Source organism: Ligilactobacillus sp. (assembly GCF_036846325.1).
GTDB lineage: Bacteria > Bacillota > Bacilli > Lactobacillales > Lactobacillaceae > Ligilactobacillus.
The window spans coordinates 1-40,664 of the sequence record NZ_DAIUCE010000006.1 but is presented as its reverse complement, the minus strand read 5'-3'; the positions used below and the strand labels follow the sequence as shown (position 1 = coordinate 40,664).

Here is a 40,664-nt window from a genome sequence, read left to right as displayed (position 1 = left end):
TTTCAGTTTTGAGACATGAATTAAATGCAGTGCTGAGAATCGCCTGCTCAATCAGGACTCCAAGGCGGGATTACGGGCAAAACGGCGATTTTTGGGATTTGCCCGTAAATGGCAGCCCTTGGTTGCGGTCAAAGCACACATTTAACGTCGCATACACAAACAAATTCCCGGATGATTTGCAGTTAATTGCAAATCATCCGGGAATTTTGTTCGAGACATATTTTTCCAGGCCACTTCAAATCATTGTTCTGGCGTTCGGCTCCACACCTTGTTAATCGGGCTCAGACCAGCAACAAGGCTCATGATAAGTTCGTGCCGCGTCGCGACTGCGCTTGCGCTGATCGCTCGCGCCCCTCCTTATCTACCGCCTTGTTAGGCGGCTGGTCTTCACACCTTTACTTTATCTTGTCATACGCATACTGAATCCGATACGTGCGCTTTCCCTGGCGAGGCAGGATGACGTCACCGAAGTTCTCCTGATTGATTGCGTCAGGAAGCGTCTGAGCTTCAAGTGCAACGCCTTCACCGGGCTTGGCAAGCGCTCCGCCATCGCGGGTAAAGCGCATTTCGGCATCAAGTTCCGGCATCGTGTACATTACAAGACCGTTTCTTTCCGAATTGATCGTAATCTGACGGCCGCTTTCCTCATCACGCAGGATGGCAATCGGCAAGGCTGCATGTCCTGGTTCGTTTACGACAAAGACATCGTCAAAACCGCCTTTTTCCTCATCAGCATCCTTAAGATTCCTGAATTCGCGGAAATCGCATGGCGTTCCTTCCACTTCGCGGATGCGTCCCGTCGGAATGTTGTGTTCGCCAAGATCAAGAAATTCATGGCTGTTCACTTTCAGAGAAAGCGTGCTTAAATCGGATCGGTCGCTCGGATTGAAGTAAACGTGCATCGTCGGATTGAAGAGCGTGTCGACTTCCCCGCCCAAAGCACTGTATGCGATTGTCACCTTGTTGTTATTGTTCAGCGTGTAGATGATGGTTGCCAGAATATCGCCGGGAAAGCCATCCATTTCCTCCGTGATCTTCTTTTGGAAGATGACGCTGACACTGTTTTTGTTCTGTGAAGTCGTGTAGTTCCAGTTCCATGCATCAAAGCCGTGGAATCCGCCATGAAGCGTATTCCCGTGTTCATTTGCAGGAAGTGAGACCTGCCTGCCGTTGATGACGCACTTGGCGTTGGCAATCCGGCCGCCGACGCGTCCAATCGACTTGCAGACGCATTGCGAATTCTTATAATATTCTTCAGTATGTTCAAAACCCAGGAGCATGTTCTTTTTGGAATCTCCTGCCGGAACAAGAAATTCCTGCCAGATTGCCCCCATCGTCAGGCACGAAATTTCAACGCCGTTATCGTTGACAAGCGTAATTTTCGTTACCTTGTGACCATCGTAGCTGTCGAGTTCTTTTTTTATGATATCCATGCTTTTTCCCTCCAGATGCTTTTTCCTACCCCTTTATTCTATCTCATAAGGCTTGAAAATAAAAGCGCTTGCAATTAAATAAATTAATATTTTTTAATCGTAGCAAATTGGTATATTCCAGTTTCAATCCTTATTTTCGCATATCCTTATGGACTTTATGCTTATATAAGCATTAAAAACACCTATTTTTAATTGTTTACTTATTTTTCGCAACTAAATGCTTGCAATTCTCTTTCTTCAAGAGTATGGTATATCCATAGTCAAATCAAGGAGGGCATTACTTATGAATGATACGGTTATTGAAAAACGCGAATCGCGTTCAAGCAAAAGCAAGGAGTGGAGAATGTCAAACGGAAACGGTCATTTCCTCGACGTGATTTTCAGCATCGATCTTGAAAACAAATTACGCTCGCACAGAAATTTCTCATTTGCGCGTTTTGAATCAGAACAGCTCAACAAACTCAGCAACATCATCCCTTCATTGCAGGACGACTACCGTCTGACAATTGATGAGGAAGCCGTCGGTCTGGCCTTCCTGCCGATTGGTTCTGAAGAGGCTCAGCCATTGATGAAATTAGTCTGATCATGCCTGTTCCCGCACATAAGCTGCAGATCTGCATACTGAAAAATGCAGTGCTTCGTTCCGCCACGTGACGGTTCAAGGCACTGCATTTTCAATTATTATCTGTCATTGTAGCCGTTCGGGTGTGTGGAATGCCATGCCCAGGCCGTTTCGATGATCTTGTGAATATCGTCGAATTGAGGCTTCCATCCCAGAACTTCGCGAGCCTTGTCGGAGCATGCAATCAATGAGTCGGGATCGCCGCCGCGACGGGGTGCCATTTCAGCCGGAATCGGCTTGCCCGTGACGTCTCGTGCGGCTTCGACGATTTCAAGATTGGAAAATCCAGTCGAGGAACCAAGGTTGAAGGCATTTGATTCATTGCCCTTGCGCAGATAGTCAACGGCCAGGATATGCGCATCCGCCAGGTCAAACGGATGAACGTAGTCGCGAACGTTCGTGCCGTCCGGCGTATTGTAGTCGTTGCCGAAAATCTGAAGCTTTTCGCGCTTTCCTTGAGCAACTTGCAAAACAATCGGAAGCAAGTGCGTTTCAGGATGGTGATCTTCGCCGATTGAGCCGTCCGGCTTGGCACCGGCAACGTTGAAGTAGCGCAAAGCAACGAATTTGACACCGTATGCCTGATCCGCCCAACGCATGATTTTTTCCATCATCAGCTTGCTTTCGCCGTATGGATTGATCGGATTCTGCGGATCGTCTTCCCTGATCGGCATCTTTTCGGGAATTCCGTACGTTGCGGCCGTTGATGAGAAGACAATGTAGTTGACGTTGAATTCATGCATGACTTCAAGCAACTTGACCATTCCGGCAGTGTTGTTGTCGAAATATTTCAACGGATCCTTCATTGATTCTGCAACCAGTGAGAATGCTGCAAAATGAATCACCGCATCAATCTCCGGGTTTTCGGAAAAGACCTTGCGCATGAACGGCTTGTCAGCCAGATCACCCTGATAGAACTTTGCTTCCGGTCTGACGGCTGCCTTGTGACCCGTTACCAGGCTGTCAACAACGACGACGTCCTGGCCCTGTTCGACCAGACGATCAACTGTGTGGGAACCGATATAGCCGGCACCGCCTAATACTAAAACTGCCATATTTTTTCCTCCTGTTCAGGAATTTAAATTTCTTCTCTTATATTTTACTATAGATTGACGGAAATGTAACTAAATTTTACTAAAAAATAACAATATTTCCTAAACGGATTTTCCCGTCCCCTTCATTTTAACCTTTTCTTGCTTGAAACGCTACAGTATGCTTAAATTGAGTAAGTATGATTCAAGCGAAAAGAGGTGTTCCCATGGCAGAACTCATCTATAAACAAATCATCGCCGACCTTAAGAAACGGATCTTCTCCGGCGAATTCAAGGAAATGCGTCTCCCAGACGAACGTACGCTGGCACTTGAATACGAAGTCAGCCGCAGTTCGGTCAAACGTGCATTGACACGCATGGCAGGCGACGGCATCATCTTCAAGAAGCGAGGTTCAGGCACCTTCATCAATCCTCTGTATTTGAAAAACGAATCAGTCTTCAACTACGAAGAAGGCAGAAACCTTGGCGTCACTGACAACTTCAAAATGAACGGCAAGAAGCCCCAGGTCAAGGTCCTGGAGTTCGAGGTTGAAAAACCGACTGAGGAACTGCAGCGCGACCTCTTCCTGAAACCCGCCGATTTCGTTTACAAAATCGTCCGCCTCAGACTCTTCGAAAACGAGCCCTTCATGATCGAAACGGGATACATTCCCATCAAACTCGTTCCGGATCTCACGCCCGAAATCATTTCCGGCTCGATTTTCAACTATATGCAAAACGAACAAAACCTTTCCGTAAACAAATCGTTTCTCTCCGTTTTTGCCGAGCCCTCCACACTCCGTGACCAGGAGCTGCTTGGCTTGAAAAATACAGAGCCGGCCGGCATCATGGAAGGCATTTTCTTCCTTGACAACGGTACTCCGTTTGAATTCTCCAGCATGAGATTCCACTACCGCTACTTGAAATTCAACACGTTCGTCAGCGTGGAAAATTAGATATTGTTTTAGCGACGCACCCAAGTCCGAAAAGGCAAGTGGCGGGTCGCTTTTTGTTGTTTGGTAATGCAATGCTTTGAATGAAGCGCGGACGTCTTTTGATGCACGGACGGCAACGAAACGAGAAAGCTTCCGTGACGGGAATTCAAAATGCAGAGCCACTGACATCAAACATCGTCTCAAAGTCTCTTGCTTTGGCGGAATCTCTGCAGTACGTCTGAATCGGGGCGCGCGGTACCAAAAGTAGACAAAAAACGGGGTGAATGCCTCTTTTTTGTCTACCGGACACTTCGGAAATGGGGCGCACGGCCTCGAAAGTAGAACAAAATCTCCAAAATTTTGAAAAATGTTCTACCGCTGCCTCCAAATTCGGCCCTCGCTGCTCCGAGAGTAGAACAAAATCATCCAAAATTGAGAAAATGTTCTACTCAGTTACCTTTGCCAAAGCAGTGCGGCCTCAGATTACGAGCAAATCTCAGAAATCAACGTTTTGCCAGTAACTGAGGTCAGGTGCAGTGATTGAGCAGATGATGCTAAGCACTGCATTTGTCAAAATCACTGCCGTTTACGGACAAATCGCTGAAAATGGGGCGTCTGTCCGTAAATGGCTTGCCCGAAAAATGCCGATTACGGACAAAATGGTCAAAAATGGCCGTTTGTCCGTAAAAATTCAGCCGGTTTGGACCAGGTTTTACGGACAAATGATCCAAAAATCCCTGTTTGTCCGTAAATCCTCGTCATAATGGTCAAAAATTTACGAACAAATTGCTGAAAAATGACTGTTTGTCCGTAAAATACGTTTTGCTTACGGACAAATCGGCCAAAATGGGCACTTTGTCCGTAAAATTTGAGTGAAATCTCGGTGTACCGCCCAGAATAAGAAAAAATCCGTGCCATCACGGTACGAATTTTAATCATTATTCAGTTGTACGGGCTCATGACCGCTCGCTTCCACACCTTCATAATCGGGTTTCGCCTCACAACCCCCTTGTCCCAAGCACCCTTGCTCGGGCAAGACGAGCTTACCCGTCGCAAGCGCGCCTTGGATACGCGGGGGCTGACCGCTCGGCTCCACACCTTGTCTTTGGACCGTTCCAATCAGCAAATTAGTTGACTCCAAAGAAAAAATTGATAGAATATAACTGTAAAGACAAATCGTAAAGGAGTCATCGTTAACATGGCCAAAGATTACTCATCAAAGGAATATTTCGCAAAACTGGATGCTTACTGGCGCGCTGCCAACTATATTTCAGTGGGGCAGCTTTACCTGAAGGACAACCCACTGCTGAGGCGTCCGCTTGAATCATCGGACGTCAAGGCAAAGCCGATCGGACACTGGGGCACCATTGCCGGACAGAACTTCATTTATGCACACCTTAACCGTGTCATCAACAAGTATGACCTGAACATGCTCTATATCGAAGGACCCGGTCACGGCGGACAGGTAATGGTTTCAAATTCTTACCTTGACGGAAGCTATACTGAAATATACCCTGAAATCACTGAAGATGAAGAAGGCATGAAGAAGCTCTTCAAGCGTTTCTCTTTTCCCGGCGGCGTTGCCTCTCACGCTGCTCCCGAAACCCCGGGATCCATTCATGAAGGCGGCGAACTCGGATATTCTCTGTCGCATGCCACAGGTGCCATCCTCGACAATCCCGATTTGATTGCAGCTGCAGTCGTCGGTGACGGCGAAGCTGAAACGGGACCTTTGGCAACTTCCTGGCAGTCAAACAAGTTCATCAACCCGATTCATGACGGAGCCGTTTTGCCGATTCTTGACCTGAACGGCTTCAAGATTTCGAACCCGACGATTCTTTCGCGCGAATCAAATGAAACTCTGACAAAGTACTTCGAAGGTCTCGGATGGCATCCTATCATCGTTGAAGGAACGGACCCTGAAAAACTTCATCCGGAACTTGCCCGGGCAATGGACGAGGCAATCGAGGAAATCAAAGCCATCCAGAAACACGCAAGAGAAACCGGTGATGATTCGCTGCCGACATGGCCAATGATCATCTTCCGTGCGCCAAAAGGCTGGACGGGTCCAAGGGAGTGGGACGGAAAGCCGATCGAAGGCTCATTCAGAGCTCACCAGATTCCGATTCCGGTTGACCAAGACGACATGGAGCATGCCGACAAGCTGGTTGCCTGGCTCAAGAGCTACCGTCCAGAAGAATTATTCGACGAAAACGGCAGGCTGAAGCCCGAAATTGCCGAAATCGCGCCAAAGGGCGACAAGCGCATGGCAGCCAACCCGCACACGAACCCCGGCAAGCTGATTCGCGACCTCATCCTGCCTGACTTCAGAGAATTTGCCCTGGAAAATGCAGAGCACGGAAAGACTGTTGCCCAGGACATGACCGTTCTCGGCAAATACCTTGAACGCGTAATCGAGCTTAACGCCAAAAATCACAACTTCAGAATCTTCGGGCCTGACGAAACGATGTCCAACCGCCTGGCACCGATCTTTGACGAAACAAAACGTCAGTGGATGCAGGATATCAAGGAACCAAATGACGAGTTTCTGGCACATTCGGGACGCATTATCGATTCGCAGCTGTCAGAACACCAGGATGAAGGCTTCCTTGAAGGCTACGTTCTGACCGGACGACACGGTTTCTTCGCGTCGTATGAGGCATTCCTGCGCGTCGTCGATTCAATGCTGACGCAGCATTTCAAATGGCTCAGAAAAGCAAAGGAGCAGCCATGGAGAAGCGAAATTCCTTCACTTAACGTCGTTTCGACTTCAACCGTATTTCAACAGGATCATAACGGCTATACGCACCAGGATCCGGGTGTTCTGGGACATCTTGCAGACAAGAAGCCTGAATTCATCCGCGAATATCTGCCGGCCGATGCCAACACCCTGCTTGCCGTTTTTGACAAGGTTCTGAATGACCGTGAGAAGATCAATCTGATCGTTTCTTCCAAGCATCCTCGTCCGCAGTTCTATACGGCCGCTGAAGCCAGAGAACTTGTTGACAAGGGACTCAAAATCATCGACTGGGCTTCAACGGATCACAATGCTGGACCTGACGTCGTCATCGCTGCCTGCGGAACCGAACCGAACCTTGAATCATTGGCCGCCGTTTCGATTCTGCATGAAAAGCTGCCTGATTTGAAGATTCGCTTCATCAACATCGTCGATCTGCTCAAATTACGATCGCCAAAACATGATCCTCGCGGTTTGAGCGACGAAGAATTTGATGCCTTCTTCACGAAGGATAAGCCGATTCTCTTTGCCTTCCACGGCTATGAAGGCCTCGTTCGCGACCTGTTCTTCGATCGTCACAACCACAACGTCATGATTCACGGCTACCGCGAAAACGGCGACATCACAACACCGTTTGACATGCGCGTTTTAAATCAGATGGATCGTTTCGATCTTGTCAAAGACGTTGTCTTGAATCTGCCTGATGCTGACAAATATGGTCAGATTGCCGCCGAAATGGACAGCATCATTGCCAAGCACAATCAATATATCAGAGACGAGGGCGCAGATCTTCCTGAAGTCGAAGACTGGACATGGAAACCCCTTGAATAATTACTGTGGAGCCCGAATTTTCGGGCTCTTTTTTGCTTGACTTTTGATATTCAAAATGATTAAGTTGAATTAACGAATTTAACGGAGGAACTATTTATGACTGTGATTTATCTTGTCCGCCATGGCCAGAGTCAGGCCAATGCCAGGGGAATCTGGCAGGGTGCACAGATCGACACGCCGCTGACCGAACTCGGTCGAACTCAGGCTCAAAATACCAAAAAGCATCTTGAAGAAGAAGGCGCATCATTTTCTGCAGTTTATTCAAGCCCGCTGCTCCGGGCCGGAGAAACGGCCGGAATCATTGCGCCGGATCAAAACATTACGTTTGATTCGCGGCTTAAGGAATTCGACTACGGCATGTGGGACGGCATGTATTGGCAGGACATCGTTGAAGAATACAGTGAATTCTTCGATGCCTCAGAAAATCTTCTTCCCAATTCATGGGAAGTTACAGGCGGAGAAACCTATGACGAAGTCAAGGAAAGGTTGCAGCAGTTTTTCGATGAGCTGACGGACAGACATCCTGATGAAAGCGTCCTTGTCGTCAGCCACGGCTTTACGATCAAACTGATTCTCGATCTGTTCTTGAACATCGGAAATCTTGTCAACGTCAATGAGCCGACAAATGCCGGCATTACGAAATTCGTTCTTAAAAACGGTGCCCGCACGCTGGTTTATTTCAACAGATAACAAAAAACAGGACTTTTGAGGCAGACAGCTTTTCAAAGGTCCTGTTTCATTATGGGTGACTTTTTTGCCAAATGCAGTGCTGCGCATCTCATTCACAACCTGCGCGCCAGGACGGGATTACGGACAAACTGCCGGCTTTTGAGTTTTTCCCGTAAATTCCAGCTCCCGATTACGGGCAAAATGCCGATTCCTGGGATTTGCCCGTAAATGGCAGTCCTTGGTTGCGGTCAAAGCACGCATTTAGCGTCGCATACAAAAACAAATTCCCGGATGAAATTTGCAATTACTTGCAAATCATCCGGGAATTTTGTTAGAGACATAGTTTTTTCCCAGCCTCTTTTTAATTTGAGGCATGCCTTTTTCTGATTTCTTACGCTAAGCCTTGAAGTGTCTTCCCTTTTCCTTCTGGGCTACTGGAATCTTCACGTTGATTCCAAAGACTGCCTTCATCACCCCTGCCTTATTGAGCAGCAGAAGATACAGCAGCATGAACGTGCCGCCAAAAAGCGCGGCGTAGATGAACGCTGAAAGCTTTCCCTGGGGAACGTATGCCATTTTGATTACTGAATTTGAAATAAAGGCAAGCACCAAAACCAAGACGTTGATTGACAGGATTTTCTTGATGTTGCGCAGGCGAACACCTTCCAGATAATTATGACTGATGTGAACGTAAACCATCAGGGAAATGATTCCGAATGCAAACGTCGTGGCAAGAATCGTTCCGTATGCCCCAAAAAGATAGGTCAAAGGTACTTGCAGCACAAGTTTCAAGATGATTCCCAAAGCAAGTTTCTTGACGGCATATTCGTGCTTCCCGAGCGACTGAATCACCGTAAAGAAGTCGGTAAAAATAGCAAGCGCCATGCAGCTGATCAAGGCAAAGCTCATCAGACTCGCAGCTTCCTTGTCGAACGGAAAGAAGACGCCGTTTACTTCCCAGGCAAGAATTGAGAGCAAACCTGCGCTCGGAATCAGCGCAAGCAGCATCAGTTCAATGTTCTGGGCAATCGTCGTTCCGATTTGACGCCGGTCGTTCTTTTTTGCAAGCGACGCCAGCAGCGGCAATGACGTTTCAGAAATCGCAATCGTCAATGAAATGACGACTGTCGTGATTTTGTTGGGATTGGCCGAAAAGTAAGTATACAGATTCTGGGCCTTGATGGTCGGCATCCCCGTCAGATTAACCATGATATCCTTGAACGTCAGCTGATCGATGAATTGAAAGATCGTCACGGCAGAGCCAACGAAAATGAAAGGCAGAGCTTCCTTGACGATGTTTTTGAAAATTGTCACGATCTGCAGATTGTCGGCAGGTTCGCTTTCCTGATACAGTTTCCTGTATTGCGGAATTTTCCTTGACGCATACCAGAACAAATAAAGATAACTTGCAATCGCTCCGATAAACGTTGCAAACGTACTGTAGTTTACGGCCCTGATATAGTCGCCGTCCTGCATGTACATGATGACAAAAGTCGAAACCAGAATGAAGATGACGCGGGCAAACTGTTCCCAAAGCTGAGAAATACCAAAGGGACGCATATCTGCATTTCCCTGGAAAAAGCCGCGCATCAGACTCATCGGCGGCAGAATCACCAATGTCGGAACCATGACGCGAATTGCCGCCGTCGCAACGTCAGTCGATACGACTGCACTCTTCTGTGCGATGACCGGTGCAAAGACGTAAAGCAGACCACCGCACATGATCCCGGTAAACAGCATGAACAATGACGCAAATTTAAAAACTCTGACGCTGTTTCTGAACTTGTTCTGTCCGTTGTACTCGGCAACCTGACGCGCAATCGCCGTGGGAAATCCGGCGGTCCCGAGCGAAAGAAACAGCGCATACGGTGTATAGGCCGTATTGAAGATTGCCTGTGCCGCATTCTGATGCTGGGGATTGCCCATCATTATCAGCCATGGTATCAAATAAACGATTCCGAGGATGCGGGAGAGGATGCTCCCCAGCATCATCCAAAACGCTCCGGATAATAATTTGTTTTTCATCCATATTTCTCCAGTTATATATTTGACTTTCAAAAAATAAAAGACAACACAGGTTAATTATATAACACTTTAGGCTTGTTTTTTTCAAATTTTGCCTAAAAATACAATAAAAAAGGGTCGGAATAAAATTCCAAACCCTTTTCTGACTTTTATGAAACTACTTTGTAAGAGAAACGTTTTCCCAAAGTGTGTAGGACTTCGATACCTCTTCCGTCATGCCCTTGACATGATTCTTGACAGGCATTGCATCGTAGTAGTCCTGCATAGGAACAACGTAGGCCTGATCGTTCATCCATGCCTGCCATTCCTTGAACTGCTTTACGCGCCACTTGTGGTTTGTGACAGCCTTCTGGGAATCGATGTTCTTCAGATACTGGTTGTTCTTCTTTGAAACAAAGCGTGTCATGTTGAACGGTGCTGCTTCGCTGTAAAGGTCAGCCGGTGACGGTTCTGATGAAAGTGACCATGCACCGAAGAAGACGTCGATATCCTTAGAATCAGCCTGAACCTTGTCGTAGAAGTTGTTGAAGTCAAGCAGACGCCCGTTTGTCAGCTTGCAGCGGAGTCCGACCTTCTTCCAGCACTGGATGTAGTTCTTCATGATGGCTTCCTGGTTCGCGGAACCGGACATTGCTGCAACGTTGATTGTGAGCTTCTTGCCGTCCGGAGTCTTGCGGTAGCCGTCCTTGCCCTTCTTGTAGCCGGCCTTGTCAAGCAGCTTGTTGGCCTTGTCCACATCCTGCGGATAACCCTTGAGTTCCGTGTTCTTGTATTCCTTGAAGGCTGCAGGAATCAGTGATGTTGCACGTGTCTTCAGGCCATAACCGAACTTCTTGTTGACCTGGTCGACGTTCAGGGCATATGCCATGGCCTGACGCAGGGACTTGTTGTTCATCTTGGCGTTCTTGTCCTCGACGTTGACGCCCTTCTTCGTATCGAACTTGCCGACCTTGAAGCCCATGTAGCTGTATGCAAGTTCCGGCTTGCCGATCATCGTGTATCCCTCAGGCTTCTTGTTGTCGCCGTAGACCGATGTCGGTTCGTCAAACATGATGTCATACTTCTTTGACTTCAGAGCAGCACCGGCTGACGATGATGAAACCGTCTGGATCGTGATCTTGTCCAGAGAAGGCTTCTTGCCCCAGTAGTACGGGTTAGGGACAAATTCAGCGGATTCGCCCTGAACAATCTTGTTGAACTTGTAAGGTCCGAACGTTACAGGGTTCTTGCGAACCTGGTCACAGGACTCAATCTTGTCGAACGGAACATCCTTGAGGTATTCATAAGGTTCAGCCTGTTCCCAGATATAGCCGGAACCTGATGTCTGCATACCAGGTGTCATCTGCTTGAAGTGAAGCACAACTGTGTGCTCGTCCTTCATCTCGATGCCGGAGATCTTGTCGGACTTGCCCTTGTGGTATTCTTCCATGCCCTCGATGTTCTTCAGCGAATCCGTGTAACGGACGCCGCTGCACTTAGGGTTGGCGATGATTTCGTAAGCGAACTCAACGTCCTTTGACGTCAGAGGCTTGCCGTTTGACCACTTGACCTTCGGATTGATCTTGATTGTTGCAGTCTTGGCCTTGTCGTTGAAGGAAATGTCAGCCGCACCGCCCTTGACGAACTTGTAGTTGTTGTCATAGTTGAAAAGTGACTGAATGGCGAACTGACCTACTTCAGAATCATAGTTGTCTTCTGAAAGTTCAGGTGCAAAGATCCCCTTGAAGGCAGAATCAGAAACCATGCCGATCTTAAGCGTGCCGCCCTTGACTGATGACTTCTTGTTGTTATAGGCGACCGGAAGCGAGGCTTTTTCAACGCTGCCGCTGTCACTGTCCTTTTTGCTGCTGCTATTTCCACAACCAGCAAGCGTAAGTGCTGAAAGTGACAAAACTGCCGCTGCACCTGCGAAAACTTTCTTGGTATTCATAAAGAAACCCCCTAGTATTTGATTGGTATTGAAATTTTAAAAAGCTTATACCCTGAAATGAATTAAAACAAAAATCTTATCCAAGTCGCTGACGGGCATCGGCCGCACGACGCAGAACATTGCCGACGTAGCTGATGCCGACGCAGATGACAAGAATCAAAAGCGCCGCCGGAAGCCATACCCACGGCCTCTGTGTCAGAACTGACGGGTCATTGGCATAACCGACAAGTGTCCCGAGGCTTGGCACGCTGTCCGGGAAACCAAATCCCAGATACGTCAGCGAGACTTCAATGCCGATGTTGCCGGCAAGCATGAGCGTTGCATCAACGATGATGATGGAACTGAGATTCGGAAGCAGTTCTCTCAGAATAATCTTCAAGTCGCTGCTTCCCGAAGTCTTCGAGGCACTGATGTAATCCTTGCGTGACTCCGAAAGTGCCTTGGAACGAATCAGTCGTGCCGTTCCGACCCAGTAGAACGCTGACATGATCAGAACAAATGACCACATTGAATACTTTGGAATGATTGTGACAATGACGATGATGATCATCAATGTCGGCAAAACCATCATGAAGTCAAGAAAACGCATCATGACGTTGTCAACCCGGCCACCGTAATAACCGGCAATGAGGCCGTAGATTGTACCGATGACTTCAATTAAAACGGTGATTGAAATCCCGATGATAAGGGAATTTCTTGCACCCAGAATCAGCATCTTGAAGACATCACGGCCGCCTTCGTCGCCCCCAAGCAGCATTCCGTCAACGCCGGGGTGATTATACTGCTTGAAGATGTCAACCGTCATGACCTTGTCCGTATTGAGGAACATGGCCCCGATGAAGATTCCGAGAAAAAGAATGATCAGCAGAATCAACGAACCCAATGCCCCGCGATCCTTGGCAAATTCGCGTGCCAGTACCCTGAAACCCGATGCATCCTCATTCTTCTCCTTCATATTTTCAACAATTTCCTGTCCAGTGTATGCTTTCTCTTCTGTTTTCTTCTTGAACATCAAACTTCGCTCCCTTCTACTCGATTCTGACACGTGGATCAACAATACTCAAGATGATGTCGGAAAGGAGCGTCCCGACCAGGTTAAGTATGCCAAACAGCAGAACCAGTGCCGTAATGACCGAATAGTCACGGTTCGTCAGTGAGTTGATGAACAAAAGGCCCATTCCGGGATAGGCAAAGACCGTTTCAATGAAGATCGAACCACCAAGAAGACCGGTAATCGAATAACCTGCAAATGCCGCAATCGGAAGCAGCGAATTGCGCAGGATATGGCGGTTGAAGACCGTCTTTTCCGGAACACCCTTGGCACGCGCCGTCTTTACGTAATCCTGCGTTTTCGAATCGATGATTTCACTTCGCAGATACTGACAGGTGCTTGTCGTCGAAATCAAAGCCGCAAGAAGGGCGGGAAGAACCATGTGATAGACACGGCTCATGACATAACCGATGCCGCTTCCGGCACCCACTGAAACGGATCCCGAAGTCGGGAACCAGCCAAGCACATAACCGAACAGCCACAGACCGAGCAAGTAGAACACAAAACCCGGAATTGCATATGAGATATAGTTGTACAACTGAATCACACGGTCAGACTTGCTGTTTTCAAAACGTCCGGCAATGATGCCAAGAGGAATTGCAAACAAATAGCTCAAAACGACGATGATAAGTGACAGCCAGAGCGTATTGGCCGCACGGGATGCGATCAGTCCGGCAACGGGCGTCTTGAACTGGTAGGAAACACCAAGATCCCCGTGAAAAAGATTCTGAATCCAGTGAATATACTGAACATACCATGGATCATAGAGTCCTGCCTGAACCTTAAGCTCGTGAATTCTTGCAGGAGATGTCTGAGGTGTGATTGATCCCGTGAACGGATCACCCGGCATGAGCTTGGCCAGTATGAACACAAAGACACTCAGGATAATCACTTCAGGTATCATGATCAGAACACGACGCAAAACTGTTTTCCACATAATTACTTCTCCTCCCCTGCGTCCGGCAGCGCAACCCAGTGCGTTTCGGAAATCTGACGAAGGTCATAGACCTTGCCGTCCTTGTCATACCACTTGTCCTGATTTTCAGTGAATTCTTTTTCGACTTGCTTGCGGTATGCACGGTGCTCATCACGATGCTTGACGTCGACCTGAGGAATGGCCGCAAGCAGACGCTTGGTGTAGATGTGCTGAGGATGATTGTAGATATCATCTCTGGAACCTATCTCGACAAACTTGCCGCGATGCATGATGGCGAGATTGTCGCACATGTGATAAACGACCCCAAGGTCATGAGAAATGAACATGTAGCTGATGCCCAGATCTTTTTGAATCTTCTTCATGTAGTTCAAGACCTGAGCCTGAACTGAAAGATCCAGCGCAGAAACAGGTTCATCTGCAATAATCAGCTTCGGGTTGGAGGCAACTGCCCTGGCAACGCCGATACGCTGACGCTGACCACCGGAAAACTGGTGTGGAAACTTGTACATTGCTTCTTCTTCCAGCCCAACGATGTTAAGTAATTCTGCAACGCGAGCCTTGACCTGGTCTTCGGTAAAATCTTCGAAGTTTCTGATCGGCTCGGCGATGATGTCCAAAATCTTTTTTCTGGGATTCAAACTTGAAAGAGAATCCTGGAAAATCATTTGAACGTCCTTGTTGTATTTATGTTTTTTACGATTCTTTCGTTTCGTCACGTCGTAGCCGTCATAAATGATCTGACCGCGCGTCGCCTTTTCCAAACCGACGATTGTCTTTCCAATCGTCGATTTGCCGGAACCTGATTCACCGATGATTCCGTAGCTTTGACCTGCCTTGATCGTAAAGTTTACGCCGTCAACGGCATAAACATAATCCGTGATTCGATTGAAGAACCCTGAGCGAATTGGATAATGGACGCAGAGATCTTTAATCGTGATTAAATCTTTTGACTCACTCATTGTTCATCCACCTGCTCTTCGTCCGGAAATTTGAAATTCTTATAGCACGTGCAACGTACTTCATGTCCTGGTTCAACTTCATGCATGACAGGATCTTCCTCGTGCTCGGATGCCGGAACCCACGAAACACGGGGTGCGAACCGGCAGCCCTTCTGCGGCATGTTCTTCAACGAAGGCACCATGCCGTCGATTACGTAAAGATCATCGTTTTCGCTGTCTGCCTGAGGCATTGAACGAAGAAGCGAACGAGTATATGGATGTTTTGGATTTTCAAAAATCTGTCTAGTCGATCCGACCTCGACGATCTGTCCGGCATACATCACGGCAACGCGATCGGCCGTTTCGGCAACGACGCCCAGATCGTGCGTAATCAGGATGACACCAGCATGCTTTTCCCTTTGAATGTCGCGCAGAAGGTCGAGAATCTGCGCTTGAATCGTAACATCCAGCGCCGTCGTCGGTTCATCGGCAATGATGACATCCGGCTTGCAGGCAACAGCAATTGCGATAATCACACGCTGGCGCATCCCGCCGGAAAGTTCATGCGGATACATCCTGGCAACGCGTTCCGGCTTCGGAATTCCCACCTGATCAAGCAGCTCAAGTACACGAGCCTGCTTTTCTTCTTCAGACATTCTCGTGTGGAAATCCAGATTTTCCTTGATCTGGTCTCCAATCCGCATCAGCGGATTCAAAGCCGCCAGCGGATCCTGGAAAATCATGCCCATGTCGTTTCCGCGAAGAGCATTCATCTCATCTGCGCTCATTCCGACAAGCTCATGGTCCTTAATCGAAACAGAACCGTCTTCATTGACAACCCTTTGGTGATAGACAATACTTCCGCTGATCTCAGTCGAACTCATATTGTGCAGGCCAATCACGCTCGTGGCAAGAGTACTCTTGCCGCAGCCCGATTCGCCGACAATGGCGAGAATCTCATCAGGATAAAGATCAAGCGAGACATCGGTGATCGCATTGTAGAACTGCCCGTCTACCTTAAAGGCAGTATCTACATGCTGAATCGTTAACAAGGAATTTTCATTCACTATAACAAACCCCATTTATTAAATGATTATTAAAATTCTTATTGTCATTATATGCTATTTTTCAAAATTTTCAAATACTTTTTTTGAAAAAAGGACGTCTGAAAGCTTCAAGATATTATTGCCAATTCATAAATAATCTTTATAAACGTTATTGATGCATAAATATACCATTCGAAGAACAAAAAAGCGACATTACAATTGTCATAAATCGAAAAAGCACGTTATAACACGAACATTTTTCGACCGCAGCGGATTGTATGTCGCTTTTTGGCATCTATTCAAAAATATTCAGAAATTATTTTTGTGTTTCACTGCTGGCCAATGCTTATTTTCCCAAAAGATTGCAGCTATTCCAAAAATAGTATCATAAGTTTTCAATGCTAGTATAAGTTATTTTTCACTTATTACATTAAATGTCATTTTATTATTTTAATGAAATGAGCAGATTATACACTTTTCAGCTGCAATCATTTTTTTCTCATAAATTTCCGCTCAGATTACCCTGATGTCGCAAACCTGCAGTCCCGCGCTGGAGATGATTTTCATCAAAAGTCGTGCCATCCTTTCTGCAGGCAGGCTGCAGTCCGTGTCAATCCACCATTTCAGGGAACTCATGAACGTCGTCACGATGTAAAGGATGATGAAATCCATCGGAATGACGTCGTCTCCGTCCTTGACGTGCATCCGGCTGAAGATGTTTGAAAAATTCTCCGTCAGAAAATCCCTGAAGCAGTCCGCCATGACGAAATTATTCTGTCCTTCGAGTGCCATGACGTAAAAAGACCGGTTTTTTGCAACCATCTTGAAGATCTTGGTCAGAACCTTTACCAGACGCTCTTTTCTGATAATGCAGCCTTTCTCCAGAATATCGCTTTCAATATTCTGGAACATCGGAGTCAGAGCATAGGAAAAGACCTGATCCAGCACATCCTGCTTGTCCTTGAAATGACTGTAAAACGTTGACCGATTAATCATCGCTCTGTCAGAAATATCCTGAACCGTAATCGAGTTATAGTCCTTTTCCTGAATCAAGTCGATGAATGAAGTGAAAATCAGCTTCTTCGTCCGGATTACGCGCAAGTCTTCTTTTTTCGTTTTTTTCATATTATATGTACCTCTTTCAAGACCAAAAAATTCGTGAAATCAGCAACATATCTTTGCGATATGTTGCTTAAAATACATTGTTGCCGATTTTGAGCATTGAATTTCATTCGATTTGCTATAGAATTGATTATGTTTAGTATAATCAACAAGTGTTGTATATTCAACACTGCTTGTTTATTTCGGAATTTTATCAAGGAGATTGTTTTTTATGGAGCCAAAATCATTACGAGGCGGCATTGACGTTGGTTCGACAACCGTCAAGGTCGTTATCATGGATGAAAACAATGATTCCGTCTATCAGACCTATCAGCGCCACTTCTCTGACGTCAAGAAAGCAAGTGAAAAGGTCTTGCGAGAAGCAGCAGAAGCTGTTGGCCTGGATACGCCGGTTTCATTTACGATTACCGGTTCAGGCGGCATGGGCCTGGCCGACGTCTTGAACCTCAGATTCATCCAGGAAGTCATCGCCTGCACCAAGACGGTCGAAGTCATCTGTCCGCAGACAGACGTTGCCATCGAACTTGGAGGTGAAGATGCCAAAATCACGTTTTTCGGCGCATCGCTTGAACAGAAAATGAACGGATCGTGCGCCGGCGGGACCGGAGCCTTCATCGACCAGATGGCAAGTCTGCTGAAAACTGACGCCAACGGTCTGAACGAGCTGGCAAAGGGATATACGCATATTTACCCGATTGCTTCACGCTGCGGTGTTTTTGCCAAAACTGACATTCAGCCGCTGATCAACGATGGCGCACGTCAAGAAGACCTTGCTGCTTCGATTTTCCAGGCTGTCGTCAACCAGACAATCGCAGGTCTTGCATCCGGCCATAAGATTCAGGGCAACGTTGCTTTCCTGGGAGGCCCGCTTTACTTCATGAGCGAACTGCGTCAAAGGTTCATCGAGACGCTGCATCTTAAAGAAGAAAACGTCATCTTTCCTGAAAATCCGCAGCTCTTCGTGGCCAAGGGCGCTGCATTTTACGCTGGCGAAGAGGAACCGACGACCATCGCCAGCCTGCTTGATTCGCTTGCTAACATCGGTTCGGCGCTTCAACCGACAAAATCGCTCGATCCGCTCTTTAACAGCGAAGAAGAGCTGAAGGAATTCCGCGATCGCCATGCCAAGGCCAAAGTCGACTTCCGCCCGCTTGAAACATACTGCGGCAACGCTTATCTGGGAATCGATGCCGGATCGACGACGACCAAGATCGTCCTGATGAGCGAAGACAAGAAGATTCTTTACACGTGGTACGGCAACAATGACGGTGATCCGCTTCAGAAGACGATTGACATCCTGACGGAAATGTACAGGCATCTGCCGGAAAACGTCACGATTGCCAAGGCATGCACGACCGGATACGGTGAACATCTGATCAAAAGCGCCTTGAAGGCCGATCTCGGAGAAGTCGAAACAGTCGCACACTATAAGGCTGCGCACTACTTCCAGCCGGACGTCGATTTCATTTTGGACATCGGCGGACAGGACATGAAAGCCATGCACGTTAAAAACGGTGCGCTTTCAACGATTCAATTGAACGAAGCCTGCTCATCCGGATGCGGTTCCTTTATCGAAACGTTCGCTCAATCGCTTCAATATGACGTCAAGGACTTCGCCAAAGCAGCCCTGCTCGCTGAAAATCCGGCCGACCTCGGCTCCCGCTGCACCGTCTTCATGCAGTCGCGCGTCAAGCAGGCCCAGAAGGAAGGAGCTTCTGTCGGCGACATCTCTGCCGGACTTTCAATGTCCGTCATCAAAAATGCCCTGTTCAAGGTCATCAAGGCTCACTCTGCCGAAGACCTCGGCCAGCACATCGTCTGCCAGGGCGGAACGTTCTACAACGAGGCCGTTCTGCGCTCATTTGAAAAGCTCAGCGGTCAAAACGTCATCAGACCAAACATCGCCGGCCTGATGGGCGCTTACGGTGCTGCTCTGATTGCTGAAGAACACGCAAAAGCAGGCGACGTTTCAACAATCATGACAACTGAGGAAATGGCGGGCCTTACTTGCGACAAGACGTTTGAACACTGCGGACGCTGCGAAAACAACTGTCTCCTGACCATCACACACTTCAATGACGGTCGCAGCTTCATTACGGGAAACCGCTGCGAAAAGGGCCTGCGGATCAAACTTGCTCCAAAAGATCAGCGCGTCAATCTCGTCAAGGAAAAATATCATAAGCTCTTCTCGTACCGTCCTTTGAGAAAGAAGCTCGCAACGCGCGGCACGATCGGAATTCCGCGCGTGCTCAACATGTATGAAAATTATCCGCTCTGGGCAACGTTCTTCAAGGAACTCGGCATCAGAGCCGAAATTTCAACCCGTTCGTCAGAAGAGATGTATGAATCAGGGATTGAAACGATTCCGTCGGATACGGCATGCTATCCTGCCAAAATGGTTCACGGCCACATTCAATGGTTGATTGACCACGGTTTCAAGACCATTTTCTATCCTTGTGTCGTTTATGAACGTCAGGAAGCAAAGGCTGCCAACAATCACTTCAACTGCCCGATCGTCCAGTCCTATCCTGATGTCATCCGCATGAACGTCGACGAAATCCGCAACGGTCAGGTCGATTACAGGAACCCGTTCCTGAATCTGGCAGATTTTTCATCAACCGCAAGGAATCTCTACGAAACGTTCAAGGACTTCGGCGTGACGCAAAAGGAAGTCGACGATGCATTGAGCGCTGGATTCAAGGAAATGGACAGCTTTAAACGCTGGATCCAGAACCGCGGTGAAGACACGTTGATGATGATGCGTCAAAACGGTCAGCACGGGGTTGTCCTGGCCGGACGTCCGTACCACCTCGATCCCCAGATCAACCGCGGAATTTCTCAGATCATCTGTGCTGAAGGGTTCAATGTCCTGACCGAAGACAGCATTTCGCATATGGGAAACGTCGAAGGACTGCGCGTCGTCAACCAGTGGACCTATCACTCACGCCTGTTTGCGGCTGCAAGGGTTGCCGCAAAGATCCCTGAACTGGAATTTGTTCAGCTTAATTCGTTTGGCTGCGGCATCGATGCCATTACGACCGACCAAGTCGAGGAAATTCTTTCACGCTACAATCGCCTGTACACCGTGCTCAAGATTGACGAAGGAACGAACATCGGCGCAATCCGCATCCGCATCCGTTCGCTCAAGGCGGCCGTTCTGGAACGCGACGAACGCCACATCGTTCCGGAAAAGCTCTACGATCCTGAGCCACCGAAGCAGTTCACGAAGGACATGCGCAAAAAGCATACCCTGCTGATGCCGATGCTTTCGCCGATTCACCAGTCAAATCTGGTTGACGTTGCCTTGAGGGCATCCGGCTACAACGTCGTCAACCTGCCTGTTGAAAGGCAGCACTCGGTTGACGAAGGCATCAAATACGTCAACAATGATGCGTGCTACCCTGCAATCATCACGATCGGTCAGATGATCGAAGCCCTGAAGAGCGGCAAATACGATCTCGACAACGTTTCCGTCATGATGACCCAGACAGGCGGCGGATGTCGCGCAACGAACTACATTCCTCTGATCAGAAAGGCCCTCAGGGATGCCGGTTTCCCGCAGGTTCCGGTCATCTCGATGTCGCTTAACGCCAAGGGCACCGAAAAGTCACCGGGCTTCAAACTGACGCCTCCGCTTGTCAAGCGCGTTGCCCTGGCCTTCCTTTACGGTGACCTGTTCGAGCGCGTCGTATACCGCACGAGGCCTTATGAAACGGAAGAAGGCGCAGTTGATGCCCTTCACAGGGAATGGCTTGATAAGATTCAGTCCAACGTCAAGAACGGCAGTTTCCACGAATTCAGGCGCAACGTTTCGAAAATCGTCGAAGACTTCGACAACATTCCGTTGACCGATGAAAAGAAGCCGCGCGTTGCCATCGTCGGCGAAATTCTTGTCAAATATTCGCCGATTGCAAACAACAATATCGTTCGCGTGCTTGAAAACGAAGGCGCAGAAGTCGTTTGTCCGGACATCGTAGGATTCATGAACTACTCGCTTTACAACCAGATTTACAAGCACGATCATCTTGGCGGATCAAAGAAGAGCAAGGTCCTGGCCGAACTGGCCATCAAGATGATCCGCCTTTGCGAAAAGCCGATGAATGAGGCGCTGAAGAATTCAGAGCGCTTCGACGGCATCGAAGCCATCGAACAAATCGCAGATGGTGCCCAGGATATTTTAAGTCTGGGAAATCAAACCGGTGAAGGCTGGTTCCTTACCGGCGAAATGGTCGAAAGCCTGCAAAACGGCGTCAACAACATCGTCTGCATGCAGCCGTTCGGATGCCTGCCGAACCACGTTGTCGGAAAGGGCGTCGTCAAGGAGCTCCGTTCCAAGTACCCGATGGCAAACATTGCCCTGGTTGACTACGACCCGAGTCTGTCATTTGTCAACCAGCTCAACCGCATCCGCCTGATGCTGGCAACAGCGAAGAAAAACATGACTGAAGACGTTAAATGATCTGATTGACGCTCATCGTCAATCAGACAAAAAATATCGATGGCTTTTGCCGTTATGCCCCTTTCCTTCAAAGTCTTGAATCCGGCTTTTGTGGGAAGGGGCATTTTTTTGCCTGAACTTTCGCTTTTCTTGAATCTGAATTTCATTTTGGCTGATTCTGATTATAATGATTCCTGAGCCTGCTACAAACCGTTCATTTTATATCACCTTTAGTTCAAAAAAATCACAAAAATATTCCTGATTTCTTCAAAAATGTGATAAAATGACAATATAATTATCTGGGGGTTTGAGAACGGATGAAATTTGCTGAGATTTGGCTGACAGGTTTAACATGGTTCTTGTGGATTCTTTTTGCAATGTTTCTGATCAGCAACATGTGGGGATGGGCTGCGCTTTATTTCGTAATCGCATCAGTTGCCTGCAACATTGATCCAAAGAGCGCGGATAAGACCGAAGCACCTGTAGAAGAGGCAATTGTCACAACGGAATTGCAATAAGGAAGAGGCTTTTGAAAAAATTCGCCTTAAGTTTACAACGAAGCTTGGAAAAAACTATGTCTCTGACAAAAGTCCCGGATGATTTGCAGTTAACTGCAATTTCATCCAGGACTTTGTTTGTGTATGCAACGTTAAATGTGTGCTTTGACCGTAACCAGGGGCTGCCATTTACGGGCTCATGAGCGCTCGGCTCCACACCTTGCCTGATGCAGGACAAAATCAGTCGGCCTGCACCCTCCTTTGCGAAAGTTTGATTACGTGTTTCCCGTTTGCTTCCGGAATCGTGTTGGCATAATCTTCATGATAAATAAAGCCGGAGCCTCCGCACTTTTGAAAGATTGCCGCAGTTTCAGCCAGATTTTCGAGCATCCGCCCGTTTTCCAGCGTTTGAAACATACAGACGTACTCGCCCGCTTCCTTTATGAATTCACCGTCATCGTCGCGATAAAAGATTGCTGCAGGCTCAAGCTTTTCTTCATCAATTATGACTCCGTACTGCATCCCGAACTCAATCGAGTTGACGACGAAATGCTTTTTCAGTTTCTGATCCACGATCCCGTACCTTTTCGCATCGGCCGTTTCAAAAAAGACCGTCCCTGAGCCGATTTTCATGAATTCGTTCATGCGCCTGATCAGAAAATCAAGTTCATATTTCCGTTCTTCCAACAGTTTCATTTTTTCATCCAAATCCAGGCGTTTTTCCTGCATGAACTCCGCCTGTTCAGCAAGCACGTCCTTTCTGAAAAAACTCCGGATCTCATCAAGCGATGCCCCCAGTTCCTGGAGCATCTTAATCGTCGCCATCCTGTCGCACTGCATGACGTCATAGAAGCGATAGCCGTTTTCGGCAACTCGAACCGGCTTCAAGAGACCGATTTCATCATAAAAATAAAGCGTTTTTTTTGTGACGTGACATAGTCTGGCGAAGTCGCCGGTATTGATTTCGGTTAATTCCATCTTGACTGTCCCCTTAGGTGATACTTTATAAAGACATTATAGTCTTTTTTTAGGGGGATTGAAATGACACAAGAATTGACAACAACTGAAATCAAGGCCAAAATCCGCCTGTTTGCCCTGCCGATTACGCTGAGCATGCTTGTTGCGCAGCTTTACAGCGTCATCGACATGGCCGTGATCGGCCGGTTTTTGGGCGCAGACGAACTGGCTGCAGTCGGAAATGCCGCCAACGTCATCATGGTTTTCCTGGCTATTTCCGGCGGCCTTGAGATGGCCGTTGAAATCATCGTTTCCCAGCTGATCGGGCAGAAGAACCGTGATGCCCTGGCACAGACGACACGGACCGTGCTGGTCTTTGACGGTTTATGCGGCATAGTCGTTGCCGTTTCGGGCATCTTCTGCCTGCCCTATGTCTTTCATCTGATCAGCGTCCCGGACAACCTGATGCATTACGCCCTGGTTTACGGCAGAATCTACCTGGCCGGACTTTTCCTGATTCACGTCTATGACGGCGGCCGCGCAATCCTGACTGCAGCAGAAGATACTAAAAAAAGCTTTTATCTGATGCTGACGACGACGGTTTTAAATCTTGTCTTCAATTTATTCTTTATCGTCGGACTCAGGCTCGGAGTGGCCGGATCAGCCATGGGCACCGTTTTGGCCCAGCTTATCGGTGCAATCTTGACTCTCAGGCTTTTGGAAGACAAATTTCATTTTGCAAAATGCAGCGGCAGAATTTTCAACGCGGCACAAATCAAAAACGTTCTTCATATCGCCTTGCCGACGACTTTCCAGCAGTTTGTCGTAACTTTCGGGGGCGTGCTCATTCAAAGTTTCGTCAATCCGTTCGGAAGAGAGGTCATCATCGGATACGTCGCAATTCTTCGCATCATGAACTTCTTCAGAATCGTCCTGGTCGGACTGGCACAAACCCTGACCGTTTACGGTGCCCAGCTCATTTCGGCCGGGCAGTTTTCAGGATTCAAAAAGGTCTACCGCGAGTGCAGCAGAATCGGCCTTTGGTATTGCGTCTTGCAGGCAGTTGTCTTTGTCTTCTTTCCAAGATACATTGCCGCAATCTTCTTTGATGTTTCAAGGCATCCAAAGGCGCTCGCGTTTTTTTCGACATACCTTTTGGCATTCCTGTTCATCCAGGTTGCAAGCATTTTTAAATTTCAAAACGAAGGTCTGCTGCGTGCAACCGTACAAATGAAAAAATACCTCTGCTGCAACGTCGGCGAACTTTTTCTGCGAATTCTCCTGACATTCGCCTTAATCAGACTCTCCTTCCTTTCGACCAACGTCTTCTGGATGGGCGAACTGCTCGCACGCTTCCTGATGCTCCTGCTTTCAACTTACTATCTGAAAGTGACAATGGACGGATGGGAAAAAGCGGAAAAAAACCGTTGACAAAAAATTAGCAATGAATTAACATTTACTCATAATAAATGAGAAGCGATGAAGAGATGAGTAGTCAGATGCGTTCTTACAGAGAGCCGTTGGGTGGTGGAAAACGGCAGAAATGCTTCTTTCGAAGATGGTCTCGGAGCTGTTTGAACGGTGAGTCTCAAGGCAAGCCGGTCACGGTCAGCGCCCGATAAAGCGCTCGGGTCTTCTGCATTCGTCAGCGGAGTACCCGTCAAGGTTGTGATTGCGAAGTCACGACAAAACAGGGTGGTAACACGTGAAAACGTCCCTGGGGCAATGTCCCCCGGGGACGTTTTTTATTTGAAAGGACAGGTGAGTACATATGCCAGCCATAAAATTAGAAAATATCAACGTTACTTTCAAGACGAAGGAAAAAGAAGTCGAAGCCGTCAAAGACGTCTCGCTTGAAATAGAAAAAGGCGACATCTACGGCATTATCGGTTATTCCGGAGCCGGCAAAAGCACTTTGGTCAGGGTCATCAATCTCCTGCAGCGTCCGACTTCCGGCAAGGTCTTCGTCAATGGTTCGGATCTGGTTTCCCTGAGCAGCAGGGAACTGAGAGCAGAACGCAAGAAAATCGGCATGATCTTTCAACATTTCAATCTGATGAATTCAAGAACTGTGCTCGGCAACATCGAATACCCGCTTCTTTCAACCAGTCTGAGCAAGGCGGAACGCCGCAGAAAAGCTGAAAGACTGCTTGAACTGGTTGAACTGTCAGGCTACGGGAACGTCTACCCCGACCGCCTGTCCGGCGGCCAGAAGCAGCGTGTCGCAATTGCCAGAGCTCTCTCAAACGATCCGGAAGTCCTGATTTCAGACGAAGCAACAAGTGCGCTTGATCCCAAAACCACCGGCTCGATTCTGGAACTTCTTCAAAAAGTCAATCGAGAACTCGGCATCACGATTGTCCTGATCACCCACGAGATGCAGGTCGTCAAGTCAATCTGCAGGAACGTGGCCGTGATGGACTCAGGCAGAATCATTGAATCAGGTCCTGTTTCCGAGGTCTTCATTCATCCAGGGACCGCTCTTTCAAAGGACTTCATCGAAAGCTCAACAAATGTCGATACCGCCATCGAGCGAATCCTCAAACGTTTTAACGACTGGAGCGAAACCAAGCACCTGCTTTACCTGAAATTTGCCGGAGACAGCACCGAAGACGGCGTCATTTCCCGCATCTCAAAGGAAACGGGCGTTGACGTCAGCATTCTGTTTGCAAACATGGACGTTGTCGCAGGCGTCGACCTCGGCTATACGCTCTTAGCAGTTTCAGGCCAGAAAGATGCCATCGAACATGCCGTTTCGATCTTAACGAATTCCGGCGTCGAAACAAAAATTCTGAAATGAGGTGACTAAAATGTTCCAAACACTATTTCCAAACGTCGTTGACATGAAAGCCGAATTCATCGAGGCAATCTGGCAAACCATCTACATGACTCTCGTCTCTGCATTTTTCGCGGGGATTCTAGGTCTTGCGACCGGAATTCTGCTGGTAATCACGGAAGAAGGCGGAATCGCAGAAAACAAGCCGCTCTACAGCATCATCGACAAGCTCGTCAATCTCCTGCGTTCCGTCCCGTTCATCATCCTGCTTGCGGTCATCTCGCCCTTGACGATTCTGATCGTCGGAACTTCAGTCGGCACGACTGCAGCAATCGTGCCCCTGGTCTTCGGAATTTTTCCGTTCTATGCCCGCCAGATTCAGACTGCTCTTCTGACCGTTGACCGCGGCGTCATCGAAGCTGCCGAGTCGGTCGGTTCCAGTCCGCTTGAGATCATCTTCCGCGTCTACCTGCGCGAAGGTCTCGCAGAAATCATCAGGACCTCGACGATCACCGTCATCAGCCTGATCGGACTGACCACAATGGCGGGTGCCATCGGCTCCGGCGGCCTCGGAGACATTGCCATCAGCATCGGTTACGCACGCTACGAGAACGACATTACGCTTGCGGCAACGCTCGTTATCCTGGTCATGGTCTTTTTCGTCCAGATCATCGGTGACGTTCTGGTCAGGCTTGTCGAAAATCATAACGAATTCAAGCTTGAAACCAGGACATTTCTCGGAATTGCCGCAAGCGCCGCAGTCATTTTGCTGCTCGTTTTCGGCTTGTCAAACGGAAAATCAGCTGATACCAACGATTCAAAGACGATCGTCGTCGGATCGACCAATACCGACTATCAGGTTTGGAAACACATTGCTAAAAGCAATGCCGCAAAGAAGCTCAACCTGCATTTAAAAGTCAAAAACATTACCAATGGCGTTCAGTTGAACGATGCAACGTCGCAAGGATCGCTCGACGTCAACGCTTTCCAGTCATGGTCGTATATGGACACGTACAACCGCCAGCACAAAGGCACCAAGCTGGTTGCTCTTGGCACGACCTACTACGAGCCGATGGGTCTTTATTCTAAAAAATACAACAAGCCATCCCAGATTCCGGACGGCGCAACAATCGCGATTGCCGACAATCCTTCGCAGGCTGCGCGCGGCTTGCTCCTGCTTCAATCAGCCGGTCTGATCAGGCTCAAGTCAAATTTCAACTATGCAACGGGCACCGTCAGCGATATTACGGAAAATCCGCACAAGTACCATTTCAAGCAGATCGATGACACGACCGGACCTCGCATCCTGAATTCCGTTGACGCCGTCATCATTTCCAATTCCGTTGCCTTTGACGGCGGTCTGAACGTCTTGAAGGACTCCATCTATCACGAAACAATCAACAAAAACACGCGCTACAACATCAATATCATCGCAACGGCCAAAAAGAACGAAAATAACAAGGAATACAAAAAAATCGTCAAACTCTTCCATTCAAAAGAAATTCAAGAATACGTCGGCAAAAAGTTCGATCATACGAAAGTCGAGGTCAAAAAGCCGGTTTCTTATTTGAAATAATGAAAAAGAGCGTCTTCTCCGAATCAGCAATTCGGAAAAAACGCTCTTTTTATTATTTGGAAATTCGTTAAAGCAACGGATATTTTGGAAAAACGTTTTTACTCTACCGTCACGCTCTTTGCAAGGTTGCGCGGCTTGTCGACGTCATATCCGCGCTGTCTGCTCGTATAGTATGCAAGCAGCTGCGCCGGCACGATCGAAACCAGCGGTGTCAGCAGCGGATGAACATCCGGCAATACGATTTGATCTCCTGCATTTGACAGCGATTGAGACACAATCGTGATGACGTTTGCACCGCGGGCAATCACTTCCTGAACGTTGCTTCTCGTGTGCGCTGCGGTTTTTTCGTCAGTAATGATTGCAATTACCGGAGTACCTTCCTCAATCAGGGCAATCGTGCCGTGTTTAAGTTCGCCGGATGCGAATCCTTCAGTCTGGACATAGGAAACTTCCTTGAGCTTGAGCGCAGCTTCGATAGCCGTATCATAGTCGATTGAACGTCCGATGTAAAATGCATTGCGCGTCGTCTTGAGATTTTCTTCAGCCAGTTCTTCGATTTCATGCTTTTCGTCAACCATCGTCTGCATCGCGTTTGCAACTTTGGCAAGTTCCAGATGAATGTCAAAATCCCTGGCGGCATCAATTCCGCGTTCTTCACCCAGTTTTCTGGCCAGAATTGCCTCAACTGCAATCTGGGCCGTATATGCCTTTGTCGAGGCAACGGCAATTTCCGGGCCGGCATGCAAAAGCAGCGTATAGCTTGCTTCGCGCGACAAGGTTGAGTTCGGAACGTTCGTGATCGTCAGGCTCGGATAACCCAGTTCATTCGTCTGGACAAGAACCTGACGACTGTCGGCAGTTTCGCCGCTTTGCGACAGATAGATGAAGAACGGCTTTTCGGAAAGAAGCGGCATATTGTAGCCGAACTCCGATGAAACATGCACTTCAGTCGGAATCCCGGCCAGCTTTTCGAACAGTTCGCGACCGACAAGTCCTGCGTGATAGCTCGTACCTGCAGCAACGATGTAGATGCGGTCGCTTGCTTCGATTGACTTCAGCAGGCCGGCATCAATTTTGATATTGCCGTCTTCATCGAAATATTCCGTTACGAGCTTACGCATGACGGCCGGCTGTTCATCGATTTCCTTCAGCATGTAATGCTCGTAAGCACCCTTTTCAGAAGCACTTGCATCCTGATCGACATAAAACGGCTTGCGTTCAATCCTTTTTCCGTCCTTGTCCTCAATTTCGATGCTGTCCGGCTTGACGACGACAACGTCTCCGTCCGTCAGCTCGATGAATTCGTGCGTTTCCCTGAGCATCGCCATCGAATCGGAACAAACCGCATTGAATCCGTCACCCACGCCGATCAGCAGCGGACTCTTTGATTTTGCGACATATAAGGTTTCAGGGTCTTCCCGGTCCATCAGCAGGAATGCATATGAAGAAGACTCGTCAAGCACGCTGATCGTCTTCTTGAAAGCCTCCTTCGTCTCAAGTCCTTCGTTTGAAAAATGTTCAACCAGCTGGACGATGACCTCGGTATCAGTTTCGCTTGCAAAATGCACGTCTGACAGATACTTTTCCCTTAATTCCTTAAAATTGCCGATAACGCCGTTGTGGACGAGATAGAAGCGGCCGTTTTCCGAAAAGTGAGGATGCGCATTCGCTTCGCTCGGAATTCCGTGCGTAGCCCAGCGCGTGTGTCCGATTCCGGCAGTTCCTTTTACGTCAGCAGTCACCTTGTCCTTTAAATCGGCAATGCGTCCCTTGACCTTAACGAGAAAATCATTCCCGTTTCCGTTGTTTACGTAGATGCCCGCCGAATCATAACCGCGATATTCAAGTTTTTCCAGGCCGTTGATCAAAATTTCAACCGCATTGTCCTTGCCTGTGATTCCAACAATTCCACACATTTTAAGTTTCCATCCTTTTGTCTTTTTCTTTAGATTGGTTGTTATCATTTTCAATTGGTATATTCCATTATCTTTTCCAGGAACCCAATCAGCATGTATAATATACCGCTTCTCTAGAATGATGTCAACAAAAATATCAAAATTGGTACAGGTATAGACCAATAGTTGTGATGGAACATGTTTCTCCTTCTGTCGCCGCGTTATTTCCTTAAATGTGCTTATGATAAGTACTATGCGTACTGAATTCTTCAACGCAGCATTATTTTGGCGAAATCCAGAGCATCGGCAGCAACCGGCTTCTTGAATTCGGCAAAATCACTGCGGCATTTCTGAAGTTTACGGGCAAATTCCAAAAACGGCTTTTTGACCGTAACCGTGGCTCGAAATTTACGGGCAAATTCTCAAAATTGCCGTTTTGCCCGTAATCCCGCCTTGATGTGCGTCCCGGACAGCCGAAAAATTCAGTCAAGGCACTGCATTTGACAAAATGCGGATTCTATAATGAAAAAAAACGTGCCATCACTGGCACGGATTTAAAATCATTGTTCAGTTGTGGCGTTCGGCTCCACATGTTACATAATCGGACTCATGACCGTTCGGCTCCACACCTTCATAATCGGGTTCAGACCAGCAACAAGGCTCATGATAAGTTCGTGCCGCGTCGCGACTGCGCTTGCGCTGATCACTCGCGCCCCTCCTTATCTACCGCCTTGTTGGGCGGCTGGTCTTCACACCTTTTCTTAATCAGGTTCGAAGCAGCATTCGCCTGGAGCTAAGCACTGTCTTCCTGGACGAGGCAAGCTCGCCTGCGTCAGACAGAAGCTTAGCTTACGGCTCATAACCGCTGCTTCTCACACCTTTACTTTAACAAGCTTGCCGCCTCTTCATCCACAATGACAATTGCATCAGCGTGATTCTGCAGGACGCTTGCGGGAACTTCTTCGGTCGGTTCCTCTTCAACCATCTTCCTGATTGCATCCGCCTTGTCCTTGCCGTATGCTTCGAGCAAGACTGTCTTTGCCTGCATGATTTCGCCGATTCCCATCGAATACGCATACTTTGGAACGTCATTTTCATTTTCGAAGTAGCGCGCGTTTGCCTCAATTGTCGATTCCGTCAAGTGGATCTTCTGTGTCTTTCCGTCAAAGGCGGAACCAGGTTCATTGAAGCCGATATGTCCGTTGCGGCCGATTCCGAGCAACTGCAGATCAACCGGATGCTCGGCGATAATCTTGCTGTAGCGTTCGCATTCGGCTTTTGCATCATCATTTTGTCCGTCAGGAAGATATGAATGAGCGAACGGTTTCTTTTCAAACAGATGCTTTTTCATGTAATAATGGTAGCTTTGCGGATTATCAGCCGATAAGCCGACGTATTCGTCAAGGTTTATTGAAATGCAGTTCGAAAAATCGAGGTCGCTGTCGCATAATTCATGATAAGTCGTTTCAGGCGTGCCACCAGTTGCCAGGCCAAAAACGGTTGCTCCTTCGTCAAGCTTTTCCTTAAAAATTTCAAATGCTTTCTTTCCGCCTTCTGCTGCATTTTTAACAATAATGACTTTCATTTTGAATTCCTCCTCGAAAACTGTTGCGTTCATATTGGTATAGACCAATTATATACCATAACTCCGAGACTTGCAACAGTTTTCATAACATCTTCAAAAATTGCACTCTCATCGCGAAGAAAACGGTTAATCACGTTTTATTTTCCATAACGCAGCACGTAAAAAAGGACCGGGCTGAACCCGGTCCTTTCAAGGAAGTATTTATATGGAAATCACCTTTAGAACTGATCAATCAACAACTGGCGAATCTCTTCCAGACTTGGCTGGCGAGGGTTTGCCGTCGTGCATTGATCGTTGTAAACCAAATCGCACAATTTGTCCAGGGCACCGTCAAAGGCTTCTTTCGTAACGCCGTTTGCCGAGAGCTTAGGATTTACGTCAACGGCCTTCATCAGTTCTTCAATCCTGCTGCACAATGCTTCGACCAGATCGGCATCGGTTCTGCCCTTCAGCCCGAGAGCACGCGCAATGTCCGCATAATCCTTTTGAGCACGGTAAACTTCATAGCGTGGGAACGGTGTTCTCTTGACCTTGCCGGATGCGCCGTTGAAACGAATCACGTGCTGCATCGCAATCGAAATCGCAAGGCCGTGAGGAAGCCCGAATTCGCCGCCCGTCTTGTGAGCAAGAGAGTGATTGATGCCAAGGAAGGCATTTGCGAAGGCCATGCCCCCAAGAGTAGCAGCATAGTGCATGTTTTCGCGAGCAGTTTCGCCTTCAAGCGTAGGATTCTCAGGATCATAGTTGTAGGACTTTTCAAGGTTCTCAAACACGAGCTTGATTGCCTGAAGAGACCATGGGCGCGTGAAGTCCGAAGCCATTACGGAAACGTACGATTCAAGCGCATGTGACAGCGTATCGAGTCCGGACCATGCAACGGTTCTCTTCGGCACGGTCATGACAAATTCAGGGTCGACAATTGCAACCTGAGGTGTCATTTCGTAGTCGGTCAACGGATATTTAACATGCGTGTTGTCATCCGTAATAACCGCATACGGAGTAACTTCGGAACCTGTACCCGAAGTTGTCGGGATGCAGAAGAGCTTCGTGTGCGTACCGTGATGGAACTTGACGATTCTCTTGCGGATATCAACGAACTTCTGTTGCAGACGCGTGAACAGTTCGCTGACTTTTTCGTAGCTTTCAAGGAAACCGGGTTCCTGTTCAAGCGAGTATTCATAGATGTAGCGCGCAATCTTGGCAGCATCCATTGCGGAACCGCCGCCGATGGCAATGACCGTATCCGGTTGGAATTCTTCCATCTGGCGTGCGATTTCCATTGTCTGTCCCAGCGTCGGATCAGGGTGAACAGTTCCGTAAAGGGATGTCTTTACCGGATTTTCACGTGCTTCAAGTTCATCATAAACCTTGTCGACGAAACCGAATTTAACCATTCCCGGATCGGCAACGATCATTGCGCGGTCAATCTGTTCCGTTTCGTCCGTCAAGTATGACAAGGCATTCTTTTCGTAGTAGATTTTTTCTGGCAAACGAACCCATTGAGGACGATTGCGACGTTTTGCAACCGTCTTGACGTTCAACAGGTCTGAAGTTGATAAGTTGTGTGACAATGAATTCTTCCCCCATGATCCGGTTCCAAGCGTCAGGGACGGGCGTAAGGCATCCGTATAGATGTCGCCGATACCGCCGATTGAATCCGGTTGATTTACCAGGATGCGAGCAGCCTTTGTCTTGTCGGCAAATTCGTTCAGGAACGGATCTGCCTGAGACCCGATCTGAATGGCCGCATTGTGGCCGGCACCTTGGTAATCAAGCAATGCGGCAACGATCTTGATGCCGTCTTCCCTGTCCTTTGCCTTGTAAACCGAAAGGAGCGGGGAAAGCTTTTCTGATGAAAGCTTTTCGCCGATGTTCTTCGGATCGAGCTCAAACATGATGACGTCCTTGTCTTCGGGCAAATCGATGCCGGCATTTTCGGCAATCCAGCGAGCAGGCTTGCCGGCAACCGGTCCGTTGACGCCGTGCCTGTCATTGAAGACGAAATCGGCCAGCTTGTCGTAGTCTTTCTTAGGAAGCAGGTATGCTCCCTTTTCTTCCATTTTCTTCATCCATTCCCTGTAAACGGGTGCTTCGATGACGACCGAATTTTCGGTTGCGCAGATCATCCCGTTGTCAAAGCGCTTGGACAAGAGCAGGTCTTCAACCGCACGATCAAGATGTGCCGTATGGTCAACGAAGACTGCACCGTTGCCGGCACCAACGCCCATCGACGGATTGCCGGACCTGAGTGCGGCATTGACCATTCCGGGACCGCCCGTTGCAAGAATCGATGCAATCTTTCTGTTTTGAATCAGCGCCGTCGTATTTTCAATTGAAGGTGTTTCGACCCATTGAATGATGTTTTTCGGAGCTCCCGCCTCAACCGCTGCTTCATAAACAATCTGTGCAGCATGAACGGAACATTTCTGAGCCTGTGGATGGAAGGCAAAGACGATCGCATTTCTCGTCTTAAGTGCCATCAGCGATTTGAACATTGCCGTCGACGTCGGATTCGTCGTCGGGACGATTCCGGCTAAAACGCCGAGCGGTGCGGCAATCTGAACCTCGCCTTTAATCTTGTCTTCAGCGATGATTCCGACGGTTTTTTCATCCTTGATTGCGTTATAGATGTTTTCAGTCGCAAAACGATTCTTGGTGTCCTTGTCTTCGACAACGCCTCGATTCGTTTCCTCAACTGCTTCATGTGCAAGCATCAAAGCTGCCTCAGAGCCAGCCAGTGCCGCTGCAGCAACGATTTTGTCAACTTGTTCCTGCGTAAAATGCGCATATTCCTTTTCCGCAGCAACAGCTTTATCAACGAGGGTATCAGTATACTTGCGAGCAGCTTCCATTCGTGCTGCTTTTTCTTCTTCAGTCAAAACTTTTTTCTTTGGCTTCGTAGCTTCTTTTTCCATTTATAATACCTCCCAAAAAATCACTGGTTACACTTTCAGCATGCATGCGAAATCTTCACAATGTGAAAAACTTCACTAATTATAATATATCTTTATGAGAGCGATTTCAAGTCGTTTCGGCAACTTTTTACAATTTTTTTATCGCCAATCCATGTCATAATCCCGATAACTTAGATTATATAAGCATTTTTAAATGTTATTTATATTGATTGTAATCGTAAGGAAATTTTGATCAGGAACATGCCAATTGTGCAAAATTCACAAAAATCTGCAAAAAATGAGTACTGTATTTAACATAAAATTTATGCTAACATTAAACTACCAAAAAGGAAGGGGCGGAGAAAAAATGATTATCTCTGATTTTTTAAATACGTTGTTGTCCGGTGGTCTGACCATCGTTGTCATCATCATCATTCTTGCGATTCTGATCGCTTCGTATAAGAAGGCAAGTCCGAACGAGGTTCTGATCATCACCGGCGGATGTCTCGGAAAAAAGGGACCTTACCTGATTGAAGATCCCGAGACCCATACGCGCGTCAAAGTCGTCAAGGGCGGGGGCGCCTTTGTCATTCCGTTCATTCAGCAGGCCGAATTCCAAACGCTCGACACGTTCAACGTCGACGTTTCGGTCGAAGACATCATGACAATCGATGCGGTTCCGGTCGATGCTTCTGCCAACGCCCTGCTCCGCGTCGGCTCGACGCCGGAACTGATCGCCAAGGCTGCTGAAAAGACGCTCGGATTGAGCGAAGAGGAACGGCAAAGTCAGATGATCGAAGTTGTCCGCGGCGGCGTTCGCGAAGTCTTGTCAGGACTGACACCGAAACAGGCAAATGATCGGGCCGAATTCCAGAATCAAGTCAGACAGAGCATCGAGGAGACCTTTGCCAATCTCGGACTTGAAATCACGGCGCTTCAAATTACAAAAATCAGCGACAAGAACGGCTATTACGAATCCCTGAGCGCCAAGGAAATCGCAGATAAGCGTTCCTATGCGCGCCAGGCCAAAGCCGAGGCCGAAAAGGAAGCTCAGCTTGTCGAAGTCAAAAACCAGCAGGAAGCTCAGGAGGCACAGCTGCAGTCCAAACGCTACATTTCAGACAAGACCAAGGAAACGGACGTGGCAATTGCTCAAAATGATGCCCAGGTTCAAACCGAAAAAGCCAAGGCGGAACAGGCCTATGCAATCGAAAAAGCCATCCAGGAGCAGACGCTTAAGGAAAAGGAAATCGTCGTTCGCGAAAACGAGTTGAAATCAACCGTAATCGCGCAGCAGAATGCTGAAGCACAGGCCGTCCAGATCAAGGCAGAGGCAGATGCCAACGCCTTGCGCATCAAGGCTCAGGCTGACAAGGACGCACAGAATCTCAGCACGGATGCCAACGCCTATTCGATTCGCGAACAAGGTCAGGCCAGCGCTGACAAGATCCAGGTCGAAGGTCAGGCAAATGCCAAGGCACAGGAAGCAATCGCCAAGGCGCTTGAACAAAACGGACAGGTCGCGCTTGCCATGGCAATCATCGATAAACTGCCGGAAATTTCCGCATCATATGCACAGGCAGTCGCAAGCATCGATCAGCTGACCGTTTTCGACGGTGCTGCCGGAGTTTCAGGTCAGACCAACGAAGGCCTGGCCCAGTCACTGGCATTCATCAAGGATGCAACCGGCATCGACGTGGCCGAACTCGTCAACAAGCGGGCAGACGGCACGACGACCTTGAACCGTCCGCTTCCGGTTGAAGAAGATAAATAATGAAAATCATTGGAGACTGGGAAAAAGCTCCTTTTTCCCAATTGAATTAAACGAAGTGCCGGACAAATGAGGTCAAGTCGACTGATTTTGTCCGGCATTCTTTCAATTCTGAGACATGAAAACCTTATTTTTTTAAATACAGTGCTGCGAATCTTCGTTAAATCCGGGCGCCAGGACGGGATTACGGGCAAAATGCCGATTTTTGAGATTTACCCGTAAATTACAGTCTTCAATGAAGATTCATCCCGTTCAGCTGGTCCAGTCAGGCCGTCATTTTTCACGTCAAACAAGACATATGCTAAACTGTACTTGCAAGGGGGGCTTAACATGAGTTACGTAGTTCAAAAAAAGATTGCAAACGTTTTTAAAAAGCAAGTGTCAAAAAACGGCTTCGAGCATGTATCAGTGAGCTCAATCATGCGTGCTGCCAGCATCAGGCGTCAGACGTTTTACGACTGCTTCCTGGACAAATATGACCTGCTGCGCTGGCAGGTCAACGATACTTTGGAGGAAGTCATCGACAATAACATCGATTATCTTCCGTGGCAAAGCATCATGAAGCTTTTCATCTATGAGATCGATGCCAACCGCAGATACTATTTTGAGTGCCTGAGTCAGCATGAAGTCGACGTCTCAGACCTCTTCGCCCTTCATCTGGCGGTTTTACTGGCCCATATCATGGACCGGAAAAAACTGAACAAAAACAAAAAAGCCCGCGCAAGCATGTGGATAACCTGCCTTGGAATCTCCAATTCGATTATCCACAACACGCTTTCCAACGAGCCTGTCGATTATGAACTTCTGGTTGCGCAAGCCATTTATGCGGTGGAGTTTTCATTTGGCATTTCCAGCTGACTTGTCAGAAGTCGAAGTACAAGTGTCTGAATCCGGAAAAAGCTACCATTCCGGTGCATCAACCTCAGCCTTCAAAGCCTTCAGCCAGTTTTCATCTTCAATTCTGAGAAGCGTCAGAGAAATTCCCCTTAATCCGAAAGAGGTCAGAAACGTTCCCGTTTTATCAAAGACAACGCTGACTTCTTCGGCTTCAAGCAGCTCGCAAACGTCATTGCTGAAGACAAGCTGCTCCATTTTCGTCACTCCGCCGAGCGAGTTGACAAGCACGGCATACGCGTCCTGCGGCTTGAAGCCAAAACTCAGTCTGAGTTTTGAAATCAGCTCGCGCGCAAGTCTTTCGGACGATTCAAAGCGCTCCCTGCGATAGCCTTCTTCGCCGTGAATCCCGATGCCGTAGAAGATTTCGTCTTCTCCGAGCGAAAAATTGTCTCCAGAAAACGCCACGCCGATCGTTTTGACATTTTCAGAAAGTTCGTCCGCAACCTTTTGCAATTCTTCGACAGAAGCGCCATTCCTCGCATAATCCCCAAGAATCTTGTGAAAAAATACAGTGCCGGCGACGCCTCTGCGCCTTTTTTCAAACGATTCGGTATCCACCGATATATCGTCCTTGACAATCGCCATCCCGACTTTCCACCCTGCATTTTCCAAAAAAAGACGTGCCTTGCAGAATTCATCCACATCTCTCTCAAAGTTCTTCACAATGTAGAAAACACGTTTTCTTCCCGTCAGCTTCCTCGTGACTTCGACAATGTCCCCTGCGCTCGGCGGAACGAACAATTCGCCTGAAACTGCCCCTGCCAGCATCCCGTCACCCACAAATCCCCAGTGCGCCGGATCATGCCCGGACCCTCCGCCGGAAATCAGCGGCACGATGTCATCCTTGAAGCCGCGTCTGATGAATCCGCGCGTACCTGCAACGTGTTCAAGTGACGGATACGCCCTTTTGATACCTTCCTGAAGATCGTCAAGCATCGTTTTCTTTCCGTTTGTTAATTTCATGACAGTCACCTTCTCAGAAAATAGCATCTCTAACCCAATTATACCTTTTCAGCCGGAAAATTCACGGACAATTCCACAAAACTGTCCGCTTTATCTGCAAGCGCAAACATTTTAGAATATAGGCGACAGATAAATCAGAACATTCATCGGAGGTAATTGAAAATGAAGAAAATCATCAACAACCCTGCTGACTGCGTACCCGAAATGGTGGACGGCCTGGTCAGGACTTATCCACAGATTGTCGAACAGATTCCCGGAACAGAAGCAGTCGTCAGGCACGACAAGGAATCCATGAAGGGAAAGGTCGGCATCATCAGCGGCGGCGGTTCCGGACACGAGCCGACTCATGCCGGTTTCGTCGGAAAAGGGATGCTCAGTGCGGCCGTCTGCGGTCAGGTCTTCACATCCCCTACCCCAGACCAGATTTATGAAGCCATCAAGGCTTCAGACGACGGGGCAGGCGTCTTCATGGTCGTCAAGAACTATTCCGGCGACGTAATGAATTTTGACATGGCAAAGGACATGGCCGAAATGGATGACATCAAGGTCAGGTCAATCGTCGTCGATGATGACATCGCCGTTGAGGACAGTCTGTATACTCAGGGAAGACGCGGCGTTGCCGGAACCATCTTCATGCACAAGATTCTCGGGTACTATGCCCAAAACGGTGCCTCGCTTGATGAAATTGACGAAAAGGCCCATGAAATCCTGCCGAACATCAAGACCATTGCAGTCGCTCTTTCAGCTGCAACCGTCCCGGAAGTCGGAAAACCGGGCTTTGAGCTTGCAGAAGACGAAATCGAATTCGGTGTCGGCATCCACAGTGAACCAGGATACCGCAGAGAAAAGATTCAGCCGTCCCGTGCGCTGGCGGCAGAACTTCTGGAAAAGCTTGACGAAAAGCTTTCACTTGACAAAGATAAAAAATATGCGCTGCTGGTCAACGGCATGGGGGCAACTCCATTGATGGAGCAGTACATCTTCAGCCATGACGTGCTTGACCTGCTGAAGGAAAAGGAAATTGTTCCCGTCTTCTCGAAGGTCGGAAACTTCATGACATCACTCGACATGGCAGGTATTTCCCTGACACTCTTCGAACTGAAGGATGCTGAGTGGCTCGATGCCCTGAACGCCCAGGTCGAAACAATCGCATGGTAGAAAGGATGGATTTTGATGGAACTTACAAGAGAACTTCTCAGCGAATGGATCAGTCGCTTTTCTGATAAGATTCAAAACAACAAGGACTATCTCAGCGATCTTGACTCTGCAATCGGAGACGGCGACCATGGAAACAACATGGCCCGTGGCGTTCAGGCAGTTAAAGAAAGCCTTGAAAAAAACGAAAATGCTGATGTGCCTCAGATTCTGAAACTGACTGCCATGGCTTTGATCAGCAAGGTCGGAGGTGCTTCAGGACCTCTTTACGGCACTGCATTTCTCGAAATGGCAAAGGCAGGCAACGATACAAAGGATCTCGGAGAACTCCTGCAAAAGGCACTTTCCGGCATCGAAAAGCGTGGCGGAGCACAGCCTGGCGACAAGACGATGGTTGACGTATGGAATAAAGTCATTAAAAAGGCTGCCGATTCATCTCTGACAGGTCAGGATGTCGAAGCTGCCGTGGAATCGACCAGAGACATGGTGGCCAAAAAGGGACGTGCTTCCTATCTTGGCGAGCGGTCAGTCGGACATCTCGATCCCGGCGCCGTTTCAAGCGGCTACCTCTTCGAAGCACTTCTTGAAACGGAGGAATCGCTATGAAATATGGAATGACGCTTGTTTCCCACGTTGAAGAAATTGCACAGGGGCTGCCGAAACTGCTGAAACAGGTCGCAGGAGACGTTTCAATCACGTCTGCCGGCGGAACGGATGACGGAGACATCGGAACGAGCATGGAAAAGATTCTTGAGGCTTTTGAAGACAATGCAGCTGATGAGATTCTGGCATTCTATGATCTGGGCAGTTCAAGAATGAATCTTGAATTAGCAGGCGAGATGACTTCAAAAAAGGTTCGCATTTACGACACGGCCTTTGTTGAAGGTGCTTACACGGCCGCAACACTGCTTCAGGCAGGTGTTGCATTGCCGGATATTGAAAAACAGCTTGAGGAATTGAAGATAAAATAATCTGGGGGTGTTATCATGTCAGGATTTACGGGTGAGTTTCTAGGGACAATGGTTCTGATCATTCTCGGCGTCGGATGCTGTGCAGGCGTCAACCTCAAGGGAAACTACGCCAGAGGATCCAACTGGACTTTTGTCTGTCTGGCCTGGGGTTTAGCCGTGACCTTCGGCGTTTACGTCGCAGGAAGCTTCGGTTCGCAGGGTCATCTCAATCCCGCCGTTACACTGGGATTTGCAGCATTCGGATTCCTTCCGGTAAAATCGGTTCTTCCGTACCTTGCCGGACAGTTTCTCGGTGCCTTTGTCGGTGCGGTCATCGTCATCATTCACTATGCACCGCATTTTCAGGCATCAAAATCCAGTGAGGACGGCAACAGTGTCGGTATCTTTGCAACGGGACCCGCAATCAGGAATCCGCTCTTCAATTTCCTGAGCGAAATGATTGCGACATTTACGTTTGTCTTCTGTCTGCTCAATCTCGGTGACTTCACAAAGGGGCTCAAGCCTCTGGTTGTCGGACTGCTGATCATGGTTGTCGGCCAGGCCCTTGGCGGCACCACCGGATTTGCCATGAATCCGGCCCGCGACTTTTCACCAAGGCTTGCATATGCGATTCTCCCCGTTCCAAACAAGGGGGATGCCAACTGGGGCTATGCATGGGTTCCTGTCTTAGGACCGATTGCCGGCGGACTTGCTGCGGCATTTCTGCAGACACTGCTTTGAACTCAGTTTCAAAAGAGGATTTTCCACGCACAATAGGTGCAGGGAAGATCCTTTTTTCATGCTGCGCTTTTCCTGTCTGAAAAACAATCATTTCAACTTCTAATGAAAAATTCGCTCCGTCCTTTCAAAACAGCTCCATCAATGACCGCATGACACCAAGCATGAAAGTCCAGGTCGTCAGAGATAACTGTTTTCCAGATTCATTATCTTGTACCTCCTTTACAAATTGGTACCAATATATTAAAATACCCATATAGAAAAC

The 40,664-nt window shown here is 48.2% G+C and carries 30 protein-coding genes and 1 pseudogene; 17 read left to right on the top strand and 14 right to left on the bottom strand.

What is annotated here, in order from left to right; genetic code table 11:
• Positions 1-395: 395 nt before the first annotated feature.
• On the bottom strand, positions 396-1,433 hold the full coding sequence (locus V7Z60_RS01460; RefSeq protein WP_334115757.1) for an aldose epimerase family protein: 1,038 nt from the start codon (positions 1,431-1,433) through the stop codon (positions 396-398).
• Between the two features lie 283 nt (positions 1,434-1,716).
• Here V7Z60_RS01460 and V7Z60_RS01455 point away from each other — a divergent pair, with 283 nt between their 5' ends.
• The gene (locus tag V7Z60_RS01455) at positions 1,717-2,016 is read left to right on the top strand and encodes a hypothetical protein (RefSeq protein ID WP_334115756.1); all 300 of its coding nucleotides are present in this window, start codon (positions 1,717-1,719) and stop codon (positions 2,014-2,016) included.
• Positions 2,017-2,114: 98 nt separating this feature from the next.
• Here V7Z60_RS01455 and galE read toward each other — a convergent pair whose 3' ends face one another.
• On the bottom strand, positions 2,115-3,110 hold the full coding sequence (gene galE, locus V7Z60_RS01450; protein ID WP_334115754.1) for a UDP-glucose 4-epimerase GalE: 996 nt from the start codon (positions 3,108-3,110) through the stop codon (positions 2,115-2,117).
• 203 nt (positions 3,111-3,313) lie between these two features.
• Here galE and V7Z60_RS01445 point away from each other — a divergent pair, with 203 nt between their 5' ends.
• The 4 genes from V7Z60_RS01445 (at position 3,314) to V7Z60_RS01430 (ending at position 8,279) form a co-directional block, all read left to right on the top strand.
• On the top strand, positions 3,314-4,042 hold the full coding sequence (locus V7Z60_RS01445) for a GntR family transcriptional regulator (protein WP_334115752.1): 729 nt from the start codon (positions 3,314-3,316) through the stop codon (positions 4,040-4,042).
• Positions 4,043-4,557: 515 nt separating this feature from the next.
• Positions 4,558-4,785 (top strand): hypothetical protein, encoded by a 228-nt coding sequence (locus V7Z60_RS01440; protein ID WP_334115763.1) that lies wholly within the window; start codon positions 4,558-4,560, stop codon positions 4,783-4,785.
• A gap of 434 nt (positions 4,786-5,219) precedes the next feature.
• A complete protein-coding gene (locus V7Z60_RS01435) occupies positions 5,220-7,589 on the top strand; it encodes a phosphoketolase family protein (protein WP_334115750.1) in 2,370 nt (789 codons plus the stop codon).
• Between the two features lie 96 nt (positions 7,590-7,685).
• Positions 7,686-8,279, top strand: coding sequence for a histidine phosphatase family protein (locus tag V7Z60_RS01430; protein ID WP_334115748.1), 594 nt, complete (start codon positions 7,686-7,688; stop codon positions 8,277-8,279).
• Between the two features lie 375 nt (positions 8,280-8,654).
• Here V7Z60_RS01430 and V7Z60_RS01425 read toward each other — a convergent pair whose 3' ends face one another.
• The 7 genes from V7Z60_RS01425 to V7Z60_RS01395 all read right to left on the bottom strand — a co-directional run bounded on the left by V7Z60_RS01425 (position 8,655) and on the right by V7Z60_RS01395 (position 17,310).
• Positions 8,655-10,283, bottom strand: coding sequence for a putative polysaccharide biosynthesis protein (locus V7Z60_RS01425; RefSeq protein WP_334115746.1), 1,629 nt, complete (start codon positions 10,281-10,283; stop codon positions 8,655-8,657).
• Between the two features lie 157 nt (positions 10,284-10,440).
• The gene (locus V7Z60_RS01420; RefSeq protein WP_334115744.1) at positions 10,441-12,213 is read right to left on the bottom strand and encodes an oligopeptide ABC transporter substrate-binding protein; all 1,773 of its coding nucleotides are present in this window, start codon (positions 12,211-12,213) and stop codon (positions 10,441-10,443) included.
• 76 nt (positions 12,214-12,289) lie between these two features.
• The gene (locus tag V7Z60_RS01415; RefSeq protein WP_334115761.1) at positions 12,290-13,168 is read right to left on the bottom strand and encodes an ABC transporter permease; all 879 of its coding nucleotides are present in this window, start codon (positions 13,166-13,168) and stop codon (positions 12,290-12,292) included.
• Positions 13,169-13,241: 73 nt separating this feature from the next.
• Complete coding sequence (gene opp4B / locus V7Z60_RS01410; protein ID WP_334115742.1) at positions 13,242-14,201, bottom strand: oligopeptide ABC transporter permease; 960 nt, start codon at positions 14,199-14,201, stop codon at positions 13,242-13,244.
• A gap of 2 nt (positions 14,202-14,203) precedes the next feature.
• Positions 14,204-15,160 carry an ATP-binding cassette domain-containing protein gene (locus tag V7Z60_RS01405; protein WP_334115741.1) on the bottom strand — a complete coding sequence of 319 codons (957 nt, stop codon included), beginning with the start codon at positions 15,158-15,160 and terminating at the stop codon, positions 14,204-14,206.
• Positions 15,157-16,221 (bottom strand): ABC transporter ATP-binding protein, encoded by a 1,065-nt coding sequence (locus V7Z60_RS01400; RefSeq protein ID WP_334115740.1) that lies wholly within the window; start codon positions 16,219-16,221, stop codon positions 15,157-15,159. Before V7Z60_RS01400 ends, V7Z60_RS01405 begins: the two co-directional genes overlap by 4 nt.
• Positions 16,222-16,698: 477 nt before the next feature.
• Entirely contained in the window at positions 16,699-17,310 is a 612-nt protein-coding gene (locus V7Z60_RS01395; RefSeq protein WP_334115739.1) for a TetR/AcrR family transcriptional regulator, read from the bottom strand.
• Positions 17,311-17,518: 208 nt separating this feature from the next.
• On the opposite strand from V7Z60_RS01395, the gene V7Z60_RS01390 reads away from it, so the two are divergent.
• A complete protein-coding gene (locus V7Z60_RS01390) occupies positions 17,519-21,766 on the top strand; it encodes an acyl-CoA dehydratase activase-related protein (RefSeq protein ID WP_334115738.1) in 4,248 nt (1,415 codons plus the stop codon).
• Positions 21,767-22,062: 296 nt separating this feature from the next.
• A complete protein-coding gene (locus tag V7Z60_RS01385; RefSeq protein ID WP_334115736.1) occupies positions 22,063-22,263 on the top strand; it encodes a hypothetical protein in 201 nt (66 codons plus the stop codon).
• Positions 22,264-22,482: 219 nt separating this feature from the next.
• Here the strand turns inward: V7Z60_RS01385 and V7Z60_RS01380 are convergent, their stop codons facing one another.
• Positions 22,483-23,220, bottom strand: a complete 738-nt coding sequence (locus V7Z60_RS01380; protein WP_334115735.1) for a MerR family transcriptional regulator — start codon at positions 23,218-23,220, stop codon at positions 22,483-22,485.
• 63 nt (positions 23,221-23,283) lie between these two features.
• On the opposite strand from V7Z60_RS01380, the gene V7Z60_RS01375 reads away from it, so the two are divergent.
• The 4 genes and pseudogenes from V7Z60_RS01375 (at position 23,284) to V7Z60_RS01360 (ending at position 27,551) form a co-directional block, all read left to right on the top strand.
• The gene (locus V7Z60_RS01375; protein ID WP_334115734.1) at positions 23,284-24,630 is read left to right on the top strand and encodes an MATE family efflux transporter; all 1,347 of its coding nucleotides are present in this window, start codon (positions 23,284-23,286) and stop codon (positions 24,628-24,630) included.
• 340 nt (positions 24,631-24,970) lie between these two features.
• Positions 24,971-25,999 (top strand): methionine ABC transporter ATP-binding protein, encoded by a 1,029-nt coding sequence (locus tag V7Z60_RS01370; RefSeq protein WP_334115732.1) that lies wholly within the window; start codon positions 24,971-24,973, stop codon positions 25,997-25,999.
• A gap of 10 nt (positions 26,000-26,009) precedes the next feature.
• Positions 26,010-26,681, top strand: a pseudogene (locus V7Z60_RS01365) (methionine ABC transporter permease); the annotation flags it as partial.
• A gap of 36 nt (positions 26,682-26,717) precedes the next feature.
• Complete coding sequence (locus tag V7Z60_RS01360; RefSeq protein ID WP_442918881.1) at positions 26,718-27,551, top strand: MetQ/NlpA family ABC transporter substrate-binding protein; 834 nt, start codon at positions 26,718-26,720, stop codon at positions 27,549-27,551.
• Between the two features lie 98 nt (positions 27,552-27,649).
• Here the strand turns inward: V7Z60_RS01360 and glmS are convergent, their stop codons facing one another.
• The 3 genes from glmS to adhE all read right to left on the bottom strand — a co-directional run bounded on the left by glmS (position 27,650) and on the right by adhE (position 33,946).
• Positions 27,650-29,467 (bottom strand): glutamine--fructose-6-phosphate transaminase (isomerizing), encoded by a 1,818-nt coding sequence (gene glmS / locus V7Z60_RS01355; RefSeq protein WP_334115731.1) that lies wholly within the window; start codon positions 29,465-29,467, stop codon positions 27,650-27,652.
• Between the two features lie 859 nt (positions 29,468-30,326).
• Positions 30,327-31,031, bottom strand: coding sequence for a glucosamine-6-phosphate deaminase (nagB, locus tag V7Z60_RS01350; protein ID WP_334115730.1), 705 nt, complete (start codon positions 31,029-31,031; stop codon positions 30,327-30,329).
• Positions 31,032-31,249: 218 nt separating this feature from the next.
• On the bottom strand, positions 31,250-33,946 hold the full coding sequence (gene adhE / locus V7Z60_RS01345) for a bifunctional acetaldehyde-CoA/alcohol dehydrogenase (RefSeq protein ID WP_334115729.1): 2,697 nt from the start codon (positions 33,944-33,946) through the stop codon (positions 31,250-31,252).
• 346 nt (positions 33,947-34,292) lie between these two features.
• On the opposite strand from adhE, the gene V7Z60_RS01340 reads away from it, so the two are divergent.
• Entirely contained in the window at positions 34,293-35,699 is a 1,407-nt protein-coding gene (locus V7Z60_RS01340) for a flotillin family protein (protein ID WP_334115728.1), read from the top strand.
• Between the two features lie 327 nt (positions 35,700-36,026).
• Entirely contained in the window at positions 36,027-36,554 is a 528-nt protein-coding gene (gene dhaS / locus V7Z60_RS01335; RefSeq protein ID WP_334115727.1) for a dihydroxyacetone kinase transcriptional activator DhaS, read from the top strand.
• A 42-nt stretch (positions 36,555-36,596) separates the two neighbouring features.
• Here dhaS and V7Z60_RS01330 read toward each other — a convergent pair whose 3' ends face one another.
• Positions 36,597-37,556: a dihydroxyacetone kinase subunit DhaK gene (locus V7Z60_RS01330; protein ID WP_334115726.1), complete on the bottom strand. Its 960-nt coding sequence runs from the start codon at positions 37,554-37,556 to the stop codon at positions 36,597-36,599.
• A gap of 162 nt (positions 37,557-37,718) precedes the next feature.
• Between V7Z60_RS01330 and dhaK the strand changes: the two genes are divergently transcribed.
• Genes dhaK through V7Z60_RS01310 form a run of 4 tightly spaced genes read left to right on the top strand, consistent with a single transcriptional unit; the run spans position 37,719 to position 40,402 of the window.
• Entirely contained in the window at positions 37,719-38,714 is a 996-nt protein-coding gene (gene dhaK / locus V7Z60_RS01325; RefSeq protein WP_334115725.1) for a dihydroxyacetone kinase subunit DhaK, read from the top strand.
• A gap of 15 nt (positions 38,715-38,729) precedes the next feature.
• Positions 38,730-39,317 (top strand): dihydroxyacetone kinase subunit DhaL, encoded by a 588-nt coding sequence (dhaL, locus tag V7Z60_RS01320; RefSeq protein WP_334115724.1) that lies wholly within the window; start codon positions 38,730-38,732, stop codon positions 39,315-39,317.
• Positions 39,314-39,682 carry a dihydroxyacetone kinase phosphoryl donor subunit DhaM gene (gene dhaM, locus V7Z60_RS01315; RefSeq protein ID WP_334115723.1) on the top strand — a complete coding sequence of 123 codons (369 nt, stop codon included), beginning with the start codon at positions 39,314-39,316 and terminating at the stop codon, positions 39,680-39,682. Before dhaL ends, dhaM begins: the two co-directional genes overlap by 4 nt.
• Before the next feature lie 15 nt (positions 39,683-39,697).
• Entirely contained in the window at positions 39,698-40,402 is a 705-nt protein-coding gene (locus tag V7Z60_RS01310; protein ID WP_334115722.1) for an MIP/aquaporin family protein, read from the top strand.
• The last annotated feature ends 262 nt before the right edge of the window (positions 40,403-40,664 follow it).

Coding starts and splice junctions, on each gene's coding strand:
- dhaK (WP_334115725.1), top strand. CDS start 37,719: ATGAAGAAAATCATCAACAACCCTGCTGACTGCGTACCCGAAATGGTG.
- V7Z60_RS01395 (WP_334115739.1), bottom strand. CDS start 17,310: ATGAAAAAAACGAAAAAAGAAGACTTGCGCGTAATCCGGACGAAGAAG.
- V7Z60_RS01405 (WP_334115741.1), bottom strand. CDS start 15,160: ATGAGTGAGTCAAAAGATTTAATCACGATTAAAGATCTCTGCGTCCAT.
- V7Z60_RS01375 (WP_334115734.1), top strand. CDS start 23,284: ATGACACAAGAATTGACAACAACTGAAATCAAGGCCAAAATCCGCCTG.
- V7Z60_RS01455 (WP_334115756.1), top strand. CDS start 1,717: ATGAATGATACGGTTATTGAAAAACGCGAATCGCGTTCAAGCAAAAGC.
- V7Z60_RS01390 (WP_334115738.1), top strand. CDS start 17,519: ATGGAGCCAAAATCATTACGAGGCGGCATTGACGTTGGTTCGACAACC.
- V7Z60_RS01385 (WP_334115736.1), top strand. CDS start 22,063: ATGAAATTTGCTGAGATTTGGCTGACAGGTTTAACATGGTTCTTGTGG.
- glmS (WP_334115731.1), bottom strand. CDS start 29,467: ATGTGTGGAATTGTTGGAATCACAGGCAAGGACAATGCGGTTGAAATT.
- opp4B (WP_334115742.1), bottom strand. CDS start 14,201: ATGTGGAAAACAGTTTTGCGTCGTGTTCTGATCATGATACCTGAAGTG.
- V7Z60_RS01460 (WP_334115757.1), bottom strand. CDS start 1,433: ATGGATATCATAAAAAAAGAACTCGACAGCTACGATGGTCACAAGGTA.
- dhaL (WP_334115724.1), top strand. CDS start 38,730: ATGGAACTTACAAGAGAACTTCTCAGCGAATGGATCAGTCGCTTTTCT.
- V7Z60_RS01310 (WP_334115722.1), top strand. CDS start 39,698: ATGTCAGGATTTACGGGTGAGTTTCTAGGGACAATGGTTCTGATCATT.
- V7Z60_RS01445 (WP_334115752.1), top strand. CDS start 3,314: ATGGCAGAACTCATCTATAAACAAATCATCGCCGACCTTAAGAAACGG.
- dhaM (WP_334115723.1), top strand. CDS start 39,314: ATGAAATATGGAATGACGCTTGTTTCCCACGTTGAAGAAATTGCACAG.
- V7Z60_RS01430 (WP_334115748.1), top strand. CDS start 7,686: ATGACTGTGATTTATCTTGTCCGCCATGGCCAGAGTCAGGCCAATGCC.
- V7Z60_RS01415 (WP_334115761.1), bottom strand. CDS start 13,168: ATGAAGGAGAAGAATGAGGATGCATCGGGTTTCAGGGTACTGGCACGC.
- dhaS (WP_334115727.1), top strand. CDS start 36,027: ATGAGTTACGTAGTTCAAAAAAAGATTGCAAACGTTTTTAAAAAGCAA.
- V7Z60_RS01400 (WP_334115740.1), bottom strand. CDS start 16,221: ATGGGGTTTGTTATAGTGAATGAAAATTCCTTGTTAACGATTCAGCAT.
- V7Z60_RS01425 (WP_334115746.1), bottom strand. CDS start 10,283: ATGAAAAACAAATTATTATCCGGAGCGTTTTGGATGATGCTGGGGAGC.
- V7Z60_RS01370 (WP_334115732.1), top strand. CDS start 24,971: ATGCCAGCCATAAAATTAGAAAATATCAACGTTACTTTCAAGACGAAG.
- V7Z60_RS01435 (WP_334115750.1), top strand. CDS start 5,220: ATGGCCAAAGATTACTCATCAAAGGAATATTTCGCAAAACTGGATGCT.
- V7Z60_RS01380 (WP_334115735.1), bottom strand. CDS start 23,220: ATGGAATTAACCGAAATCAATACCGGCGACTTCGCCAGACTATGTCAC.
- V7Z60_RS01420 (WP_334115744.1), bottom strand. CDS start 12,213: ATGAATACCAAGAAAGTTTTCGCAGGTGCAGCGGCAGTTTTGTCACTT.
- adhE (WP_334115729.1), bottom strand. CDS start 33,946: ATGGAAAAAGAAGCTACGAAGCCAAAGAAAAAAGTTTTGACTGAAGAA.
- galE (WP_334115754.1), bottom strand. CDS start 3,110: ATGGCAGTTTTAGTATTAGGCGGTGCCGGCTATATCGGTTCCCACACA.
- V7Z60_RS01340 (WP_334115728.1), top strand. CDS start 34,293: ATGATTATCTCTGATTTTTTAAATACGTTGTTGTCCGGTGGTCTGACC.
- nagB (WP_334115730.1), bottom strand. CDS start 31,031: ATGAAAGTCATTATTGTTAAAAATGCAGCAGAAGGCGGAAAGAAAGCA.
- V7Z60_RS01330 (WP_334115726.1), bottom strand. CDS start 37,556: ATGAAATTAACAAACGGAAAGAAAACGATGCTTGACGATCTTCAGGAA.